The sequence below is a fragment of the Streptomyces chisholmiae genome, from assembly GCF_031845445.1.
GTDB lineage: Bacteria > Actinomycetota > Actinomycetes > Streptomycetales > Streptomycetaceae > Streptomyces > Streptomyces chisholmiae.
In genome coordinates, this window is the sequence record NZ_JAVREO010000001.1 from 571,714 (window position 1) to 626,835 (window position 55,122).

57 protein-coding genes (2 of these 57 cut by a window edge) are annotated in these 55,122 nt (G+C 74.0%); 35 read left to right on the forward strand and 22 right to left on the reverse strand.

Features of this window, described 5'->3' with window-relative positions; all coding sequences use genetic code 11:
* Together RM844_RS02525 and RM844_RS02530 are read right to left on the reverse strand one after the other, a co-directional pair.
* Window positions 1–681, reverse strand: the 5' portion of a protein-coding gene (locus RM844_RS02525; protein ID WP_311664343.1) for a carbohydrate ABC transporter permease. The gene continues 258 nt to the left of window position 1, outside the view; the window shows 681 of its 939 coding nt (coding positions 1–681); the start codon lies at window positions 679–681; its stop codon lies beyond the left edge, outside the window.
* Window positions 682–725: 44 nt separating this feature from the next.
* A complete protein-coding gene (locus RM844_RS02530; RefSeq protein ID WP_311664146.1) occupies window positions 726–2,009 on the reverse strand; it encodes an extracellular solute-binding protein in 1,284 nt (427 codons plus the stop codon).
* Between the two features lie 135 nt (window positions 2,010–2,144).
* On the opposite strand from RM844_RS02530, the gene RM844_RS02535 reads away from it, so the two are divergent.
* Window positions 2,145–4,166, forward strand: coding sequence for a beta-galactosidase (locus RM844_RS02535; RefSeq protein ID WP_311664148.1), 2,022 nt, complete (start codon window positions 2,145–2,147; stop codon window positions 4,164–4,166).
* A gap of 75 nt (window positions 4,167–4,241) precedes the next feature.
* Window positions 4,242–5,378, forward strand: coding sequence for a glycoside hydrolase family 53 protein (locus RM844_RS02540; protein ID WP_311664150.1), 1,137 nt, complete (start codon window positions 4,242–4,244; stop codon window positions 5,376–5,378).
* A 56-nt stretch (window positions 5,379–5,434) separates the two neighbouring features.
* On the opposite strand, the gene RM844_RS02545 is transcribed toward RM844_RS02540, so the two are convergent.
* Window positions 5,435–6,469: a DUF6745 domain-containing protein gene (locus RM844_RS02545; RefSeq protein ID WP_311664152.1), complete on the reverse strand. Its 1,035-nt coding sequence runs from the start codon at window positions 6,467–6,469 to the stop codon at window positions 5,435–5,437.
* 52 nt (window positions 6,470–6,521) lie between these two features.
* On the reverse strand, window positions 6,522–6,848 hold the full coding sequence (locus RM844_RS02550; RefSeq protein ID WP_311664154.1) for a hypothetical protein: 327 nt from the start codon (window positions 6,846–6,848) through the stop codon (window positions 6,522–6,524).
* Window positions 6,849–7,016: 168 nt separating this feature from the next.
* On the opposite strand from RM844_RS02550, the gene RM844_RS02555 reads away from it, so the two are divergent.
* From RM844_RS02555 to RM844_RS02590, 8 genes are all read left to right on the forward strand, one after another.
* Window positions 7,017–7,985: an STM4015 family protein gene (locus tag RM844_RS02555; protein WP_311664156.1), complete on the forward strand. Its 969-nt coding sequence runs from the start codon at window positions 7,017–7,019 to the stop codon at window positions 7,983–7,985.
* 103 nt (window positions 7,986–8,088) lie between these two features.
* Window positions 8,089–9,057, forward strand: a complete 969-nt coding sequence (locus RM844_RS02560; RefSeq protein ID WP_311664157.1) for an STM4015 family protein — start codon at window positions 8,089–8,091, stop codon at window positions 9,055–9,057.
* Window positions 9,050–10,210: an STM4014 family protein gene (locus tag RM844_RS02565; protein ID WP_311664160.1), complete on the forward strand. Its 1,161-nt coding sequence runs from the start codon at window positions 9,050–9,052 to the stop codon at window positions 10,208–10,210. Before RM844_RS02560 ends, RM844_RS02565 begins: the two co-directional genes overlap by 8 nt.
* 52 nt (window positions 10,211–10,262) lie before the next feature.
* Window positions 10,263–11,069, forward strand: a complete 807-nt coding sequence (locus RM844_RS02570; RefSeq protein WP_311664345.1) for an STM4013/SEN3800 family hydrolase — start codon at window positions 10,263–10,265, stop codon at window positions 11,067–11,069.
* Window positions 11,066–12,406 carry an STM4012 family radical SAM protein gene (locus RM844_RS02575; RefSeq protein WP_311664162.1) on the forward strand — a complete coding sequence of 447 codons (1,341 nt, stop codon included), beginning with the start codon at window positions 11,066–11,068 and terminating at the stop codon, window positions 12,404–12,406. Before RM844_RS02570 ends, RM844_RS02575 begins: the two co-directional genes overlap by 4 nt.
* 7 nt (window positions 12,407–12,413) lie before the next feature.
* A complete protein-coding gene (locus RM844_RS02580) occupies window positions 12,414–13,316 on the forward strand; it encodes an STM4011 family radical SAM protein (protein ID WP_311664164.1) in 903 nt (300 codons plus the stop codon).
* A gap of 44 nt (window positions 13,317–13,360) precedes the next feature.
* Window positions 13,361–14,104 (forward strand): RibD family protein, encoded by a 744-nt coding sequence (locus tag RM844_RS02585; protein WP_311664166.1) that lies wholly within the window; start codon window positions 13,361–13,363, stop codon window positions 14,102–14,104.
* Window positions 14,101–14,574 (forward strand): cytidine/deoxycytidylate deaminase family protein, encoded by a 474-nt coding sequence (locus RM844_RS02590; protein ID WP_311664168.1) that lies wholly within the window; start codon window positions 14,101–14,103, stop codon window positions 14,572–14,574. Before RM844_RS02585 ends, RM844_RS02590 begins: the two co-directional genes overlap by 4 nt.
* A gap of 101 nt (window positions 14,575–14,675) precedes the next feature.
* Here the strand turns inward: RM844_RS02590 and thpD are convergent, their stop codons facing one another.
* The 6 genes from thpD to RM844_RS02620 all read right to left on the reverse strand — a co-directional run bounded on the left by thpD (window position 14,676) and on the right by RM844_RS02620 (window position 19,627).
* Entirely contained in the window at window positions 14,676–15,575 is a 900-nt protein-coding gene (thpD, locus tag RM844_RS02595) for an ectoine hydroxylase (protein ID WP_311664170.1), read from the reverse strand.
* A 19-nt stretch (window positions 15,576–15,594) separates the two neighbouring features.
* Window positions 15,595–15,990 carry an ectoine synthase gene (locus RM844_RS02600; RefSeq protein WP_311664172.1) on the reverse strand — a complete coding sequence of 132 codons (396 nt, stop codon included), beginning with the start codon at window positions 15,988–15,990 and terminating at the stop codon, window positions 15,595–15,597.
* Window positions 15,991–16,046: 56 nt separating this feature from the next.
* A complete protein-coding gene (ectB, locus tag RM844_RS02605) occupies window positions 16,047–17,315 on the reverse strand; it encodes a diaminobutyrate--2-oxoglutarate transaminase (RefSeq protein ID WP_311664174.1) in 1,269 nt (422 codons plus the stop codon).
* A gap of 38 nt (window positions 17,316–17,353) precedes the next feature.
* A complete protein-coding gene (gene ectA, locus RM844_RS02610) occupies window positions 17,354–17,938 on the reverse strand; it encodes a diaminobutyrate acetyltransferase (protein ID WP_311664176.1) in 585 nt (194 codons plus the stop codon).
* 418 nt (window positions 17,939–18,356) lie between these two features.
* Window positions 18,357–19,001 carry a hypothetical protein gene (locus RM844_RS02615; RefSeq protein ID WP_311664178.1) on the reverse strand — a complete coding sequence of 215 codons (645 nt, stop codon included), beginning with the start codon at window positions 18,999–19,001 and terminating at the stop codon, window positions 18,357–18,359.
* Window positions 19,002–19,048: 47 nt separating this feature from the next.
* Entirely contained in the window at window positions 19,049–19,627 is a 579-nt protein-coding gene (locus RM844_RS02620; protein WP_311664180.1) for a SigE family RNA polymerase sigma factor, read from the reverse strand.
* 252 nt (window positions 19,628–19,879) lie between these two features.
* On the opposite strand from RM844_RS02620, the gene RM844_RS02625 reads away from it, so the two are divergent.
* The gene (locus RM844_RS02625; protein WP_311664182.1) at window positions 19,880–20,989 is read left to right on the forward strand and encodes an amidohydrolase family protein; all 1,110 of its coding nucleotides are present in this window, start codon (window positions 19,880–19,882) and stop codon (window positions 20,987–20,989) included.
* A gap of 320 nt (window positions 20,990–21,309) precedes the next feature.
* Window positions 21,310–22,278: an SCO1860 family LAETG-anchored protein gene (locus RM844_RS02630; RefSeq protein ID WP_311664184.1), complete on the forward strand. Its 969-nt coding sequence runs from the start codon at window positions 21,310–21,312 to the stop codon at window positions 22,276–22,278.
* Between the two features lie 93 nt (window positions 22,279–22,371).
* Here RM844_RS02630 and RM844_RS02635 read toward each other — a convergent pair whose 3' ends face one another.
* A complete protein-coding gene (locus tag RM844_RS02635) occupies window positions 22,372–22,563 on the reverse strand; it encodes a hypothetical protein (protein WP_311664186.1) in 192 nt (63 codons plus the stop codon).
* A 28-nt stretch (window positions 22,564–22,591) separates the two neighbouring features.
* Entirely contained in the window at window positions 22,592–23,956 is a 1,365-nt protein-coding gene (locus tag RM844_RS02640) for an inorganic phosphate transporter (protein WP_311664188.1), read from the reverse strand.
* Between the two features lie 68 nt (window positions 23,957–24,024).
* Here RM844_RS02640 and RM844_RS02645 point away from each other — a divergent pair, with 68 nt between their 5' ends.
* The 6 genes from RM844_RS02645 to RM844_RS02670 all read left to right on the forward strand — a co-directional run bounded on the left by RM844_RS02645 (window position 24,025) and on the right by RM844_RS02670 (window position 30,777).
* Window positions 24,025–24,789 carry a class II aldolase/adducin family protein gene (locus RM844_RS02645; RefSeq protein ID WP_394814399.1) on the forward strand — a complete coding sequence of 255 codons (765 nt, stop codon included), beginning with the start codon at window positions 24,025–24,027 and terminating at the stop codon, window positions 24,787–24,789.
* Window positions 24,790–24,943: 154 nt separating this feature from the next.
* A complete protein-coding gene (locus RM844_RS02650; protein WP_311664190.1) occupies window positions 24,944–26,080 on the forward strand; it encodes an alpha/beta hydrolase in 1,137 nt (378 codons plus the stop codon).
* Between the two features lie 86 nt (window positions 26,081–26,166).
* Window positions 26,167–27,552 (forward strand): hypothetical protein, encoded by a 1,386-nt coding sequence (locus RM844_RS02655; RefSeq protein WP_311664192.1) that lies wholly within the window; start codon window positions 26,167–26,169, stop codon window positions 27,550–27,552.
* 135 nt (window positions 27,553–27,687) lie between these two features.
* Entirely contained in the window at window positions 27,688–29,286 is a 1,599-nt protein-coding gene (locus tag RM844_RS02660; RefSeq protein ID WP_311664194.1) for an ABC-F family ATP-binding cassette domain-containing protein, read from the forward strand.
* 347 nt (window positions 29,287–29,633) lie between these two features.
* Window positions 29,634–29,855 (forward strand): helix-turn-helix domain-containing protein, encoded by a 222-nt coding sequence (locus RM844_RS02665; protein WP_311664196.1) that lies wholly within the window; start codon window positions 29,634–29,636, stop codon window positions 29,853–29,855.
* Window positions 29,856–30,000: 145 nt separating this feature from the next.
* Complete coding sequence (locus RM844_RS02670; RefSeq protein WP_311664198.1) at window positions 30,001–30,777, forward strand: enoyl-CoA hydratase/isomerase family protein; 777 nt, start codon at window positions 30,001–30,003, stop codon at window positions 30,775–30,777.
* A gap of 16 nt (window positions 30,778–30,793) precedes the next feature.
* Here the strand turns inward: RM844_RS02670 and RM844_RS02675 are convergent, their stop codons facing one another.
* Complete coding sequence (locus RM844_RS02675) at window positions 30,794–31,543, reverse strand: nucleopolyhedrovirus P10 family protein (RefSeq protein ID WP_311664200.1); 750 nt, start codon at window positions 31,541–31,543, stop codon at window positions 30,794–30,796.
* Between the two features lie 254 nt (window positions 31,544–31,797).
* On the opposite strand from RM844_RS02675, the gene RM844_RS02680 reads away from it, so the two are divergent.
* The 5 genes from RM844_RS02680 to amaP are packed head-to-tail and all read left to right on the forward strand — an operon-like array spanning window position 31,798 to window position 34,178.
* A complete protein-coding gene (locus RM844_RS02680) occupies window positions 31,798–32,217 on the forward strand; it encodes an Asp23/Gls24 family envelope stress response protein (RefSeq protein WP_311664349.1) in 420 nt (139 codons plus the stop codon).
* Between the two features lie 42 nt (window positions 32,218–32,259).
* Window positions 32,260–32,451: a hypothetical protein gene (locus RM844_RS02685; RefSeq protein ID WP_311664202.1), complete on the forward strand. Its 192-nt coding sequence runs from the start codon at window positions 32,260–32,262 to the stop codon at window positions 32,449–32,451.
* Window positions 32,452–32,453: 2 nt separating this feature from the next.
* Entirely contained in the window at window positions 32,454–32,843 is a 390-nt protein-coding gene (locus RM844_RS02690) for a hypothetical protein (protein WP_311664204.1), read from the forward strand.
* Between the two features lie 34 nt (window positions 32,844–32,877).
* Window positions 32,878–33,567 carry a DUF6286 domain-containing protein gene (locus RM844_RS02695; RefSeq protein ID WP_394814400.1) on the forward strand — a complete coding sequence of 230 codons (690 nt, stop codon included), beginning with the start codon at window positions 32,878–32,880 and terminating at the stop codon, window positions 33,565–33,567.
* 14 nt (window positions 33,568–33,581) lie between these two features.
* Window positions 33,582–34,178 (forward strand): alkaline shock response membrane anchor protein AmaP, encoded by a 597-nt coding sequence (gene amaP, locus RM844_RS02700; protein ID WP_311664207.1) that lies wholly within the window; start codon window positions 33,582–33,584, stop codon window positions 34,176–34,178.
* A 704-nt stretch (window positions 34,179–34,882) separates the two neighbouring features.
* On the opposite strand, the gene RM844_RS02705 is transcribed toward amaP, so the two are convergent.
* The gene (locus RM844_RS02705; protein WP_311664208.1) at window positions 34,883–35,827 is read right to left on the reverse strand and encodes an SURF1 family cytochrome oxidase biogenesis protein; all 945 of its coding nucleotides are present in this window, start codon (window positions 35,825–35,827) and stop codon (window positions 34,883–34,885) included.
* A 25-nt stretch (window positions 35,828–35,852) separates the two neighbouring features.
* A complete protein-coding gene (locus tag RM844_RS02710; RefSeq protein ID WP_311664353.1) occupies window positions 35,853–36,842 on the reverse strand; it encodes a DEDDh family exonuclease in 990 nt (329 codons plus the stop codon).
* Window positions 36,843–37,022: 180 nt separating this feature from the next.
* Between RM844_RS02710 and moaA the strand changes: the two genes are divergently transcribed.
* Window positions 37,023–38,006, forward strand: a complete 984-nt coding sequence (gene moaA, locus RM844_RS02715) for a GTP 3',8-cyclase MoaA (RefSeq protein WP_311664210.1) — start codon at window positions 37,023–37,025, stop codon at window positions 38,004–38,006.
* Between the two features lie 37 nt (window positions 38,007–38,043).
* Here the strand turns inward: moaA and RM844_RS02720 are convergent, their stop codons facing one another.
* The 5 genes from RM844_RS02720 to RM844_RS02740 all read right to left on the reverse strand — a co-directional run bounded on the left by RM844_RS02720 (window position 38,044) and on the right by RM844_RS02740 (window position 43,467).
* Window positions 38,044–38,271, reverse strand: a complete 228-nt coding sequence (locus tag RM844_RS02720) for a hypothetical protein (RefSeq protein WP_311664212.1) — start codon at window positions 38,269–38,271, stop codon at window positions 38,044–38,046.
* Between the two features lie 260 nt (window positions 38,272–38,531).
* Complete coding sequence (locus tag RM844_RS02725) at window positions 38,532–38,882, reverse strand: DUF3099 domain-containing protein (RefSeq protein WP_311664214.1); 351 nt, start codon at window positions 38,880–38,882, stop codon at window positions 38,532–38,534.
* Window positions 38,883–38,919: 37 nt separating this feature from the next.
* Window positions 38,920–40,323, reverse strand: coding sequence for a tyrosine--tRNA ligase (gene tyrS, locus RM844_RS02730; RefSeq protein ID WP_311664216.1), 1,404 nt, complete (start codon window positions 40,321–40,323; stop codon window positions 38,920–38,922).
* Window positions 40,324–40,546: 223 nt separating this feature from the next.
* Window positions 40,547–41,947, reverse strand: coding sequence for a metallopeptidase TldD-related protein (locus RM844_RS02735; RefSeq protein ID WP_311664218.1), 1,401 nt, complete (start codon window positions 41,945–41,947; stop codon window positions 40,547–40,549).
* Window positions 41,944–43,467, reverse strand: coding sequence for a TldD/PmbA family protein (locus tag RM844_RS02740; protein WP_311664220.1), 1,524 nt, complete (start codon window positions 43,465–43,467; stop codon window positions 41,944–41,946). Before RM844_RS02740 ends, RM844_RS02735 begins: the two co-directional genes overlap by 4 nt.
* 315 nt (window positions 43,468–43,782) lie before the next feature.
* On the opposite strand from RM844_RS02740, the gene fabG reads away from it, so the two are divergent.
* Both fabG and fabI read left to right on the forward strand, forming a co-directional pair.
* The gene (gene fabG, locus RM844_RS02745) at window positions 43,783–44,502 is read left to right on the forward strand and encodes a 3-oxoacyl-[acyl-carrier-protein] reductase (protein WP_311664222.1); all 720 of its coding nucleotides are present in this window, start codon (window positions 43,783–43,785) and stop codon (window positions 44,500–44,502) included.
* Between the two features lie 3 nt (window positions 44,503–44,505).
* Window positions 44,506–45,285, forward strand: coding sequence for an enoyl-ACP reductase FabI (gene fabI / locus RM844_RS02750; RefSeq protein ID WP_311664224.1), 780 nt, complete (start codon window positions 44,506–44,508; stop codon window positions 45,283–45,285).
* Window positions 45,286–45,335: 50 nt separating this feature from the next.
* Here fabI and RM844_RS02755 read toward each other — a convergent pair whose 3' ends face one another.
* Window positions 45,336–46,010 carry a FadR/GntR family transcriptional regulator gene (locus tag RM844_RS02755; RefSeq protein ID WP_311664226.1) on the reverse strand — a complete coding sequence of 225 codons (675 nt, stop codon included), beginning with the start codon at window positions 46,008–46,010 and terminating at the stop codon, window positions 45,336–45,338.
* A gap of 76 nt (window positions 46,011–46,086) precedes the next feature.
* On the opposite strand from RM844_RS02755, the gene RM844_RS02760 reads away from it, so the two are divergent.
* The 4 genes from RM844_RS02760 to RM844_RS02775 all read left to right on the forward strand — a co-directional run bounded on the left by RM844_RS02760 (window position 46,087) and on the right by RM844_RS02775 (window position 48,582).
* Window positions 46,087–47,361, forward strand: coding sequence for a CynX/NimT family MFS transporter (locus tag RM844_RS02760; protein ID WP_311664228.1), 1,275 nt, complete (start codon window positions 46,087–46,089; stop codon window positions 47,359–47,361).
* A gap of 16 nt (window positions 47,362–47,377) precedes the next feature.
* Entirely contained in the window at window positions 47,378–47,494 is a 117-nt protein-coding gene (locus RM844_RS02765; protein ID WP_311664230.1) for an SGM_5486 family transporter-associated protein, read from the forward strand.
* A gap of 280 nt (window positions 47,495–47,774) precedes the next feature.
* The gene (locus RM844_RS02770) at window positions 47,775–47,957 is read left to right on the forward strand and encodes a hypothetical protein (RefSeq protein ID WP_311664232.1); all 183 of its coding nucleotides are present in this window, start codon (window positions 47,775–47,777) and stop codon (window positions 47,955–47,957) included.
* 106 nt (window positions 47,958–48,063) lie between these two features.
* The gene (locus tag RM844_RS02775) at window positions 48,064–48,582 is read left to right on the forward strand and encodes a SixA phosphatase family protein (RefSeq protein WP_311664234.1); all 519 of its coding nucleotides are present in this window, start codon (window positions 48,064–48,066) and stop codon (window positions 48,580–48,582) included.
* A gap of 9 nt (window positions 48,583–48,591) precedes the next feature.
* On the opposite strand, the gene serB is transcribed toward RM844_RS02775, so the two are convergent.
* Window positions 48,592–49,797 carry a phosphoserine phosphatase SerB gene (serB, locus tag RM844_RS02780; protein ID WP_394814401.1) on the reverse strand — a complete coding sequence of 402 codons (1,206 nt, stop codon included), beginning with the start codon at window positions 49,795–49,797 and terminating at the stop codon, window positions 48,592–48,594.
* Window positions 49,798–50,054: 257 nt separating this feature from the next.
* Here serB and RM844_RS02785 point away from each other — a divergent pair, with 257 nt between their 5' ends.
* From RM844_RS02785 to RM844_RS02805, 5 genes are all read left to right on the forward strand, one after another.
* On the forward strand, window positions 50,055–52,487 hold the full coding sequence (locus RM844_RS02785; RefSeq protein WP_311664238.1) for an FHA domain-containing protein: 2,433 nt from the start codon (window positions 50,055–50,057) through the stop codon (window positions 52,485–52,487).
* Window positions 52,488–52,596: 109 nt separating this feature from the next.
* Complete coding sequence (locus RM844_RS02790) at window positions 52,597–53,745, forward strand: GAF domain-containing sensor histidine kinase (protein WP_311664240.1); 1,149 nt, start codon at window positions 52,597–52,599, stop codon at window positions 53,743–53,745.
* Window positions 53,738–54,373: a response regulator transcription factor gene (locus RM844_RS02795; RefSeq protein ID WP_311664242.1), complete on the forward strand. Its 636-nt coding sequence runs from the start codon at window positions 53,738–53,740 to the stop codon at window positions 54,371–54,373. Before RM844_RS02790 ends, RM844_RS02795 begins: the two co-directional genes overlap by 8 nt.
* Before the next feature lie 161 nt (window positions 54,374–54,534).
* Window positions 54,535–54,774: a chaplin gene (locus tag RM844_RS02800; protein ID WP_311664244.1), complete on the forward strand. Its 240-nt coding sequence runs from the start codon at window positions 54,535–54,537 to the stop codon at window positions 54,772–54,774.
* 154 nt (window positions 54,775–54,928) lie between these two features.
* Window positions 54,929–55,122 carry the 5' portion of a chaplin gene (locus RM844_RS02805; RefSeq protein WP_311664246.1) on the forward strand. 46 nt of this gene lie beyond the right edge of the window, so the window shows 194 of its 240 coding nt (coding positions 1–194); it begins with the start codon at window positions 54,929–54,931; its stop codon lies off the right edge, out of view.

Below are 55,122 nucleotides of genomic sequence, written 5' to 3' on the forward strand. Positions count from 1 at the left end.
GGGCAGCACCATCGGGATCTTGATCCGCAGCGCGATCTGGAACTGCGAGCAGCCGTCCAGCCGCGCCGCCTCGTGCACCTCGACCGGGATGGCGCGCAGCGCCGTGTAGATCACGATCATGTTGAAGCCGGTGCCGCCCCAGATCGCGATGTTGGCCAGCGCCCCGTAGAGCGGCGTGCCCTGGAGCAGGTCGGGGGCCGGCAGGCCGAGCCGGTCGAGCACGTCGTGCACCGGGCTGACCGACGGCAGGTAGAGAAAGCCCCACAGCAGCGCGGCGATCACCCCGGGCACCGCGTACGGCAGGAAGATCGCCAGCCGGCCGAAGCGGCGCCCCCGGACCCGGTCGGCGTCCAGCAGCAGCGCGAAGAACAGCGCCAGGCCGAGCATCACCGGCACCACGATGGCGCCGTAGCCCAGCACCCGGAACGCGCCGTCCAACAGCTCCGAGTCGGTCAGCGCCCGGCGGTAGTTGGCCAGCCCGGCCCAGACCTCCTCCCGGCCGTCGGCGCCCAGGCCGAGGCCCACGATCTGCACCTTCCGCACGCTGAGGTAGAGCGCGTAGCCGATCGGCAGCGCGAAGAACAGCAGGAAGAGCACCGCGGCCGGGGCCAGGAAGCCGAACGGCGCGCCTCGCCCTCCGGTGCCGCGGCGCCGGTTGGCGCGGGTGCGCGTGGCCGCCACGGAGACGTCGGCGGTGTCGGCCTTGGCGGCGTCGGGTCGGCCGTTCACTGGACCACCTCGAATCCCAGTCGGTCCATGTCCTCGAAGGCGGTGCGCTGCATGGTGGCCAGGGCCTCCCCGAAGCCGGCGCGGCGGCCGGCGGCCTGGCCGAACGCGTTGTTGAACGCGCTGTAGGCCACGGTGACGTTGGGCCCCCAGGCGGCGGGGGCGGTGCCGGCGGCGATGGACGCGGCGGTCTCGTAGAAGTCGGGCTGGTTCGCGAAGAACTCCGGCGGCTCGCTGAGCGCGCCGCCGCTCTGCGCCGCGCTGGCCGCCGGGTAGACGCCGCTGGCGGCGACCAGCGCGGTCAACGCCTCGGGGTCGGTGTTCAGCCAGGTGGCGAACTCGGCGGCGGCCGCCGGGTGGTCGGAGTCCACGGTGACGCCGGTGGACGAACCGCCCCAGCTGCCGGTGGCGTTCTCGCCGGCCTCCCACTGGGGCAGCGGCGCCATCTCCCAGCGGCCGGCCGTGTCGGGAGCCGCCGTCGCCAGGGTGCCGGGCGCCCAGACGCCGCTGACCCAGGCGATCTGCTGGCCCTCGTTGAGCGCCTGGTTCCAGGCCGGGGTGTACATCGGCTGGTTGTCCACCAGGTCCTCGGCGACCAGGCCCTCCCAGAACTCGGCGACCCGGCGGGTCGGCTCGTCGTCGATCGCCACCCGCCAGCGGTCCACCTCGGTGGTCCACCACTGGGCGCCGGCCTGTTGGGCGAGGCCGGCGAAGAGTCCGGCGTCGTTGGCCGAGAAAGTGGTCAGCCGCAGCTCGGGGGCCGCGTCCCGCAGCTCGCGCGCGGTCTCGGCGAACTCGTCCCAGGTGGTGGGCACCGTCAGCCCGTACTCCTCGAAGAGGTCGGCGCGGTAGAAGAACATCAGTGGCCCCGAGTCCTGCGGGATGGCGTAGACCGCGTCGGTGCCCAGGGTGACCTGCCGCCAGATGGCGGGGGTGAACGCCGCCTCGGCCGTGGCGGTCTCCTCGGCGATGTCGGCCAGCACGTTGTTGCTGGCCAGCGTGGGCAGCGCCTGGTACTCGGCCTGGAGCAGGTCGGGGGCGTTGCCGGCCCGGGCGGCGGTGATCGTCTTGGTGACCAGGTCGTCGCCGCTGGCCTGCTTCTTGACCGTGACCTGGATCTCCGGGTTCGCCTCGTTCCAGAGCTCGACGACCTCCTCCATGCCGGGCGCCCAGGCCCAGTAGGTCAGGTGGACGGTCCCGTCGTCGCCGGCCGAGCCGCACCCGGCGAGCGTGGTGGCCGCGAGCAGCGCCGCGGTCCCCACCGCGATGGCGCGGTGTCTCATAGTGCCTCCCCTGCTGTGAACGTGCACAGTAGAGAAATGTTTCAGGCACTTGTCAACCGTTGTGGCTTTGCGGTTATGTGAGAGGCGCACGGTGTTCAGGCTGTGCACGTTCACATGATCTTGGGAGAGGGACCGATGCCGCACGCCACCCCCAAGGGGCTGCGCCGACTTGCCTTCGGCGGCGACTACAACCCGGAGCAGTGGCCGGAGGAGGTGTGGCGCGAGGACGTCACGCTGATGCGCGAGGCCGGGGTGAACCTCGTCAGCCTCGGCATCTTCAGCTGGTCCAAGCTGGAGCCCCGCCGTGGCGAGTTCGACTTCGGCTGGCTGGACCGGATCATCGAGCTGCTGCACGCCGCCGACATCCGCGTCGACCTGGCCACCCCGACCGTGGTCCCACCCGCCTGGTTCTACCGGGAGCACCCGGAGGCGCTGCCCGTGAGCCGGGACGGCACCCGCCTGGCCTTCGGCTCGCGCGGCGCCATCTGCCACAGCTCGCCCGCCTACCAGGAGGCCGTCGCCCGCGTCGTCCGCGCCCTCGGCGAGCGGTACGGCGACCACCCCGCCGTCGCCATGTGGCACGTGCACAACGAGTACGGCGTGCCCGTGCTGGAGTGCTACTGCGACGTCTCAGCCGCCGACTTCCGCCGCTGGCTGCGCGCGCGGTACACCACCCTGGACGCGGTCAACGCGGCCTGGGGCACGACCTTCTGGGGTCAGGCGTACGGCGACTGGGAGGAGATCCAGCCGCCCCGGCTCACCCCCACCGTGGCCAACCCGGCCCACCGGCTGGACTTCGCGCGCTTCGCCAGCGACAGCGCGATCGCCAACTTCCGCCGCGAACGCGAGCTGCTGCGCGAGCTGTCCCCCGGCACCCCGGTGACCACCAACTTCATGGTCTCGCCCACCCAGTGCGACACCATGGACTACTGGGCCTTCGGCCAGGAGGTGGACCTGGTCACCAACGACCACTATCTGGTGGCCGAGGAGGACCGCAATCACATCAACCTGGCGATGGCCGCCGACCTCAGCCGCTCCGTCGGCGAGGGCCGGCCCTGGCTGCTGCTGGAGCACTCCACCAGCGGGGTCAACTGGCAGCGGCGCGGCATCGCCAAGCGGCCCGGCGAGATGGCGCGCAACAGCCTCGCCCACGTCGCCCGCGGCTCGGAGGGCGCGCTCTTCTTCCAGTGGCGGGCCTCGCGGTTCGGCGCCGAGAAGTTCCACTCGGCGATGGTGCCGCATGCCGGCACGGACAGCCGGATCTGGCGCGAGGTCGTGCAACTCGGCGCAGACCTGGACCAGTTGGCCGAGGTGTGGGGCAGCCGCACGGTCGCCGACGTCGGGCTGGTGTGGGACTGGCAGTCCTGGTGGGCGCAGAAGCTGGAGTGGCGGCCCAGCGAGGAGCTGGACACCAGGGAGCGCGCCGAGTCCTACTACGCGGCGCTCTTCGACCGACACCTGACCGTGGACTTCGTCCCCCCGGAGGGGGACCTCTCGCGGTACCCGCTGGTCGTCGTGCCGGCGCTCTACCTGGCCACCGCGGCGGCCGGCGAGGAGCTGCGCCGCTACGTGGCCGGCGGCGGCACCCTGCTGGTCTCCTACTTCTCCGGGATCGTCGACGAGCACGACGCCGTCCACGCCGGCCCGCACCCGGGCGCGCTGCGCGACGTGCTGGGGCTGACCGTCGAGGAGTTCCAACCGCTGCACGCCGGCCGCACCGTACGGCTCACCGGCCCCGAGGGCGCCGAACTCACCGCCGACACCTGGGCGGAGACCGTCGTCTGCCGCGGCGCCGAGCCGGTCTGGCACTACACCGACGGCCCGGCGGCCGGCGGCCCCGCGGTGACCAGGCACCGGCTGGGCGAGGGCACCGCCTGGTACGTCTCGGCCCGGCTGGGCCGCGCCGACCTGGACGCCGTGCTGGCCCGGGCACTGGCCGACGCCGGCCTGCCCGAACAGGACGAGCTGCCGCGCGACCTGGAGGTGGTGCGCCGCCGGGGCGAGCACGGCGAGTACCTCTTCGCCATCAACCACACCGAGGCCGACTGCGCCCTGCCGCTCGGCCAGCCGGGGCGGGAACTGCTCACCGGCGAGCGGGCCGCCGACAAGCTGGTCGTCCCGGCCGGCGGGGTGCGGGTGGTGCGCCTCGACAGCTGACCCGAACGCACCACCGAGCAGGCCGACCGACTGGCACCACAGACCGGAACGACCCGACGGGACAAGGGAGTTCAGATGAGCACCAGTAGGCGAACCGTACTCCGCACGGCCGGTGCGGCCCTGGCCGCACCGCTGGCCTGGCCGCTGCTCCAGGGCGGGCCGGCCCTGGCCGCCGGGGCGCCGCGACCGGCGGTCGACGGCCCCATCCGGGGGGTGGACGTCTCCTCGCTGCCCAAGGCGGAGGACCTGGGCGCGGTCTACCGGCGGGCCGACGGCAGCACCGCCGACGCGCTGACCATCCTCGCGGAGAACGGCGCCAACTGGGTGCGGCTGAAGGTCTGGGTCAACTCCCCGGACGGCTACCACGACGCGGCGCGGGTGTGCGCCGTCGCCCGCCGGGCGGCGGCGCTGGGGCTGAGGACCCTGGTGGACTTCCACTACTCGGACAGCTGGGCCGACCCGGGGCAGCAGCACAAGCCGGCGGCCTGGGCCGGGCTGGACGCCGCGGGACTGGACCGGGCGGTCGCGGACCACACCGGGGCCGTGCTGGGCGCGCTCGTCGACCAGGGCACCCCGGCGGACCTGGTGCAGCTCGGCAACGAGATCAACGCCGGGATGCTCTGGCCCGACGGCTCCACCGACGACTTCGACCGGCTGGCCCAGCTGCTGACGGTGGCGGCCCGGGCGGCGGCCGAGGCATCGCCTGGCACCGCCCGGGCGCTGCACCTGGCCGAGGGCGGCGACAACGGGGCCTTCCGCTGGTGGTTCGACAACGCGGTGGCCCGCGAGGTGCCGTTCGAGGTGATCGCGCTCTCCTTCTACGGCTACTGGCACGGCACGCTGGGCGAGCTGGAGCACAACCTGCACGATCTGGTGGCCCGTTACGACCGGGACGTGGTGGTGGTCGAGACCGCGTACCCGTTCCGGCTGGGTAGCGACGACGACCACGAGGACATCATCGGCGAGGAGTCCCAGCTGGTCGCCGGCTACCCGGCCACCCCGGAGGGCCAGCGGCGCTGGCTCGCCGACCTCGGCGCCGTGGTCGACGGCGTCCCCGACGGCCGGGGCCTGGGCGTCTTCTACTGGGAGCCGGCCTGGACCGCGGTGCCGGGCAACGGCTGGGACCCGGCCGACCCGGCCTCGGGCAACGCCTGGGAGAACCAGGCGCTCTTCGACTACACGGGCCGGGTCCTCCCGGCGGCCGGCTGGTAGCCGCCCGGCGCCGGCCGGCTCCGGAACCACCCGGGCCGGCCGGCGACGCCCCCGGCTCAGGTCTGCCGCAGCGGCGCGTACGCCTCGGCATCCAGACCGAACGTCCAGGCCACGCCTTCCCGGGCGGTCCGGGTCGCCGGGGGCACCCGCAGCCAGTAGGTGTTGAAGGTGCCGTCCGGCTCCGGCGTCGAGTTGACCACCTCGACCATCACCACGTCCTCGTCGTCGGAGAGGGGTATGCGCCAGAGCACGCCCGTCTCGTCGCGGTGCACCGGCTCCGCGCCGGACTCCGACAGGTACCGCTCGTAGCCGTAGTGTTCGAGCATCACGCGGCGCAGCTCCGCGTTCGCCTCGCGCCTGATCCGCTGCGGCGTCAACGCGGCAAGCTCCGTGAAGAACTCGCCGGAGACCGCCATGCCGCGCCACGCGTACAGGGCGAAGCCGTCACCGTAGGCCAGCGCCGGGCCGTCGCTCCGGTCCAGCCGGCCGGCCTCGTCCCGGTGCAGCTCGGTCGGGCGCTCGCTGAGCACCGCGACCCGCTCGTACGGCCACCACCAGCCGGCCGCGCGAGCCACTGCGGCCAACTCGTCGAGCCCGGTCCCCGGCTCGTCGCCCAGCGCGCTCAACCAGGCGGCCTCGTGCGGGCCGAGGACGGCGTCCAACAGCAGCAGCCGCAGCTCCGTCCGCGTCGCCCAGCCCTCCGCCTCCGCCAGGACCGCCGTCTTCACCTGCTCGACCAGCGGGGTCGACGTCTCCCACAGATCGGCGCCCGTCGCCCGCCAGTGCGCGCCCCAGCCGGTGGGGCCCAACTCCTGGTGCACCAGGCCGCGTCGCGCGGCGATCGGCCGGTCCCGCAGCTCGGCCCGAACGCTCCGCCCGGCCACCGGCGCCGGCCGCCCGGCCGTCCCGTCCGCCGCCGGCGCCCCCGTCAACAGCCGCACCGCGGCCAGCGGCGAGGCGACCCACAGCACCTGCTCCGGCTCCGGCAGCCCGGCCCGGCGATAGGCCGCCCGCACCGCCGCCTCGGCGGTCGCCCGCTCGGCCGCCCCCGTCGCGACCGCCACCGACCGCCAGTCCACCCGCTCGTTCATTGACCGTCCTCTTCCTTGACCCGAAATCCCCGTCAGCCGGCGCGCGCGCCGCTCAGTCCGCCACGATCCGGACCGCGCCCGGCACGTACTCGCGCTGCCGCACCACCCGGTACCAGCCGCGCGGCAGCTCGATCGTGGCGTGCTCCTCGTGCACCACCCGCGCGCCGTCCGGCACGTGCAGCAGCATCGGGTCGAACGGGCCGGCCTCCCGGACCAACCGGCCGGGGCCGACCACGGCGTGCGCGTGCCCCGTGACCTCGCCGAGGGCCAGCACCAGCCGGCCACGGCCGTCCCGCCGCTCCGACTCGGCCTCCAGGGCGGCCAGCGGCACCGCTTCCTCCGCCAACGGCGCGATCAGGACGTCTCCTTGGCGATACATGCGCGTTTCTCCCCTCGTCCGCGGCACCCGGTGTGCCACGACTCAGAAGGTAGCGGCGGGCACTGACAATCACCCCGCCACCGGTCGGCCGGACTGTTCGAGGCACTGTCAGTCGGCCCTGCTAGAACTCCCGTACGCGGTACGACAGCACAGCTGAGGAGCAGCGCCATGCCCATCCACGAGCACCTGCGGGACTTCCACGAGCTGCCCGTCTTCGAGTTCCCCGACCTCCTCCACGAGCCGGACGGCGCGGGGGAGTTGCCGGCGCCCGAGACGGTGGCCTGGCGCGTCCGGATCGACACCGACGACGAGGAGCAGCCCTGGGCGGACGCCTTCGCCCGGTTCCTCGACACCGTGGACACCACCGCGGTGCGCGCGCTGGTCGTCGGCGCCTGGAACGAGGTCTACGACACGAGCGCGAAGGACGTGATCGACGCCCTGGTCGCGGCGCGCGACCGGCTGCCCGCGCTGCGCGCCCTCTTCCTCGGCGACATCGTGGGGGAGGAGGCCGAGATCTCCTGGATCGTCCAGGGAGCGGTGGCGCCGCTGCTCGAAGCCTTCCCCGAGCTGGCGGAGTTCGCCGTCCGGGGGGCCCAGGAGCTGTCCTTCGGCCCGCTCCGGCACGAGCGGCTGCGCCGGCTGACCATCGAGTCCGGCGGCCTGCCGGCCGAGGTGGTGCGGCAGGTGGCCGCGAGCGAGCTGCCCGCCCTGACCCATCTCGACCTGTGGCTGGGCACCCCGGAGTACGGCGGTGACGCCGGCGTCACCGACCTGGCGCCGATCCTGGCCGGCGCCCGGCTCCCGTCCCTCCAACACCTCGGGCTGCGCAACAGCCAGATCCAGGACGAGGTCTGCGCCGCGCTGGCCTCGGCGCCGGTGGTGGCCCGGCTCGCCGCGCTCGACGTCTCGATGGGCGTGCTCACCGACGAGGGCGCCGCCGCGCTGCTCGCCGGGCAACCGCTGACCCACCTCGACGCCCTGGACATGCGCCACCACTACCTCAGCGACGGGATGTGCGCCCGGCTGAGGGAGGCGTTGGAGCCGGCCGGCGTCCGCCTCGACCTCGACCGGGGGCGCGCCGACAGCCACCACGAGCCGGACGGATCCGTCTGGCGTTGGGTCGCGGTGGGCGAGTAGCCCGCCCACACCACCGGCCGGGACGGGGCGGCCGGCGGAACTGTCAGTCGGGCTTGGTAGAACTCCCGTACGCCAACCGAAACAACACCGAGGAGCGGCGCACATGACTGTCGGAGACCACGCGGAAGAGTTCCACGAGCTTCCCGTCTTCGAGTTCCCCGAGACCGTCCAGGGCCCGGACGACGCGGGGGAGTTGCCGGCCGCCGACGCGGTGGCCTGGCGCATCAGGGTCGATTCCTACGACAACAAGGAGGAGTGGCCGGACGCCCTGGCCCGGTTCCTCGCCGCCGTGGACACCACCCGGGTGCGGGCGTTGGTCGTCGGCGCCTGGGGCGAGGTGTACGACAAGGGCCCCCAGGCGGCGATCGAGGCCCTGGTCGCGGCGCGCGACCGGCTGCCCGCGCTGCGCGCCGTCTTCCTCGGCGACATCGTGGTGGAGGAGGCCGAGATCTCCTGGATCACCCAGGGGCCGGTGGCGCCGCTGCTCGACGGCTTCCCCGAGCTGGAGGAGCTGACCGTCCGCGGCGGCAACTCCCTCTCCTTCGGCCCGGTGCGGCACCAGCGGCTGCGCCGGCTGACCATCGAGTCCGGCGGCCTGCCGGCCGAGGTGGTCCGCGGGGTGGCCGGCAGCGAGCTGCCCGCCCTGACCCACCTCGAACTCTGGCTGGGCACCCCGGAGTACGGCGGCGACTCCAACGTCACCGACCTGGCGCCCATCCTGGCCGGCGCCCAGCTCCCGTCCCTGCAACACCTCGGGCTGTGCAACAGCCAGATCCAGGACGAGGTCTGCGCCGCGCTGGCCTCCGCGCCGGTGGTGGCCCGGCTTGAGGTGCTCGACGTCTCGATGGGGGTGCTGAGCGACGAGGGCGCCGCCGCGCTGCTCGCCGGACAGCCGCTGACCCACCTCTCCTTCCTGAACATGCGGCACAACTACCTGTCCGAGAAGATGCGGGCCCGGCTGACGGACACGTTGGAGCCGGCCGGTGTCCGCCTCGACCTCGACGCGGACGACGCGGACAGCGACGAGGACCCGGACGGCACCGAGTGGCGATGGGTCGCGGTGGGTGAGTAGCACGTCGCCGGCGGCCCGCGCGCGCCCCTGGGTGGTCGTCGGCAACCCGGAGAACCGTCGGGTCACCCGGTTCCTGGCGGCGGCCGAGGCCGCCGGCGACGCCCCGCCCCGCGTCGTCTCCTGGCTCCAGGTGCTGCGCGAGGGCGGCCACGCCTTCGCCGACGGGGAGTTGGTGCGGCTGGATTCCCCGGGCGAGAACGCCGAGGTCGACCGCCTGCTGCGGGGAGTCGACGAGCCCACCAGGGTGGAGGGCTCGGCCGCCTGGTACGCCGGCTTCCTGGCCGCCGTCCGCTCGCTGCGCGGCGGGACACGGCTGGACGACCCGGACGAGCTGGCCGTCCTGTTCGACAAGCGACGGTGCCACGCCCGGCTGGCCGCGGCCGGCGTCCCGGTGCCGCCCTCGCCCACCTCGGGGTTGGCCCGGCCGGTGCGCGGCTGGGCCGACGTGCGCGCCGTCACCCGGGAGCCGGGCCTCGCGCGCCTCTTCGTCAAGCCGGCCCACGGCTCCTCCGGCTCCGGCATCCTCGCCGTCGAGACCAACCGCGCCGGCCGGGTCCGGGCCACCACCCCGGTGGAGGTCGCGGCCGGTGGCCGGCTGCACAACACCCTGCGGGTGCGCCGCCTCACCGAGGAGTCGGCCATCGCCGCCATCATCGACACCCTCGCGCCGGACGGCCTGCACCTCGAACGCTGGCTGCCCAAGGCCACGCTCCACGGCCGGCCCGCCGACCTGCGGATTGTGGTGGTCGCCGGCCGGGCCACCCACGCGGTGGCCCGCACCAGCGACCTGCCCCTGACCAACCTGCACCTGGGCGGCGCCCGGGGCGACCTGGCGGCCGTCCGCGCCGCGGCCGGCGCGCACTGGCCGGCCGCGCTGGAGACCGCCGAGCGGGCCGCCGCCTGCTTCCCCGGCACGCTCTGCGTCGGTGTCGACCTGCTGCCGGCCGTCGGCTGGCGCCGGTTCGCCGTCGGCGAGGTCAACGCCTTCGGCGACCTGCTGCCCGGGCTGCCGGGCCTCCCGGGCAGCGGCGCCGAGGAGTTGGACACCTACGGCGCCCAGATCGCCGCCGCCCGCGGCGCCCCGCCCTTCGGCCCGCCCGCTCCCGCCGGCGCCCCGTACCACCGCACAAGGAACGCCCATGCCAGCCACTGACGCCGGCCCCCCGCCGGCCGCGCCCGAGACGCCGCCCGCCGTCGACCCCGACATGAACGAGGTGGTGGGCCGCGACGACCTGCTGCTCCTCACCCTCGACACCCTCCGGTACGACGTGGCCGTTGAGCTGGCCGCCGCCGGCCAGCTGCCGCACCTGGCGGCCCACCTGCCGGGCGGCCGCTGGGAGGAGCGGCACGCCCCCGGCAGTTTCACCTACGCCTCCCACCAGGCGATCTTCGCCGGCTTCCTGCCCACCCCGGCCGCGCCGGGTCGCCATCCCCGGCTGTTCGCCAGCCGGTTCGCCGGCAGCGAGACGACGGCCGGGCGCACCTTCGTCTTCGACGCCCCCGACCTGGTGACCGCGCTCGCCGCACGCGGCTACCACACGGCCTGCGTCGGCGGCGTCGGCTTCTTCAACAAGCGGGGCGCGCTGGGCAGCGTGCTGCCCGGCCTGTTCCAGGAGAGCCACTGGGCGCCGGAGTTCTCCGTCGCCTCCCCGACCTCCTTCGAGGCGCAGGTGACCCGCGTCGAGGAGATCGTCGCCCGCCTCCCCGTCGAGCGCCGGCTCTTCCTCTTCCTCAACGTCTCGGCGTTGCACCAGCCCAACTGGTTCCATCTGCCGGGCGCCACCCGCGAGTCGGGCGACACCCGGGCCAGCCACGCGGCGGCCCTCAGATACGTGGACCGCCACATCGGTCGGCTCTTCGCCGCGATGCGGTCCCGTCGCCGCTGCTTCGCCATCGTCTGCTCCGACCACGGGACCGCGTACGGGGACGACGGCTACACCGGCCACCGCATCGGCCACCCGGCGGTCTGGACCGTGCCCTACCGCCACTTCTTCCTGGAGCCCACCGCATGACCACCGCGACCGAGCTGATCCGCCCCTACCAGCACTACGTCTACGCCTACCCGCACAAGACCGCCTACCGGCCGCTGCCCGGCCGGCCCCGGCTGGCCGACCTGTGGGCCGGCGAGTCCCGGCAGGCGCTCTCGCTCTACGCCCACATCCCGTTCTGCGAGGTGCGTTGCGGCTTCTGCAACCTCTTCACCCGGGTCGGCGCCCCCGAGGGGCTGACCGGCCGCTACCTCGACGCCCTGGAGCGGCAGGCCATCGCCGTCCGGGAGGCGCTGGGCGACAACGAGCCGGTCCGGTTCGCCAACGCCGCGTTCGGCGGCGGCACCCCGACCTTCCTGGAGGCCGACGAGCTGACCCGGCTGTGCGACATCGCCGAGCGGCGGATGGGCGCCGACCTGCGGGCCGTGCCGCTCTCCGTCGAGGCGTCCCCGGCCACCGCGACGGCCGACCGGCTGGCCGTCCTCGCCGAGCGGGGCGCCACCCGGCTGAGCCTCGGCGTGCAGAGCTTCGTCGAGGCCGAGGCACGTGCCGCCGTGCGCCCGCAGCGGCGCGCCGACGTGGAGGCCGCGCTGGCACGGGTCAGGGAGGCCGGTATCCCGGTCCTCAACATCGACCTGATCTACGGCATCGACGGTCAGACCGCCGCCAGTTGGCGGCTCTCCCTGGACGCGGCCCTGGCCTGGCGGCCGGAGGAGATCTACCTCTACCCGCTCTACGTCCGCCCGCTGACCGGCCTCGGCCGGCACACCGACCCGCACACCGCCGACCTGGCCTGGGACGAGCAGCGGCTGCGACGCTACCGCGAGGGCCGCGACCACCTGCTGGCGCACGGCTACGAGCAGCTGTCCATGCGGATGTTCCGGCGCGTCGACGCGCCCCCGCAGGGCCCCGACGACTACGCCTGCCAGACCGACGGGATGATCGGCCTCGGCTGCGGCGCCCGTTCCTACACCGCCACGCTGCACTACTCGTTCGACTACGCGGTGGCGATGCGGGAGATCCGCGGCATCATCGACGCCTACACCGCGACCGAGGACTTCAGCCGCGCCCTGCACGGCCGCGCCGTCGACGAGGACGAGGCCAGGCGCCGCCACCTGCTCCAGTCGCTGCTCCAGGCCGGCGGCTTCGACGAGGCCGACTACCGGCGCAGGTTCGGTGCCGCCCCGGCCGACGACTTCCCCGTCGAGCTGGCGACGCTGGCCGACCGGGGCTGGCTGGCGCCGCCCGCCGCCGGCCGGCTGCGGCTGTCCCCCGAGGGCCTGGCCCACTCCGACGCGGTGGGGCCGCTGTTCTTCTCGCCCGCGGTGCGTGCCGCGATGGCCGCGCACGAGCCCAGGTGAGCCGGCCGTGCATCTGACGATCCTCTACCGCGGGCCGCTCGCCTCCTGCGACTACGACTGCCCCTACTGCCCGTTCGCCAAGCGCCGCGACACCACCGCGCAACTGCGCGCGGACCGGGCGGCTCTCGAACGGTTCACCGGCTGGGCCACCGCCCGGCCGGAGGAGCGCCTGTCGGTGCTGTTCACCCCGTGGGGCGAGGGCCTGACCCGCTCCTGGTACCGCCGTGCCCTGGTGGACCTCTCGCACCAGCCGCACGTCGAGCGGGTCGCCATCCAGACCAACCTGAGCTGCCGCACCGACTGGCTGGCCGAGGCCGACCTGGACACGGTGGCCCTGTGGTGCACCTACCACCCCGGGCAGACCCCCTACGAGCGCTTCCTGGACAAGACGCGCCGGCTGGCCGAGTTGGGCGTGCGGTTCAGCGTGGGGATGGTCGGCCTGCCGGAACACCTCGCGCGCGCCCGCCGGTTGCGGGCGGCGCTGCCCTCGCACGTCTACCTCTGGGTGAACGCGGCCGACGGCCACCGGTATACGGACGAGCAGGCCGCGACGTGGACGGAGCTGGACCCGCTCTTCCCGTTCAGCCGGGAGCCGCACCGCTCGGCCGGCCGCCCCTGCCGCACCGGCGAGACGGTGATATCCGTGGACGGCGAGGGCACGGTGCGGCGGTGCCACTTCGTGAAGGCCGAGCTGGGCAACCTCTACGACGGCTCCTACCGCGCGGCGCTCGCCCCTCGGGCCTGTCCGCTGGCCGTCTGCGACTGCCACATCGGCTACGTCCACCTGGAGACGCTGCCGCTGTACGACGCCTTCGCCGGCGGCGTGCTCGAACGCGTCCCGACCGAGGCCACGTTGCTCGCCCCGCCTCCGGTACCGCCGGCGTCCCGGGCGCGGCCGCTCGCCGGCTGACCGCCGGCGCCGCGGCCGGCCGGCGGCCCGCTACGGTGAGCGGCATGGATCGCCCCGCCCCGCTCCCGGCCGGCCGTCCCCGGGTGCTGCTCTCCTGCGCGGCCTCGGTGGACGGCTTCATCGACGACACCAGCGAGCACCGGCTGCTCCTCTCGCACGCCGAGGACCTGGACCGGGTGGACGCGGTGCGGGCCGCATCGGACGCGATCCTGGTGGGCGCCGGCACGGTCCGGGCCGACGATCCCCGGCTGCTGGTGCGCTCGGCCGCCCGGCGGGCGGCCAGGTCCGCCGCCGGGCGGCCCGCCCACCCGGACCGGGTGGTGCTCACCACCGGCGGCCGACTCGACCCGGCCGCCCGGATCTTCACCACCGGCGACCGCCCCCCGCTGGTCTTCTGCCCGGACGGCCGGGTCGCGGCGACGAGCGCCCTGCTGGCCGCCGGGGCCACGGTGCTCGCCGGCGGCGACCCGCTCGACCTGCGACGCGTGGTGGCCGACCTGCACGGTCGCGGGGTGCGGCGGCTGATGGTGGAGGGCGGCGGTGGCGTGCACACCGCCTTCCTGAGCGCTGGCCTGGTGGACGAGATCCAGCTGGTCATCGCCCCGTTCCTGCTGGGCGACGCGGGCGGGCCGCGGTTCACCAGGCCAGCCGCGTTCCCGCAGGGCCCCGCGCGCCCGATGCGGCTGGCGGAGGCCCGGCCGCTGGGGGACCACGTGCTGCTCCGCTACCTGCCGGACACCGAAGCCGCCCCGGCGGGCGGCCCGACCCCCGAGGAGGCCGCGCGATGACGCCGGGGCACCCACCGATCGAGGAACAACTGCGCTGGCTGCGTGAGACCATCGCGCTCTCCCGCCGCTGCCCGCCGAGCGCCACCGCCTTCGCGGTGGGCGCGGTGCTGGTCGGCGCGGACGGCGTGCCACTGGCCACCGGGTTCTCCCGGGAGGGCGACCCGCGCGACCACGCCGAGGAGGCCGCGCTGGCCAAGCTCGTCCCCGGCGATCCCCGGCTGGCCACCGCGGTGCTCTACAGCTCGCTGGAACCCTGCGGCGAGCGGGCCTCCCGGCCCGCCACCTGCGCCGAGCTGATCATCGCCGCCGGCGTGCCCACGGTGGTCTACGCCTGGCGCGAGCCGCCGCTCTTCGTGGCCAGGGCCGGCGCCAGCCGGCTGCGGGCGGCCGGGGTCACCGTCCTGGAACGCCCCGAACTGGCCGCCGCCGCCCGGGCGGTCAACGACGAGCTGCTGGGCGGCACCCCCTAGCTCCCGGGCGACGCCCCGGCCGGGCGGACGCCGGACGCGCCGACGCCCGGCCCCACGCCGGGTGGCGCGGGACCGGGCGTCGAACGACGACCGCTACCGGGTCAGCGGACCGGGGTGAAGTCCCGGGCGCCGATGAACTCCGGGCGTGGCACCGGGGCGGCGAACGGCTCGACGGCCGCGTTCTCCACGCTGTTGAAGACGATGAACACGTTGCTGCGCGGGTAGGGCGTGATGTTGTCGCCCGAGCCGTGCATGCAGTTGCAGTCGAACCAGGTGGCCGAGCCGGCCTTGCCGGTGAACAGCCGGATGCCGTGCTCGTCCGCGAAGCGGGTCAGCGCCCCGTCCGACGGGGTGCCGGCGTCCTGCATCTGGAGGGACTTCTTGTAGTTGTCCTTGGGGGTCTCGCCGGAACACCCCAGGAACGTCAGATGCGACCCTGGCATGATCATCAGCCCACCGTTGGTGTCGTAGTTCTCGGTGAGCGCGATGGAGACCGACACCGTGCGCATCCGGGGCAGGCCGTCCTCCGCGTGCCAGGTCTCGAAGTCCGAGTGCCAGTAGAACCCGCTGGCCCCGAACCCGGGCTTCACGTTGATCCGGCTCTGGTGGACGTAGACGTCCGAGCCGAGGATCTGCCGGGCCCGGTCCAGGACCCGGGGGTCACGGACCAGTTCGGCGAAGACCTGGCTGATCTTGTGCACCTCGAACACCGACCTGATCTCACCCGAGCCGGGCTCCACGATGGAGCGCTCGTCGGCCCGCACCGTGGGATCGGTCACCAGCCGATCCAGCTCGGCGCGGAAGCGACCCACCTCCTCGGGAGTGATCAGCTGGTCGATGGCCGCGAAGCCGTTCCGTTCGAACGAGGACAGCTCCTCGCCGCTGAACGGCCCGGACGCGCCCGGCTCGGACCACACCACGGGGTCCTGTCGGGGCGTCGCCACCTCGGTCTCCCCACGGGTGGGGTACAGGTCGGCGGTGCGTTCGGGTGCGGTGGTCATGATGCTCCCTTCGTATCGTTCACGCCTCGGTCAGCAGCGGGTAGACGCCGTTCTCGTCGTGGTCCTCCCGTCCGGTGACCGGGGGGTTGAAGACGCACAGCACACGGAAGTCCGACCTGGGTCGGACGGTGTGCCGCTCGTGGCCGTCCAGCAGGTACATCGTGCCGGGCTTGATCAGGTGCTTCTCGCCGGTCTCCTCGTTGGTGAGTTCGGCTTCGCCCTCCACACAGAAGACCGCCTCGATGTGGTTGGCATACCACATTGTGGTCTCGGTTCCCGCGTAGAGCACCGTCTCGTGGAACGAGAAGCCGACCTTCTCCTTGGCGAGCACCAGGCGCTTGCTGCGCCAGGTGCCGGAGGCCGACTCGATGTCCCGGTCGGTACCGTCGATGTCACTGAGCGATCGGACGATCACGTTGGTGCGTTTCCTTTCCTCTGTACTGCCTGCGGAGGGTGGGTGCGGGGGAGGGGTCAGTCGGTCTCCCGAACGGCGCGGGTCAGCACCCGCAGCCCCTCCTCCAGCTCCTCGGGGGTGGCGGTCAGCGCGGGCAGCAGCTTGACGACCTCGCTCTGCGGCCCGGAGGTCTCCACCAGCATGCCCAGCTCGAAGGCGCGCTGGCAGACCCGGCGCGCGCGGTCCGCCTCGTCGAAGGTGAGGCCCCAGACCAGGCCGCGCCCGCGGTAGCTCGCGCCGGCGTGCGCGTGCTCGACGGTCAGCGCGCGCAGCGCCGTCTCCACCTGCTCGCCCCTGCTGAGGGTCTGCTTCTCCATCTGGCCGTCCGCCCAGTAGGTGTTCAGCGTGGCGGAGGCGGTGACGAAGGCCGGGTTGTTGCCCCGGAAGGTCCCGTTGTGCTCGCCCGGCTCCCACACGTCCAGTTCGGGCCGGAACAGCGTCAGGGACATCGGCAGGCCGTAGCCGCTGATGGACTTGGAGACGGTGATGATGTCGGGGACGATCCCGGCCTCCTCGAAGGAGAAGAAGGCACCGGTCCGGCCGCAGCCCATCTGGATGTCGTCGACGATCAGCAGCATGTCGTGCCGCCGGCACAGGTCGGCGAGCGCGCGCAGCCACTCCGGCCGGGCGACGTTGACGCCGCCCTCGCCCTGCACGGTCTCCACGATCACCGCGGCCGGCTGGTTGAGGCCGGAGCCGGCGTCCTCCAGCAGCCGCTCGAACCAGATGAAGTCCGGGGTCTGCCCGTCGAGGTAGTCGTCGAACGGCATCGGGGTGCCGTGCACCAGCGGGATGCCGGCGCCGGCGCGCTTGAACGCGTTGCCGGTGACGGCGAGCGCGCCCAGCGACATCCCGTGGAAGCCGTTGGTGAAGGAGACGATCGACTCCCGGCCCTTGACCTTGCGGGCCAGCTTGAGCGCGGCCTCGACGGCGTTGGCGCCGGTGGGACCGGGGAACATCACCTTGTGGTCCAGCTCCCTGGGGACCAGCACCACGTCGCGGAAGGTCTCCAGGAACGCCCGCTTGGCCGTGGTGGACATGTCCAGGCCGTGGGTGACGCCGTCCCGCTCCAGGTAGTCGATCAGGGCGCGTTTGAGCACCGGGTTGTTGTGGCCGTAGTTGAGTGAGCCGGCCCCCATGAAGAAGTCCAGGTAGGTGCGGCCGTCCTCGTCGTACAGGTAGCTGCCCCGGGAACGGTCGAAGATCGTGGGCCAGTTGCGGCAGTAGCTGCGCACCTCGGACTCCAGGGTCTCGAAGATGCTCAGGTCAGGCTGGGTGATGGTCACAGCGGAACTCCTGGTGAGGCGGGGAAGAGGTCGTCGGGTCAGCGCGCGGCGGCGACGTCGGGGACGCGGATGGGGCCGATCCGGTACAGCACTTCCGGCTGGTGGCCGCTCTCGGGGAACGCCTCACTGTCGAACAGCACCTCGCGACGCACGGCGGCCTGGTGGCGCTCCGCGAAGGCGGCGAACAGTCGGTTGGAGGCGGTGTTGTCCGGTGTGACGGTGGTTTCGATGGTGGTCACCCCCAGCTCCTCGCCCGTTCGGCGGACGAGGGCGTTCAGCATCGCGGCGGCGAGGCCACGTCCCCGCTGTGCGTGGTCCACGGCGACCTGCCAGATGAGCAGCGTCGTCGGCTCGTCCGGGCGGAGGTATCCGGTGATGAAGCCGGTCGGCGCGCCCGACGTGTCGCTGGCCACGATAGAGGTGCTGGCGTAGTCGCGGCACCACAGTAGGTAACTGTACGAAGAGTTCAGGTCAAGTGCGCGCGAGTCCCGGGCGATCCGCCACAGGGCGGACCCGTGCTCGGGTCGCGGCTTGTCGAGCGTGAGCCCTTCTGGCACTTCCACTGTTCCAGGTATTTCCAGGTAATCGACGGCACCTGCATGGTCTGCTTGTGCGGGGGTCATGCGAATCGAATTTACCCAGCATGAGTTGAGATTGCATCGCCGGCAGGGGTTAACAGGTGTGTGTGGAATGTGTTATCGCGCGCGCGTACGCAGGGGCGCGGAGCATCGGCAAAAGATGGGGTTTTGTCCGGTGAATACCGGGCAAAAAGGGCGCCTCCGTGCGATGGGTCACATGTTGGTAACGACGATGTGACCTCGCTGACCTGCTGGTGTGACGATGGACCGACCTCCGGATGGGCCGGTTTAGGGTCCGCGAAACCGGGAAGAAGCGCCTCGTGACCTCGCCTCGATAAACTCTGGAAAACGTCCGTCGAATTCCTCGGGAGCGAGCCGGGAACGGATGTTGCGGAAGCGGCGAGAGAGACGCGCAAAAGATTATCCGGAGGATTCTCGCGGAATGCCAGCGGTGCTGGGCCGATCAGCTGAACCCGCCACTCGCCGTCACCGGACCGGCCGGCCCCTCGCCGGTCACCAGGTAGCGGTCGAGCGCGGCCGCGCGCGGGCCGGCGTCGTGGTCGTACTGCCCGGCGAACACGTGCGAGCCCGTCGGCACCTCGGCCCCCGGCCGCAGCTCCCAGCGGAAGACCAGGTCACCGCCCTCGTGTACGACCGACAGGGTGAAGTCGTCGGTCGGCAGGGTGCGCCAGCCCCCGGTCGGCCGCATCCCGTCCTCGGCCACCACCCGCAGCTCCACGGCCAGCGCGGTCAACGGCTGGCTGGTTTCCAGGGTGACGTTGCTCTGCGACCAGTAGGGGCCGCTGCCCGGGTCGATCGCGCCCTCCGACGACAGCACGGCCGCCGGCGCGCCCCGTTCGGCCGGGCCGGCGCCACCCCCCTCGCCCAGCCAGCCGACGGCCGGCAGCGTCACCGCGAGCACGCAGCCCAACGCCACCGCGGCGGTCGCTGCCAGCACCCGCCACCGCGGGCCCGGGCGGGCGGCCGAGGCCGGCCCGGCCTCCTCCGCCATCCCGGCCTGGACGCGTGCCAGCATCCGCGCCCGGTCCGGCCGGTGCTCGGCGGCGGCCGCGCGCAACAGCTCCCGAGCGTCCCGGTGGTCGCCCATCGAGGTCCCCTCCCACGGTCGGCGGATTGGGGGCGGGAACGGGAAGCTCACCAGCCGCGCCGCTGGAGAGGACCGGTGGACAGCGCCCGGAGCATCTCCGGGGCCCCGCCCTCGCCCTCCGCGCGGACCCCCGGCTCGCGCAGCAGCCGCTGCAACTCCGCCAGTCCGCGCGAGGTCTGACTCTTCACGGTACCCACCGAGATGTCGAGCGTGCGGGCGGTCTCCCGCTCGGAGAGGTCGAAGGCGTGCCGCAGCACCACGCACGCCCGCTTCCGGTAGGGGAGCCGGGCCAACGCGGCGCGCACGTCCAGCACCGCCGGCACGTCCGGCCCGTCCACGTGCTCGGCGGGCCGGGCCCAGAAGAGCGCGACCCGGCGGCGTTCCCGGATACGGGACCTGATCTGGGAGCGGGCCAGGTTGGCGACCACCCCCCGGGCGTACGCCAGCGGTCGCTCGGCGCCGGTCACCCGGTCCCAGTGGTGCCAGATCGCCAGCAGGGCGTCGGCGGCCAGATCGTCGGCGCTCTCCCGGCCGCCGTCGCCGCCCAGCAACAGATAGGCCAGTCGGGAGAGTTCGACATGGTGACGGTCAAAGAAGGCGTGGAAGTCTTCGGTGGGGCTGGCCACGCCGGCCTCCTCGGGTGTGCGGCTCGTCGTTGGGGGGACTACTCATCCTTGTTCGACAGGTCGTTCGCCGTTCGCATATCCGCCCAGCCCCGGGAGTTGGGAGCGTAGCAGGCGATCGGTAGGCTGCCGAGGCTCGTGAACGGGCCGGTTCCCGGACGTCTTCCGGCCGGTGCCCGACCCGACCGATCCGGGCTCGGGCCAGCCGGCAGCCGCCGGGCCTGGGCGCGGCCGACGCCGATCCAGGAGGTCCAGTTGACCGACGGGCAGGTACTGCGTGTGGTGGGCCGGGTGCTCACCGGCCCCGGCGCCGCCACCGACGAGGACGAGGTGCGCGACCAGATCTGGGTCGTCGGCGGCCGGGTGTCCCTCACCCCGCCGACCGGCGCCCGCGAGGTGACGACGGTGCGCGGCTTCGCGCTGCCCGGGCTGGTCGACGCCCACTGCCATGTCGGCCTCGGCCCCGAGGGCGCGGTCGACACGGCCACCACCGAGGAGCAGGCCCGCACCGAGCGGGCCGCCGGTGCCCTGCTGTTGCGGGACGCCGGCTCGGCCGCCGACACCCGGTGGCTCGACGACCGCGCCGACCTGCCCCGGGTCATCAGGGCCGGCCGGCACATCGCCCGCCCCCGCCGCTACATTCGCAACTACGCCCACGAGGTCGAACCGCCCCAACTCGCGGACCGGGTACGTCGGGAGGCCCGTGCCGGCGACGGCTGGGTCAAGCTGGTGGGGGACTGGATCGACCGGGACCGCGGCGACCTGGCGCCCTGCTGGCCGGCCGACGCGCTGCGCGCCGCCATCGCCGCCGCCCACCAGGAGGGGGCGAGGGTCACCGCCCACTGCTTCGCCGAGGACTCGCTCCGCGACCTGGTCGAGGCCGGCATCGACTGCGTCGAACACGCCACCGGGCTGACCGAGGAGACCATCCCGCTCTTCGCCGAGCGGGGCGTGGCGATCGTGCCCACGCTCGTCAACATCGCGACCTTCCCCACCCTGGCGGCCGGCGGCGAGCGGCGCTATCCGGACTGGGCGGCGCACATGCGCCGGCTGCACGCCCGCCGCTACCAAACGGTGCGTGCCGCCTGGGACGCCGGCATCCCGATCTTCGCCGGCACCGACGCGGGCGGCTCCCTGGCCCACGGCCTGATCGCCCGCGAGGTCGCCGAACTGGCCGCCGCCGGTCTGCCGCGGCTGGCCGCGCTCTCGGCCGCGACCTGGGGCGCGCGCGCCTGGCTCGGCCGGCCGGGGCTCACCGAGGGGGCGCCGGCCGACCTGGTGGTCTACGCCGACGACCCGCGCGCGGACCTGTCCGAACTGGCCCGGCCGCGGCGGGTGGTGCTGCGCGGTCAGGTCGTCGTCTGACCACGCGGCCAGCCGCCGCCCCGCCCACCGAACCCACCCCACGTCCCCGGTCGCCGTCGGTGGTGGCTGTGGGCGCCCGGCCGCGCGCCGGCGCCTTGCCGTGCGGCGGGTTGGCCGGGGGCGTTCGCGCGCCCCTGGCCCGCGCCCCCGTCCGGGAGCGGAACGCCCGTACGGACGCCAGCTCCCCCATACGGGTGAATGGGGCCCGAACCTCACCCGGCGCGAAACCCAGCGCCAAGGATGGCGTCGTCCCGGTCGCCACCGTGCCGATGTCCCTTCCGCACGGCGGCGGCGATCACCATTCCGTGGGGGTTCCACCCGTGTACAACTCCGCCTTACGGCTGCCCGTCTCGCTCGCCCTGGGGGCCGCCTGCGGCGTGCTGCTGACCGCCCCGCCCGCCGTCGCCGACGACGGGCCCGGCCAGGAGACCGAGGGCTCCGCGAGCGCCGCGGTGCTGCGCACCGCCCTGGACGTCTCGCTGCTGGACGGCACCGCCCGGCTGCCGCTCACCCTGGCGCTCAACGAGGTGCACGCGCCCGCCGACGCCGCCAGCGCCGACGAGACGCTGCTCACCGCCACCCTGGACGGGGTGGCCGACGGCCGCCCCTTCGAGGTGCTGGCCGCCGAGGTCGCCAGCGCCGAGGCCACCGTCGACCAGGACGCGGCGAGCGCCGAGACCGCCCTGGTCGACGCCAGCGTCCACCTGCCAGGACTCGCCGCGCTGCCGCTGCTGGAGCTGACCGCGGTCAGCGCCAGGGCGCACTGCCCGGCCGGCGCGGCGCCGACCGCCGAGACCGAGATGCCCGCCACCGCCACCGTCCTCGGCCGGGACGTCACGCTGGACAGCTCGGGCAGCACCGAGGTCGCCGTCCCCGGGGTCGGCCAGGTCACCCTGACCCTCGGGCACCGGGAGGCCAACGAGGCCGACGCGGCGGCCACCGCCCTCGACCTGGCGGTGGAGATCGACCCGTTGGAGCTCAACGTGGCCACCGTCAGCGGCCGGATCACGCTGGCCGAGGCGCGCTGCCAGGCCCCAGCGGCGACCGAGGACGAGGAGCGGCCGGCGACGGAGCCGGCCGCCGAGGAGCAGCCGGCGGCCGAGGAGCCGGAGGGGCCCCGGCCGGACAGCTGGCGGGAGAGCGAGCCGGCGGCCGACCTCGCGGAGACCGGCGGCAGCTCGAACACCCCGTACCTGGTGGGTGGCGCGCTGGCCCTGCTGGGCGTCGGGCTCGGCACGGTCTTCTTCGCCCGGCGCCGGGCGCTCGGCGCCCGCGACAGCAGGGGCTGACGGCGCGAAGCCGCCGCGCCGCCCGGTGGTCTACCGGGCGGCGCGGCGGCTCGGCTGGTGCGGGCGAGTCAGGGGTGCGGGCGGCTCAGCGGCTCAGGAGGCGATGAGCCAGATGCTGTAGCAGACGGCCGCCGCGCACAGCCCGAACGAGAGGTAGCCGGCCGAGCGGGCGGGACCGCGCCTGCCGCTCGTCCTGATGCCGACCGAGAAGAGACCCACTAGGGTCAGCGTCACCAGTACCGACACCAGGATGACCTGGCCCAGTACGTCCCATTCGATGTTCATCGCGTCAAGACCTCGAACTCGTGGCTGATCAGGGGGCGGTCGGCGAGGACCGCTCGGCGGTCGGTGCCGGGCTCGGCTCGGCGGTCGGCGAGGGTGCGGCCTGGGCCGGCTCCGCCGCGGTGACGGGCGGCTGCGGGAGGGTGGAGACCACCACCGACCCCTCGCCGGCCCCGTTCACCTCCACGTTCACCTCGGAGTTCACCTTTCCGTTCATCTTGGCGGTGCCAAGACCGGTGGTGACCGGCTCGGTGCCGACGGGCTCACCGGCGGCGGCCGGGGTCTCGGCGCCCTCCGTGTCGTTGACGTTGGAGTGGTCGACCGGCTTGCGGCGGGAGAGTGCCCAGATGGCGCCGCTGGCCACCACGAGCAGGACCGCGACCGTGGCCACGCCCCAGTCGCCGCGCTCCGCCAACACCGCGCCCAGCGCGCCGATCACGCCGGCCGCCGGCAGCGTCAGCAGCCAGGCGACGACCATCCGGGAGACCGTGTTCCAGCGGACCACGCCGCCGCGCCGGCCCAGCCCCGAGCCGGTCACGGCGCCCGAGCAGACCTGGGTGGTGGAGAGGGCGAAGCCCATGTGGGAGGAGGCCAGGATGGTGGTCGCCGCGCTGGTCTGGGCGGCGAAGCCCTGCGGCGGCTGGATGTCGGTCAGCCCCTTGCCCAGGGTGCGGATGATCCGCCACCCGCCGAGGTAGGTGCCCAGTGCGATGGCGATGCCGGCCGAGGCGATCACCCACAGCGGCGGGTCGGAGTTGGGGGCCAGCGAGCCGCCGGCGATCAGCGCCAGCGTCATCACGCCCATGGTCTTCTGCGCGTCGTTGGTGCCGTGCGCCAGCGAGACCAGGGCGGCGGAGGCGATCTGGCCGGCCCGGTAGCCCTTCGCGCTGGTCCGCTCGTCGGCGCCCCTGGTGACCCGGTAGGTCAGCTTGGTCGCCGCCATGGCCGCGAAGCCGGCGACTAGGGGAGCGGCGACCGCGGGTATGACCACCTTCGTGACCACCGCGTCACCGTTGATCCCACCGAAGCCGACCGAGGCCACGGTGGCGCCGATCAGCCCGCCGAAGAGCGCGTGCGAGGAGCTGGATGGGAGGCCGGCGAGCCAGGTGAGGAGGTTCCAGATGATCGCGCCGACCAGTCCGGCGAAGATCACTTCGGGCTTGACGCCCGCCTCCTCGTCGAGGATGCCGCCGGAGATGGTTCTGGCCACCTCGACGGAGAGGAACGCTCCGACCAGGTTGAGGACCGCCGACATCGCCACCGCTGCCTTGGGCTTCATCGCCCCGGTGGAGATGGTGGTGGCCATCGCGTTGGCCGTGTCGTGGAAGCCGTTGGTGAAGTCGAACGCCAAAGCCGTGATGATCACGATCGCGATCAACAGCGTGAAGTGTTCCATGTACCGGACAATCGTTCGGCGGGGCGGGGACAAGCCCGGTTAACGTAGGGTGAATAGGTGAACGGAAGATGAATGAACGGCGGCGTAAGGCTGTTGCTTCCCTCCTTTTTTCGGCAGGTGCCCCGGCGGGGCCCCGCGCCGCACCGCCCGCCTGGCGTACCGCCTGGCAGGAGCTGGTGCTCGCGGCCCGGCGGACGGTGACCGAAGGACTGGTCGTCGGCACCTCGGGTAACCTCTCGATCCGCCTGGAGGACACGGTCCTGGTGACACCGAGTGGTGTCCCCTACGACCAACTCCGGCCGCGCGACCTGCTCGCGGTCGACCTCGACGGGCGCCGGCTGGTCGGCCGGCTCGAACCCACCAGCGAGCTGCCGCTCCATCTCGCCGTCTACCGGAAGACCGACGCCCGCGCCGTGGTGCACACCCACGCCGCCCGGGCCACCGCGGTCTCCACGCTGGTGGACGAGCTGCCGCCGATCCACTACATGGCGGCGGCGATGGGCGGGCCGATCCGGGTCGCCGGGTACGCCACCTACGGCTCCGACGAGTTGGCCCAGGCGGCGCTGGCCGCGCTCACCGACCGCACCGGCTGCCTGCTGCGCAACCACGGGACCCTGGTGCACGGCCGCGACCTGCGGCAGGCCATGGACCACACGGCGCAGCTGGAGTGGATGTGCCAGGTGTGGCTGGCCGCCAGCGCCGTCCCCGGCCGCCAGCCGACGCTGCTCACCCCGGCCCAGCTCGCCGAGGCCGGCGAGCGGCTGCGCGGCTACGGCCAGCCCCCGGAGCACGCCGCCGCCGCGCCCGGCGCCGGCCAGCGCGCCGAGCGCTGACCACCGCACACCCACCGGGGCGCGCGCCGGAGCGTTCCCCCGACGCGCGCCCCCCGGCGCCCGCCCGAGCCCGCACCGGACGCCGTTCGCCGTCACCACCCGTTCCGGCGCGGTGTGGTGGCCGTTCGGGCCCGGCCGGCCCATGCTGGGGACCATGCGACGGCGGATCACGGCGGCCCTGGCCGCCAGCACGGTGTTGGCGGCCGGCGCGGGCCTGGCCACGGCGGTGGCGGGCCGGTGGGCCAGCGGCACCGGGCTCGGCGCCGCCGGCGCCCGGCGGCCGGCCGGCTTCGCCGGCATCAGGTTCGCGGTGCACGACAGCACCGCCGACACCATCACCCTCACCCGGTCCCCGCACTCGCTGCGCCCCGGCACCTACCGGCTCACCGGCCGGCACGGCTCGGCCGTGATCGGTCCGCCGCTGGACCTGCCCAGCTCGCCGGACACCGTGGTGCGCCAGCTCCTCGGGGTGACGCCCGGCCCGTTCCAGGTCGGCGCCTCGGTGGGGCTCACCCCCCAGCTGCACACCGGGACCCCGCGCTCGGCGCTCGGCATCGACCACACCGACGTCGAACTCCCGCACGGCTCGGTCACGTTGCCCGCCTGGTACGTCCCCGGGGCGCGGGAGACCTGGGTGATCACACTGCCGGGCCTGGGCGCCACCCGGGAGCTGCCGCTGAACGTGCTGCCGTTCCTGCGGCAGCACCAGTTCCCCGTGCTGCTGCCCAGCCTCCGCGGCGACCCGGGCGCTCCCCGGCGGGCCGAGCGGGCCTACCGGCTGGGCGCGGGGGAGTGGCGGGACGCCGAGGCGGCGCTCCGCTTCGCGATCCGCGCCGGCGCGCGCAGGGTGGTGCTCTACGGCTGGTCCGCCGGCGCGGCGATGGCCCTGCACACCGCCACCCACTCCCCGTTGCGCCGCCAGATCGCCGGCCTGGTGCTGGACTCGCCGGTCCTCGCGCCCGCCGCCACGCTGCGTGCCCTGGCCGCCCGGCGCGGGCTGCCCGCGCCCCTGCGCCCGTTGGCCGTCGCCGCCGCCCAGCGCGGCGCCCCGCCCGCCGAGCCGCCGCCGATGCCCCCGGCGGACGGCGGCCAGGCACCGCCCCCGGTGCTGCTGGTGCACGGCCCGGACGACACCGTCGCCCCGTTCGCCGCCTCCCGGGAGTTCGCCGGCCGGCACGAGCGGCACGTGCACCTGCACACCGTCGGCCAGGCCGAGCACGCCGCCATGTGGAACGCGGACCCCAGCGGCTACCAGGAGGCGCTGCGCCGCTTCCTCACTCCCCTGATGTGAACGGCGCGCCCGTCGCGCAACGCTCCTCATCTACCCCGCTGTACGGGGGGTTTGGGCTTTGGCGCTCGAACGGAGAAACTGCTCGGGTGACGTCCCGAACTCCGCGTGAGCCCAGGTTGCGCCTTGTCCCGCAGACCTCCCCGCAACGAGCGCCGGATCAGCGCCGGACCGCCGAGCGCAGACGTCCCCCGCGACCACCCAAGGGCGTGCTGCCCCCCGAAGCGCTCGCCGGCCAGGCGCGCGCCCTGCTGGCCGACGCGGTGCGGGTGGCGCACTGGGCCAGCGGCGCCGGCATCTCCCCGGAGCAGGCTGGCGACCGCGCCGTCGCCGAACTGGCCATGACCCGCGCCGAGCTGCGGGCCAACTGGAGCAGCGCCCGGCTGGCCGGGCTGCTGGAGATCGACGGCGAGGACGGCACCGTCCGTGCCGGCTGGCGGCTGCGCGCCTGGGACGGTGACGACACGGCGGCGCTGCGCGGCTGGGTGGCGCTCTTCGACGCCTGGTGCCTGGCCCGCCCGGCGCCCACCGACGCCGACCCCTCGCTGGTCACCGACGTGGTCGCGGCCATGCCCCAACTGCTCTCCGTGATGCGGCTCTCCGAGGGCCCGGTCACCGCGGCCGGCCTGATCGACCTGATGCGCCGGCGGGTGGACGAGCTGCGCGCCGAGCGCCAGGGCGACGAGCGGCAGGACCCGCCGCCGCCCGAGGACCGGGCGACGGTGGCCGAGCGGGTGCGGCTGCTGGGCTGGGCGCTGGACGCGCTGGCCTCGGTCGGCGCCCTCACCCTGCACGCCAGGGGCGACCGGCCGGCCCGGGCCCGGCTCACCGACCTGGGCAGCTGGGCGATGTGGACCAAGCTGGAGCAGATCTGCGTCGCCGCCCAGGGCACCGCGGGCAACATCGAGCAGTCGGCCGTGGCGATGCTCCGCGGCTGCGCCTACCTGACGCCGGGCCCGGCCCGCGCCGAGTACCGCGCCTGGCTGGCGGTGCGCCCCACCGCGCCCGCCGTCGACGAGCTGCTGGCGGCGGCCCGTGGCGAGGACGCGCTGATCCGGGGGCTCGCCTTCCAGGCGCTCCGGGTGGTCGGCGCCCCCGCGACGGACGCGGTGCGCGCGGTGGTGGACGACCCGGTGCTGCGCCCCTACGCGCTGCTCTGGTTGGCCGACCACGAGGGCGGCGACCCGCGCGACCAGTCCGAGTCACCGCTGGGCGTGCTGACCCGGGTGGAGGCCACCTGGCTCTGGGTCGACACCGCGTCCGCCGCCCAGGAGCACGGCGCGGAACGGCTGTTGCTGGACCATCTGGACACCGCGCCGCAGGCGTCCGTCGCCGAACTGGTGGACGAGATGCGAACCTGTGGTCACCCGCGCACCGTTCAGGTGCTGCTGGCGCTGTCCGCCGTCCACCCGGACCAGGGCATCGCCAAACGGGTCCGCCGGGCCGCGTTCCAGGTGCACAGCGGGGGTGCCTGAGGCGGGCCGACGGCGGGCGAAACCTCCGTGTGGCGCGCGGCTAGAATGGCCGCATGGACATTCCGTTCCTCGTGCATTAGCGGGCCAAGCGCTGATCCGACCCCTGCCCACCCGTTCCGCACCTGGAGTCTGTCCATGATCACCGCGACCGGTATCGAGTTGCGCGCCGGAGCCCGCGTTCTGATCGAGAGCGCTTCCTTCCGCATCGCCCGCGGCGACCGCATCGGCCTGGTCGGCCGCAACGGCGCCGGCAAGACCACCCTCACCAAGTGCCTGGCCGGCGACGGCACGCCGGCCGGCGGCAGCATCAGCCGCTCCGGGGAGGTCGGCTACCTCCCGCAGGACCCCCGCACCGGCGACCTCGACGTGCTGGCCAGGGACCGCATCCTCGCCGCCCGCGGCCTGGACAGCGTGCTGCGCGGCATGCGGGAGAACGAGCAGCGCATGGCCAACGGCCAGGGCGCCACCCGCGAGCGCGCGATGCGCAAGTACGAGCGGCTGGAGACCGAGTTCCTCACCAAGGGCGGCTACGCCGCCGAGGCCGAGGCCGCCACCATCGCCGCCAGCCTGGGCCTGCCCGACCGGGTGCTCGGCCAGCCGCTGCACACCCTCTCCGGTGGCCAGCGGCGCCGCGTCGAGCTGGCCCGGATCCTCTTCTCCGACGCCGACATCCTGCTGCTGGACGAGCCGACCAACCACCTCGACGCCGACTCCATCGTCTGGCTGCGGGACTTCCTGAAGACCTACCGCGGTGGCCTGGTGGTCATCTCCCACGACATCGACCTGGTGGAGACGGTCGTCAACAAGGTCTTCTACCTGGACGCCAACCGCGCCGCCATCGACGTCTACAACATGGGCTGGAAGCAGTACCAGATCCAGCGCGAGGCCGACGAGAAGCGCCGCCGCCGGGAGCGGGCCAACGCGGAGAAGAAGGCCGCCGCGCTGAACAGCCAGGCCGACAAGATGCGCGCCAAGGCCACCAAGGCGGTCGCCGCGCAGAACATGGCCCGCCGGGCCGAGCGGCTGCTCGCCGGCCTGGAGGAGGAGCGCCGCTCCGACAAGGTCGCCAAGCTGCGCTTCCCCGACCCGGCGCCCTGCGGCAAGACCCCGCTCACCGCCGAGAGCCTCTCCAAGTCCTACGGCTCGCTGGAGATCTTCACCGACGTCTCGCTCGCCGTGGACCGCGGCTCCCGGGTGGTCATCCTGGGCCTCAACGGCGCCGGCAAGACCACTCTGCTGCGGCTGCTCGCCGGCGTCGAACAGCCCGACACCGGCGGTGTCACCCCGGGCCACGGCCTCAAGCTCGGCTACTACGCCCAGGAGCACGAGACGCTCGACCCGGAGCGCACCGTCCTGGAGAACATGCGCAGCGCAGCGCCCGACCTGGACGCGGTGCAGGTGCGGCGCACGCTGGGATCGTTCCTGTTCTCCGGGGACGACGTCGACAAGCCGGCCGGGGTGCTCTCCGGCGGTGAGAAGACCCGGCTGGCGCTGGCCACCCTGGTGGTCTCCTCGGCCAACGTGCTGTTGCTGGACGAGCCGACCAACAACCTCGACCCGGCCAGCCGGGAGGAGATCCTCGGCGCGCTGCGCAGCTTCAGTGGCGCCGTCGTCCTGGTCACCCACGACGAGGGCGCGGTGGACGCGCTCCAGCCGGAGCGGATCATCCTGCTGCCGGACGGCGTCGAGGACCTCTGGAGCCCCGACTACGCCGATCTGGTCGCCCTCGCCTGAGCCCGTCCGCCGGGCTCGTCCCGGCCCCGTCCCGGGCCGTCGCCTCCGCCGTTTGTGATCACCCGCGGTGGACCATTCGACGCAGGGATGATCATCCATCTGAGTGAGCGCGGTCGTAGCCGGGCGAGTGGACACCCCCGGCGCCCCCGCGTCCCCCGGCCCACCGTCCGGGGGCCGGCACGGCCGCGCCCACCTGCCCCTTCGCCCCGGACACCGCCGCCGGTACCGGCCCGCGCCCCGCGCCGGGCCGGTCCGCTTGTCGTACGGACCCCGACGAATGGGTGGCCAGAAGACCCGATAGGGGTGATCATGAGAGTCCAGAGCGCACTTCGTATGAGGAGGCACGAGTGGCCGAGACTCTGAAGAAGGGCAGCCGGGTGACCGGCACCGCACGCGAGCAGCTCGCGGCGGACCTGAAGCGAAAGTACGAGTCGGGGGCCAGCATCCGGGCGCTCGCCGAGGAGACCGGCAGGTCCTACGGCTTCGTCCACCGCATGCTCAGCGAGGCGGATGTCACCCTGCGTGGTCGCGGCGGGGCCACCCGCGGCAAGAAGACCCCCTCGGCCTGATCCGGGGAGATCCGTGGGTCACAGCCCGCGGGCCGCTCCCGTGATCCCGCCCGCCCGGCGGCCACGCACCCCGGGGTGCCGGGCTCGACCGCCGGTCGTTACTCTGCCAGGCGACACTACTGTCGAGTAACGAGCGGAGACCCGGATGAGCCTGCTCGACCAGGACGGCGTGCGCGTCACCGTCCACGACGCCGTGGCCACGATCACGCTGACCCACCCCGAACGGCGCAACGCGCAGACCCCGGCGATGTGGCACGCCCTCGCCGAGGCCGGCCGCCGGCTCACCGGGGACATCCGGGTGGTGGTGCTGCGCGCCGAGGGGGTGTCGTTCTCCGCCGGCCTGGACCGCCGGGCCCTCACCCCCGAGGGCATCGAGGGACAGCTCTCGCTCTTCGAGCTGGCCGGCCGGCCGGCGGCCGAGCGGGACGCCACCATCGCCGGCTACCAGGAGGCGTTCACCTGGTGGCGCCGCCCCGACCTGGTCTCGATCGCCGCCGTCCAGGGGCACGCCATCGGCGCCGGCTTCCAACTGGCGCTCGCCTGCGACCTGCGGGTCTGCGCCGAGGACGCGCAGTTCGCGATGCGGGAGACCAGCCTGGGCCTGGTCCCCGACCTGGGTGGCACCCACCCCCTCGTCACCCTGGTGGGCTACGCCAGGGCGTTGGAGATCTGCGCCACCGGCCGCGCCGTCCGGGCCGCCGAGGCGGAACGCCTCGGTCTGGCCAACCTGGTCGTCCCCGCCGACCAGCTGGCCGCCGCGACCGACGACCTGGCCGCCGCGCTGCTGGCCGCGCCGCGCGGCGCCCTGATCGAGACCAAGGCGCTGCTGCGCGCCGCCACCGGCAACGACTACGACACCCAGCGCGCCGCCGAACGCGCGGCCCAGGGCCGCCGGTTGACCGACCTGGCCGGCCTGGACTGACCGTCCGGCCGCCGGCTCAGCCCAGCTCCGTGACCAGCAGCGCGACCAGCACCGGACCCGGTGGCCGGCCGCCCGCCCCGGCGGCGGTCGCCGCCGCGACCTCGGTCACCTCGTCCACCAACGGGGCCAGCGGCCGCTCGCCCTCCGTCGCCACCTGGAGCCGCACCAGGCGGGCGGGTGGCTCCGTCTCGTCCGACACCCGCACCGCGCCCAGCCAGCCGTCCAGCACCGCCGACAGCTCCCGCACCCCGGCCACCGCCCGCACCGCCTCGGCGACCGCGTCCGCCCCGGGACCGCCGGCCGCCGTGCTGGCCGGCGGTCCCGGCGGGCCGGTCGGCGTCCCGGCCGGCTCCGGCGGCTCCGTCAGCAGCTCGGCGACCGTCAGGTCGACCGCCGCCACGTCGAGGCCCAGCCGGCCGACCGCCACCTCGGCCAGCGTCGCCCGCACCCGGTCGGCCAGCTCCGGCAGCGGCACCGCCGGGTAGGCGGCGATCTCCCCCGACAGCAGCAGCGGCTGCGGGGGCAGCGCGCTGGGCGGCCCCGGCACCGCGAGGCGGGGCGGCTCGGCCGCCAGCGGCTCAGCCGGCCCCAGCCGCACCCCGTCCAGCCGCGCCTGCGGCACCGCCGCGCCCACCGCCGTCACCAGCGCCGCCCGGGCCGCACGCTCCGTCAGCCAGGCGCCGGAGGCCTCGCCGAACCGCAGCGGCAGCAGTCTGCCCAGCCCCAGCTGACGGCGCACCGCCCGCAACAACCCGTTGTCGCCCACGTGTTGACACCTTCTCTTTCACCGATTCGTACTCAATCGGTCATCGCTGGGTACAAGCATCTCCTAGACACCGGCGGACGGCCGCCGGGCCGTGCGTCCGTTCGGGGGGTGCACGACGGCGGTTCCGTCGGACGCGCTTAGTGTGGCGAATAGGCGGCGGCTGGCCGCCGCCTTCGGGAAAGGGGCGATGGACAGTGACCGACACCAAGGCGGAGGACGGGACCGAGCAGGGGCCCGAGACGACCGGCAAGGCGCTGGGCACCCGCCGGGGCACCGGCGACCCCGCGACCCGGGGACGCACCACGATCGCCGACGGCGTGGTCGCGAAGATCGCCGGCATGGCGACCCGCGACGTGGTCGGGGTGCACGCGATGGGCAGCGGACTCGCCCGCACCTTCGGCGCCGTCAGGGACCGGGTACCGGGCGGCAGTCGCTCGGTGACCCGAGGCGTCAAGGCGGAGGTCGGTGAGGTGCAGACGGCCCTCGACCTCGAAGTGGTGGTCGAGTACGGCGTCTCCATCGCCGATGTCTCCCGTACCGTACGGGAGAACGTCATCGTGGCCGTCGAGCGGATGACCGGCCTGGAGGTCGTCGAGGTCAACATCAGCGTCGTCGACGTGAAACTGCCCGACGACGAGGAAGACGACGACGCCGAGCGGCCGCCGCTCCAGTAGGGCGGCCGGCAAGGCCCGGACGGCCGAGTGAGGGAGTACGAGATGAGCATGGCGGTGATCGGCATGGTCGCCGGGATGGCCCTGGGGTTCGCCGGATACTTCGGCGGCTTCGCGGCCTTCCTGCTGGTGGCGGCGCTGGGCGCGATCGGCTTCGTGATCGGCCGTTTCGTGGACGGTGACCTGGAGCCCGGGGACTTCTTCCGGGTCCGGGAGCGCGGCGACCGGCGGCGGTGACGGTGGAGGAGCGGGTACCGGCCGGGGAGCGCGGCGCGACCCGGATCACCGAACGGGTGGTCGCCAAGCTCGCCACCCAGGCGGCGCGCGAGGCGCTGCGCGCCGAACGGGCCGTCGTCGGCGCGCCCCGCCGGAAGGACGGCGGGCCGACCGCATCGGCGGTGGTACGCCGCTCGCCGGGCGCCGACGGCACCGGCGGCCTGGCCACCGTGCGGGTCGCCGTCGAGCTTGGCTACCCGTCGGACATCGGCGCCCAGTGCGGCGCGGTGCGCCGTCAGGTCGTGCGCCGGGTCGGCGAGTTGGCCGGGATGGAGCTCCAGGAGGTGACGGTCGCCGTGGAGCGGCTGCACTCCCCGGAGCTGGACGGCGCCGCCTCGGGCACCCTTCGGTGACTCCCCGGCGGGCAGCGAACGGAGGGCGGCGACGGTGAACGACGACGAGACGGGGCGCCAGGACACCGTCCGGCTGGCCAAGCCGGACCCGGGCCCCGTGCCGCCACCGGCAGACGCGGAGCCGGACGGGCCCCGGCAGTCCGACTCGCTGGCCAGGTACGATCCCGGGCCGGATGACGAGGGCGCCGCGCCGCGCTTCTGGTCCGCCCGCCGGGTGCCGGCGGCGCTGGCCGCGGCCGTCCTGCTGGTGGCCGCCGGGCCGCTGCTCTACGACGTGGCCTCGGTCCGCGCCGACCGGCCGGCCGCCGCCTGGCGCCGGGAGCTGGCGGAACAACTGGCCACCCGGCCGCTGGACGACCCGTGGGTGGTCGCCGGCGCGCTGCTGGCGATGCTGCTCGGCGTCGGGCTGGTGGCGCTGGCGGTCACGCCCGGGCTGCGCCAGCTGCTGCCGATGCGGCGGGACAGCGAGCTGATGCGTGCCGGGATCGAGCGGTCGGCCGCCGCCCTGGTGCTGCGCGACCGGGCGCTTGAGGTGTCCGGGGTGCGGAGCGTCCGGGTGGTCGTCGGCCGCCGCCGGATCAGGGTGGCGGCCCAGGCGCACTTCCGTGACCTGGACGTGGTGCGGGCCGACCTGGACGCGGTCCTCGCCCACGGGATCGACGAGCTGGGGCTGGCCCGCCGGCCGGCCCTGGCGGTCCACGTCCGGCGGCCGACCAAACGGTGAGGAGTGGCGGGAAGATGCTGCGGATCGTCAACCGGGTGCTGCTGGCGCTGACCGGCGTCGGGCTGTTCCTGCTCGGCCTCGCGGTGCTGGTCGGCACCTTCGACCTGCCCGCCCGCTGGGGCTTCGGCACCCCGTCCTGGTGGACCTGGCGGACCCCGGACGACGTGCTGCTGACCACGGCCGATCGGGTGCGACACCGGGAGGCCGGCTGGTTCTGGCCGGTGGTGATCGGTGCGCTGTCCCTGCTGGTGCTGCTCGCCCTGTGGTGGCTGCTGGCCCAGCTCCGCCGGCGGCGGCTCGCCGAGGTGCTGGTGGACAGCGGCGACGGGGTCGGCGCCCTGCTGAGCGGGCGCGCCATGGAGGACGTGGTGGCCGCCGAGGCGGAGGCCCTGCCGGGCGTCGACCGGGCCCGGATCACCCTGGTCGGGCGGCGGGAGCAGCCCAGGGCCCGGGTGGGCCTGCTGCTGGCGCCGCAGGCCAGGCCGGACGAGGCGGTGCGGCGGCTGCGCGCCGAGGCCCTGGACCACGCGCGGGTCTCCGCCGGCCTGGACACCCTGCCGGCGGAGGCCCACCTGCGCGCCGCCCGCCGCGGCCCCGAACGCGTCAGCTGACCCGCGGGTCGTTGGCCACGGGGGCTCCACGTCCCGGAGCCCCGGCCGGGCCGGCCGTCGGGCGTGCACACCACCCGGTTCCGGGCCCGCGGCCCGCCGGCTGACCCACGGGCCGGGTGACGCCGGACGGCGGGTCCGGAGCGCTCGGGGACGGGTGACGGCAGAGCGCGGCGCTGGTCGAGCGTGTCCCGCTGGATCGGGAGGACCTGCGCCGGCGCGGTCGGAGCGCATGCGCGCGGTCCGTCGGGCGCGCCGTCGGGTTGGGACGTTCGTATGTCCGGTGCCTGGCCCCTCACGGGCCCCTCGGCTCGGCCACGGCGAGGGTTTCCTGGCCCGGACCGGCACGTCGCGGCCCACCGGCGGAGCCGGGACGGCGGGTCCGGAGAGTGCCGGTCGGCGAAGGCGGGGGAGTCGGCCAGCGGGAACGGACTCGGTGCCTGAGAGGTCGCGGAAGCGCAACCGCTCCGGCTCGGGTTCTCGGGCCGGGCTCGTGGTCCTGGCGTTCACGGGCTCCCGATGCCTGCCGGTGTGCCGGCCCCGCCGCTTCGGGTCCGCACGGGGCGGGCTGGTCGGGTCCGGCGCTGGTTCCGCGGCGTCCGGGGCGGTGGATCCTGACGGTTCCTCCCGACGCGGGTTCGGGGCCGTGCCCCCGGTCGCCCGGTCGCCCGGCCGGTCGGTCGGTCGGTCGCCAGGCGTACGGGCCGTCAGGCCTTCGAGGCTTCCGGAGTGGGTTCCGGCTCGGGGGCCGCGGTCTTCGGGCTCGCGCTGTCTGTTCCCGCCGCTTCTGGCGAACCAGGCCGCGGCCCCGCCGGGCCCGCGGGCTTCGGACGCGCCGCCGCCGAACCGGCCGCCCCCGGGCTCGCCGGCTTCGCCGGGCGGGCCGCCTTGGCGGCCGCGGCGCGACGGTCCTTGACGTCGCGGCGCAGGAGCAGGACCCAGCCGATGGGGACTCCGGCGGTGAAGATCCACCACTGGATCGCGTAGGCGAAGTGCGCGCCGATGCCCGTGTGGTCCGGCGCCGGTACCGGCTCCAGGGCCGGCTCGGCCGGGTCCGGCGGGGTGGTCTCGACCAGCTCCAGGTAGCCGCGCAGCATCGGCTGGCCCAAATCGGCCGCCCGCTGCTCGCTGTTGACCAGCATCGTCATGCCGTCCGGCAGCCCGGAGCGGTCCCGGATGCCGGTGTTGGCCGAGGTCTCGTCGCGCATCAGCCGGCCCGTCACCGTGACCTCGCCGTCCGGCGCCGCCGGCACCTCGGGTGCCTGCCGCGGGTCCTGGCCGGCGGCGATCCAGCCGCGGTTGACCAGCACGGCGGGGCCGTCCGCTGGCAGCAGCGGGGTCAGCACGTAGTACCCCATGGCCTCGTCCGCGTTGGTGCGCTGGCGCACCAGGACCTCGTGCTCCGGGGCGTAGGAGCCGGTGGCGGTCACCTGGCGGAAGCGGTCGGCGTCGGCCGGGCCCGCGTCCACCCCGGTCAGATCGGCCATCGGCACCGGATCGGCGTCCAGACTGGCCGAGATCAGGTCGTTCCTGGCCACCCGCTGCTCATGACGGTCCAGCTGCCAGAAGCCGAGCCAGATCATGGTCGGGATCAGCAGCAGCGCGATCAGGGTGAGAATCACCCACTGCCTGGACAGCAGAAAGCGGTACACGCCTGCTGACGCTACCCGAAGCCGGTCACTGGCCCGGCGCCGGGGCCACGTCCCGCAGCAGGTGGGTGAAGGCGGCCTCGTCCAGGATCGGCGTGCCGTGGACCCGGGCCCTGGCCACCTTGCTGGTCGTCGACTCCGGTGTGTTGGTCACCAACAGGCTGGTCAGCCGGGAGATGCTCGTCGCCACGTGGAGGCCGGCCTCGTACGCCTGGTCCTCCAGCAGCTCCCGGTCTATCGAGGTGTCCCCGGAGAAGGCGACCCGCATGCCCTGCACCAGCCGGCCGCCCGGCTCGTACCGGCCCGGGTTGGGGTAGGGGCAGGCGGGGCGGCGCCGGGGGGCGCGCCAGCCGCGCCAGGCGCCGGCGGCCTGGCCGGCGCCCCGCCGCGCGCCGGCCGACGGCCCCTCAGCCCACTCCGTGATCGGGCGGCACGGGTGCAGCGGCAGCGGCAGCCGGCGGCTGGCCGCCTCGTGGAGGCTGGGCAGGAACGCCTCGGCCAACACCCGGGCGTCGTCCAGCGCGTGGTGCGCCTGGCGCTGGGCCACGCCGAAGTGCCCCACCAGCGTCTCCAACTTGTGGTTGGGCAGCGGCAGCGCCAGCTCCTTCGCCAGCCGGATGGTGCACAGCCGCTCCCGCACCGGCGGCGTGCGCCCGGCCCTGGCGAACTCCCGGGCCAGCATCGTCCAGTCGAAGACCGCGTTGTGCGCGACCAGCACCCGGTCCGCCAGCCGCTCGGCCAACTCGTCGACGACCTCCGCGAAGAGCGGCGCCCCGGCCAGCACCTCCGAGGTCAGCCCGTGGATCCAGACCGGGCCCGGATCGCGTTGGGGATTGACCGGGCTGTACCAGTGGTCCTCCACCTCGCCCCTGGCCGTCAGCCGGTAGACGGCGGCGGAGACGATCCGGTCGTGGCTGGCCAGGCCCGTGGTCTCGACGTCCACCACGGCGAAGCCCGACGGATAGCCCGCGGGCCAGGGGCCGTCGTGGGTGGTCCGCTGCGGTGGGAGGTCGACCATGGCGGGCTGGTAGTGGTCTTCGAGCATGGTCCCAGAGGATACGGGCCGGCACCGACAGTGCCCGTCCTCCGCCCGGCAGTTGACCCGTGGGCCGGCCGTCGGCCCGTCGACTCCCGCGGCCTGTCACAGGGGTGACGTACGCTGCCTGACATCTGCTTCCACCAGCGGAGGTGCTCTGAGATGCTCCTCGACACCCATGGCCGGACCGCGACCGACCTGCGGGTCTCCCTCACGGACCGGTGCAACCTGCGCTGTACCTACTGCATGCCGGAGGAGGGGCTGGCCTGGCTGGCCAAGTCCACCCTGCTGACCGACGACGAGATAGTGCGCCTGGTCGCCCTGGCCGTCGGCGAGCTGGGGGTGACGGAGGTCAGGTTCACCGGCGGGGAGCCGCTGTTGCGGCCTGGGCTGGTCTCGATCGTGGCACGCTGCGCCGAGTTGCGCCCCCGCCCCCGGCTCTCGCTGACCACCAACGGCATCGGCCTGGAGCGCACGGCGGAGGCGCTGCGCGCCGCCGGCCTCGACCGGGTCAACGTCTCGTTGGACACGCTCAGCCCCGAGACCTTCGAGCGGCTCACCCGCCGCCGGCGGCACGCCGACGTGCTGCGCGGCCTGGCCGCTGCCCGGGCCGCCGGGCTCACCCCGGTCAAGGTCAACTCGGTGCTGCTGCCCGGGGTCAACGACGGGGAGGCGCCCGAGCTGTTGGCCTGGGCGCTGGCCGAGGGGTACGAGCTGCGGTTCATCGAGCAGATGCCGTTGGACGCCCAACACGGCTGGCAGCGCGGCCAGATGATCACGGCCGGGGAGATCCTCGCGGCGCTGGAGCGGCGGTTCACCCTCACCCCCGAGGGCGGTCGGGGGGCGGCGCCGGCCGAGCGGTGGCTGGTGGACGGCGGCCCCGGCCGGGTCGGCGTGATCGCCTCGGTCACCCGCCCGTTCTGCCGGGCCTGCGACCGGACCCGGCTGACCGCCGACGGCCAGGTGCGGAACTGCCTCTTCGCCCGCGGCGAGTCGGATCTGCGGGGCCCGCTGCGGGCCGGCGCGAGCGACGCCGAGCTGGCCGAGCTGTGGCGGCGCGCGATGTGGGGCAAGAAGGCCGGCTCCGGACTGGACGACCCGGGCTTCGAGCAGCCGCAGCGGCCGATGTCGGCGATCGGCGGCTGACCCGGCCGGCCGGGGCGTGCGGCCAGGCCCTGGCGGGTCAGCCCTCGCGGGCCTGCCACTCGGTGAGCGGGACGGTCTCCTTCAGGAAGCCGCGCACGCCCAGGAAGTGCCCGAGGTACTCCCGGTGCTCCTCGCAGGCCAGCCAGGTCTTGCGGCGCTCGGGCGTGTGCAGCTTGGGGTTGTTCCAGGCGAGCACCCAGACGGCCGCCGCCCGGCATCCCTTGGCCGAGCAGCTCAGCGCTGCCTCGGCTGGCTCGTTCGACACGGTTCCTTCCACGGTCTTCCTCGGGTCCGCGCCGTCGGACGGCGGGTGGGCCGGAGCGGGGGAGCGGGCGGCCGGGAGCCGCTGACCGCGCCCGGACAGAACGACGCCGGGCGGCCACGGGGGGAGCCGCCCGGCGTCTACGCGTCATTCCGACGGGGGATACGGAACGACGCACTTGAAGTATGACACGCATGGGGGCGTTCATTGCAGGGGAATGACCCAAATGATCTGAGCATCTCCCGACGCCGCGCGCCCGCTTGTCAACTCTGTTCCCGGGCCTCCCGCGGCCCCGGCGGCAGCGCCGCAGGGGCGATCGCGTCGGTCACGAAGGCGGAGGGCAGCGAGGGCACGTTCTCCCGTCCGGCGTTGGCCACCACCACCGCGATGTACGGCAGCGCGACCCCCAGCGCCAGCGTGCAGACCGCCAGCGGCAGGCTGACGTTCCACAGCAGCGCCGTCAGCAGCACCGCCACGGTGCGCACCAGCATGGCGATGATGTACCGGCGCTGCCGGCCCCGGACATCGTCCTCCAGACTCTGCCGGGCACCGGTGATCCGGTACACCTCAACGTCCTTGCCCCGGCGGTCACCGGGTCCGCGCCAGCGCGCCATCTCGCATCACCCTCCCCCACGGTATGCCAGTGCCCGGTCAGCCGCGCAGCTGGGCCAGCTTTCGGCCGGCCTTGAGGTAGCGGCCGTCCAGCGGCGCGGCGCCGGCCCGTTCGGCCAGCACCTCGGCCAGCGGGCGCAGCGCGTCCGCCTCGGCCAGCACCTCGGTGCGCTGCTCGCCGTTCTCCTCCAGGACCAGCCGCAGGGCGTTCTGCTTGGCCAGCCGCCGGGCGGCCGAGGCGCTCGGGGCGAACTCCAGCACCCGGGTCAGCACGGTGGCCACCGACTCGGCGCCGTGCTCGGCGAGCGAGACCTCCGGCAGCGCGTCCACCTCGGCGAAGCTGCGCCGGGAGAACTGCGCGGTGAACCCGGCCCGGGCCGCCATCGCCGCCTCGACGCCGTGCAGCGCCGTGGTGACCTCGCCGGCCAGCAGCTTCTTCAGGTCCATCGGGTGCAGGGAGCCGTCCGCCAGCCGGGCCCGCACCACGTCCAGCTCGGCGTCCGTCCACTCCGTCCAGGCCCGCAGGTAGGGCTCCATCAGCCGGTCCGGGATGGACATGACCTTGCCGAAGACATCGCCGGCCGTGGCGTTCAGCCCGATGTAGTTCCCCTTGGACTTCGACATCTTGGCGCCCGAGCCGTCGGTGCCCTCGATCAGCGGCATCCCGATGATCAGCTGCGGGGTCAGGCCGTAGATCTCCATCACCCGGCGGCCGGTCTGCATGTTGAGCAGCTGGTCCACGCCGCCCAGCTCGACGTCGGCGTCGATCTCGGCCGAGTCGATGGCCATCGCCACCGGGTAGATCAGCTCCGACATGCTCAGCCCGTGGCCGGCCTCCAGCCGGGTGCGGAAGTCGTCGCGCTGGAGCAGCGCGGAGGCCGAGACCTGGGAGAGCACCCCGATCAGCCGCGGCAGCGTGAAGCCGGCCAGCCACTCGCTGTTGTGCCGGAACCGCACCTGCTCGAAGTTGAAGAACGGCCGCACCTGCTCCCGGTAGGAGGCCAGGTTGCGGGCGATGTCCTCGTCGGTCAGCGGCGGGCGCTCCGCCGACCGGCCCGAGGGGTCGCCGATCTTGGCGGTGATGTCGCCGATGATCAGCGTGACCTCGTGGCCCATCCGCTGGAACCGGCTGAGCACCGTCATCGGCACCGCGTGCCCCAGGTGCACGTCGGCCGCGGTCGGGTCGATGCCCAGCTTCACCCGCAGCCCGCGCCCCTCGGCGCGCGCGGTCTCGATCCGCTCCGCCAGCCGCTCGGCGGACGGCAGCACCTCGACCGCGCGGGCCGCGATCAGCTCGGCCTGCTCCCCGGCGGACAGGTCGGTCAGGTCCAGATAACGCCGCGTGGCCGTCTCCTCCAGCAGTCGCTGAACGGTGGTGTCGGAGGAGAGGTCCTGCGCCAGCAGCGCGCTGACGCGCCGCACGGATTCGCCGAGGCGTGTCACGTTTCGGTCCTGCCATGGTCGGGGATCAGGGACGAGCCGATTCTACGGGGGCGCCGGCGGCGTCGTCCCGGCGGTTTCGCCGGCCGCGACGGACCGGACGCCGCCCACGTCACCGCTGGTCAGGGTGGTTCGTCCGGTTTCGGCTCGCGCGGCGGCCCCGGCGGGCGCCGAGCCGGCACGGCCGCTGCCGGCCCGCCGCCCCGGCGCCCGCCCGGGGGCCGGGTCACACCCCGGGGCTCACCGAACTCATGTGGAACTCGGGGACCCGCAGGCCCGGCATCGCGGTGCGCGGGAAGTACTCGCCCCACTCCCTGGACCTGGTCAGCTCGGTCGCGGTGGCCTCGCTGGCCCGGGCCAGCACCTCGACGGGGGACTCGTTGAACCGGAAGTTGGTCACCTGCCCCACCACCTCGCCGCCCTCGACCAGCAGGACGCCGTCCCTGGTCAGGCCGGTGAGCAGCAGGTTCTTCGGGTCCACCTCGCGGATGTACCAGAGCGAGGTGACCAGCAGGGCCCGGTCGGTGGTCGCGATCAGCTCGTCCAGCGAGCGGGTCCCGCCCGCCTCCAGCACCAGGTTGTCCACCACGGGGGCCAGCGGCAGCCCCGTCAGCTCGGCGGTGTGCCGGGTGTTGGGCAGGGTCCGCAGCACCCCGTCGGCGATCCAGTCCGTCCTGGCCAGCGGCAGCCCGTTGTCGAAGACGGAGCTGGCCGCGAAGAACGCGTCGGTCGAGGAACGCGAGATCACGAACGGCGCCGCCGCCAGGCCGGCGGCGGCCGGGTCGCTGTAGAGCGTGATCGGCAGCGGGGACAGCCGTTCGCCGACCCGGGTGCCGCCGCCGGGGCGGCTGAAGACGCTGCGCCCCTCGTGGCTCTGCCGGGCGTCGCTGGTGAGGTGCTGGTAGAGCAGCAGGTCGGCGACGCTGCTCGGCGGCAGCAGCGTCTCGTAGCGGCCGGGCGCCAGCTCGATCGTCCGGTCCGCCCAGGCCAGCCGCCGGGCCAGCGTCGCGTCCAGCGCGGCGACGTCCACGGCGGCGAAGTCCGGCGTGGCCACGGCGCCGTAGGAGGATCTGCTCCGGCCGTGCGACTTGGCGTTCAGCTCCAGGTGGCCGCTCGGCTGGTCGTGCCGCAGCCGCAGCCCGGTCGAGGTGCCCAGGTAGTGGGAGACCACCTCGTGCTCGGCGTAGCCGAAGAGCTCGCGGCCGGCGGCAGCGGCCCGGGCGAAGGTCTCGCCCAGCGCCGGCGCGAAGGCGTCGAAGACCGAGGCCGAGGTCTCCGCCGGCGGCTCGGCGAAGTCCGGCGACCCGGCCCGGCCGGCCACCAGCGGCCGGGCGTCCTCGGCGGCCGGGGACTGCCGGGCCGCGTGCTCGGCCGCCGCCACCAGCGTGGCCAGCCGGTCGGCGTCGACGGCCGACTCCGACGCCACCCCGGCGGCGACGCCGGTGGCGCCGGCCACGGTGGCGATGACCGTGACGCGCCGGCCGCGGGTCACGCCGTTGGTGGTCAGCGCGTTGCCGGCCCAACGGAGGTTGGCCGAGCTGTGTTCCTCGACGATCACCACCGTGCCGTCGGCCCGGGAGGCGGCCAGCGCGCGCTCGACGGTCTCCTGTGGGCTGAGCGCGGTCATCGGCCGGCCTCCTGCGTGGTGTTGAGCACGTTCACGTTCCGGAACAGCGCGGACGGGCAGCCGTGTGAGACGGCGGCCGCCTGCCCGGGTTGCGCCTTGCCACACCGGAACGTGCCGCCGAGTACGTAGGTGCCGGGGCCGCCCACGGCCTCCATCGACCCCCAGAAGGAGGTCGTCGTGCCCTGGTAGGCGACGTCGCGCAGCTGCCCGGCCAGCTTGCCGTCCTTGATCCGGTAGGCGAGTTGCTCGGTGAACTGGAAGTTGTAGCGCTGCATGTCGATCGACCAGGAGCCGTCGCCCACCAGGTAGACGCCGTTCGCCACCCGGGAGATCAGCTCCGCCGTGTCGGGGCCGACCGGGTCCGGCTGGAGGGAGACGTTGGCCATCCGCTGGAGCGGCACGTGGCCGGGGGAGTCGGCGAAGGCGCAGCCGGTGGAGCGGTCGAAGCCCTGCCGCCGCGCCATCCGCCGGTCCGTCTGGTAGCCGACCAGCACCCCGTCCCTGACCAGGTCCCAGTGCTGTCCGGCCACGCCCTCGTCGTCGTAGCCGATGGTGGCCAGCCCGTGCTCCACCGTCCGGTCTCCGGTGACCCGCATCACGTCCGAGCCGTAGCGCAACGTGTTGAGCTGGTCGAAGGTGGCGAAGGAGGTGCCGGCGTAGGCCGCCTCGAAGCCCAACGCGCGGTCCAGCTCGGTGGCGTGGCCGATCGACTCGTGGATGGTCAGCCAGAGGTTGGACGGGTCGATCACCAGGTCCTGCGGTCCCGGGGTGACCGAGGGCGCGGTCATCTTCTCCGCCAACAGCTCCGGCATCCGGGCCAGTTCGTCGTCCCAGTCCCAGCCGGTGCCGGTGAGGTACTCCCAGCCGCGGCCGACCGGCGGGGCCAGCGTCCGCAGCTGGTCGAACCGGCCGGACGCCGGGTCGACGGAGGTCGCGGTCAGCGAGGGCGCGACCCGCACCCGCTGCTGCGTGGTGACGGTGCCGGCGGTGTCCGCGTAGAACTTGTTCTCCCGCACCGCCCACAGCTCGGCGTCCACATGGCTGACCCCGGCCCCGGCCAGCAGCCGGGAGCTGTAGTCGGCGAGCAGCTCGATCTTCTCCGCGTCGGGCACGTCGAACGGGTCGGTCTCGTACGCCGAGACCCAGGTCCGCTCGCCGTGCGCGGGCTCGTCGGCCAGCTCGACCGGCTCGGTGCCGCCGGCCGCCGCGCCGACCCGCGCCGAGAGCCGGGCCATCGCCACCGCCTGGCCGGCCACCCGGGCCGCGCCGTTCATGGTCAGCTCGTCGCCCGCGGCGAAGCCCCAGGCGCCGCCCAGCACCACGCGGACCGCGTAGCCGGTGGTGGTGTCGGACTCGGAGCCGGCCGGCCGCGCGTCGCGCAGCGACCAGCGGGCCGAACGGATCGACTCCAGCCGGAAGTCGGCGTGTTCGACGCCCAGGGCGCGGGCCCTGGCGAGGGCGGCGTCCGCCAGCTGTCGTAGGGGAAGCGCGAGGAACGCCTCGTCGATGGTTCTGGGCAAGCGTCTCTCCTGTGTCTCGGCCGTTCCGGAGTCCCCGGCCGCCGCGTCGTCGGGCCGGCGGGACGGTTTGTCTCCGGGGCATACCCGGCGCGGGCGCGCGCGGTGTGCGCCCGACTGTGATCCTCGACTCCCAACCCCCCGTTGGCCAAGGCCTTTCGGGCCCGCGCCGCGGGTGTCGGGGCGGTGGCCGGGGCGGGCGGTGGCTGTGGGAACCCGACAGCGAGCGGGGGCGGTGCCTGTCGTGCCTCGGTTATCGTCTGCCCGACCGGAAGGTCTAGCGTGGTCGGCAGGACATGAGACGAAAGAGGTGGTCCCTTGAGCCGCTCGGTACTGGTGACCGGAGGCAACCGCGGACTTGGCCTGGCCATCGCCCGCGAGCTGGCCGCGGCGGGTGACAAGGTCGCCATCACGCACCGCTCCGGCGAGCCGCCCCAGGAGCTGTTGGACCTGGGTTGCCTGCCGGTGAGATGCGACATCACCGAGCCGGAGCAGGTGGAGCAGGCGTTCAAGGTGGTGGAGGACGCGCACGGCAAGGTCGAGGTGCTGGTGGCCAACGCCGGCATCAACCGCGACCAGTTGCTGCTGCGGATGTCGGAGGAGGACTTCACCTCCGTGCTGGAGACCAACCTCACCGGCACCTTCCGGGTGGTCAAGCGGGCCAGCAAGGGCATGTTGCGGGCCAGGTCCGGGCGGATCGTGCTGATCTCCTCGGTGGTGGGGCTGCTGGGCTCGGCCGGGCAGGTCAACTACGCCGCCTCCAAGTCGGGCCTGGTCGGTTTCGGCCGGTCGCTGGCCAGGGAGTTGGGTTCCCGCGGCATCACCTGCAACGTGGTCGCCCCCGGGTTCATCGAGACCGACATGACCAGGGAGCTGACCGAGACGCAGCGCGACAGCATCATCGAGCGGGTGCCGCTGGCCCGTTACGGCGCGCCGGAGGAAGTCGCCGCCACCGTGCGCTTCCTGGCCTCGGCCGAGGCCGCGTACATCACTGGAGCCGTCATCCCCGTTGACGGCGGATTGGGCATGGGGCACTGAACAATGAGCGGACTTCTCGCCGGTAAGCGGATCCTCGTCACCGGGGTCCTCACCGAGTCCTCGATCGCCTTCCACGCCGCCCGGCTGGCGCAGGAGGAGGGCGCCGAGGTGGTCCTCACCGGCTTCGGCCGGCTCTCCCTGGTGCAGCGGATCGCCAAGCGGCTGCCCAAGCCGGCCCCGGTGATCGAGCTGGACGTGCAGAACCCGGAGCACCTGGCCGGGCTGGCCGCCCAGGTCAGCGAGCACCTGGGCGAGGGCGTGGGCCTGGACGGGGTGGTGCACTCCATCGCGTTCGCCCCGCAGGACGCCCTGGGCGGCAACTTCCTGCACACCGACTGGCCTTCGGTGGCCACCGCGGTCGAGGTCTCGGCGTTCTCCCTGAAGTCGCTGACCATGGCGCTGCTGCCGCTGCTTGAGCAGCGCGGCGGCGCGGTCGTCGGCATGGACTTCGACGCCCAGGTGGCCTGGCCCAAGTACGACTGGATGGGCGTCTCCAAGGCCGCCCTGGAGGCCACCTGCCGCTACCTGGCCCGGGACCTGGGGAGCCGGAACATCCGGGTCAACCTGGTCTCCGCCGGCCCGATCAAGTCCATGGCCGCCAAGTCCATCCCGGGCTTCGAGGAGCTGGCCGACGTGTGGAACACCAGGGCGCCCATCGGCTGGGACCTGGCGGACCCGGAGCCGGCCGCCCGCGCGGTGGCCGCGCTGATGTCGGACTGGTTCCCGAAGACCACGGGCGAGATCGTGCACGTGGACGGCGGCGTCCACATGATGGGGGCCTGACACCCCCGCCCGACGAGCCGCGCGCCCCGGCCAGGGGCGCGCGGCTCGGTTCAGTACAGCGCGTGGCCGCAGATCCTGGCGTAGGAGCCGGCCTCCTCGGCCGCGGTCTCCGGGTCGCCGGCCCGGATGGCGGCCACCAGCCGGCTGTGGTCCATGTGCGCGTCGGGGCGTAGCTCGTCGCCCACATCATGGCGCAAAAAGGCCCTTACCACCGAGCCGAGATCCGCGTACAGGGCGGTCAGCACCTCGTTCTTCGAGGTCTGCACCACCGCCATGTGGAAGGTGGCGTCCGCCTCGACGAACCGCTCCACGTCCCCGGTGTCCCAGGCGGTCTCCCGGCGGGCCAGCAGGTGTTCCAGCTTCCGCAGCTCGGCCGGGGTCCGGCGGCGGGCGGCGAGCCGGGCCGCGGCGGCCTCCAGGGTGCTGCGCACCTCGGCGACGTCCCGCGGCTGGGCGTCCCCGAACCGCCGGTGCATCACCCCGGCCAGCTCGCTGGTGGCCACCACGTAGGTGCCGGAGCCCTGCCGGATGTCCAGCAGCCCGTTGTGGGCCAGCGCCCGGATCGCCTCGCGGACCGTGTTCCGCGCCACACCGAGCTGCTCGACCAGCTCGGGCTCGGTCGGGATGCGAGCGCCCACCGGCCACTCTCCCGAGGTGATCTGGAGCCGCAGCTGTCCGATCACCTGGTCAGCCAACGCGGCGCGCCGTGGCGCGGTCAGTGACATGGCTCTCCCCGTTGCCGGCAGCCCAGGGCCCAGGCCCGTGAGCCGATATTCATCCCATGATTCTATGATGGTCCTCATGGGGCTCCTTCAGAAAGACCGTACTCCGCCCCGGCGTTCCGTCGTCCGTGACCGACCACCCACCGGCCACCCCGACGTACCGGCGCGTCGAGGACGCTGGCTGCTGGCGCTGGCCCTGGTGCTGACCGCACTCAACCTGCGCCCCGCCATCTCCGGGCTCGGCCCGGTACTCGCCGAGGTCCGCCGGGACCTGGGCATGTCCGCCACCGTCGCCGGCCTGCTCACCTCGGTGCCGGCGCTCTGCTTCGCGGTCTTCGGACTCACCGCGCCCCGACTCGCCGGCCGCTTCGGCCCGGCGAGGGTGGTGCTCGTCGGGCTGGCCGCGGTCAGCGCCGGCCTCGGGCTGCGCGCCCTCGCCCCCAACACCGCCGTCTTCCTCGCCACCAGCGCGTTGGCGCTGGGCGGCATAGCCGTCGGCAACGTGCTGATGCCGGTGCTGGTCAAGCGGTTCTTCCCGGACCGCCTCGGCCTGGTCACCGGCCTCTACTCGATGGGCCTGGCGCTCGGCACCGCGGCCGCCGCCGCCCTCACCATCCCGATCACCCGGGCGCTCGGCGACAACTGGCGCCTGGGGCTCGCCGGTTGGGCGGTGCTCGCCGGACTGGCGCTGGTGCCCTGGCTGGTGGCCGCGCCCCGCCTGCGGGGCGGCGACGCCCGGCTGACGGCCGGCACCCGCCGGGAGGCCGACCCGCCGCCGAGGGTGAGCCGCTCGCCGGTCGCCTGGGCACTGGCGGTCTTCTTCGGACTCCAGGCCACCGCCGCCTACATCACCATGGGCTGGCTGCCGCAGATCTACCGGGACGCCGGCGTCTCCGCCTCCACCGCCGGCCTGCTGCTGGCGCTGGTGATGGGGATGAGCGCGCCGCTCAGCTTCGTCGTCCCGGCGCTCGCCACCCGGCTGCGCACCCAGGGGCCGATCGTGATCGCCGTCGGGCTCTGCGGCCTGGTCGGCTACCTCGGCCTGTGGCTGGCGCCGGCCGCCGGCGCCTGGGTCTGGGCGGTACTGCTCGGCGTCTCCAACACCGCGTTCACCGTGGCGCTCACCATGATCGGCCTGCGCGCCCGCACCGGCGCCGGGGTGATCCGGCTGTCCGCCTTCGCGCAGAGCGTGGGCTACCTCATCTCCGTGCCCGGCCCGCTGCTGGTGGGCGCGCTCAACGGGGCGACCGGCGGCTGGTCGGCGCCGCTGGCCCTGATGCTGGCGCTGCTGCTGGCCCAGGTGTGCTGCGGCGTGCTCGCCGGCCGGAACCGGTGCGTGGAGGACGGGCACTGAGTGCGAGACTGGTGCCATGCCAGCCCTTGACCCGAACCCGCGCAACGGTCAGCGCAACCTGCTGCTGATCCTGGGAGCCATGCTCGTCCTCACGGTCGTCATCGCCGTGATCGCCACCATCGCCTCCCCCTGAGCGTCCCGGGTCCCCACGTGCGCCGAACGCCCCGGGCGTTCCGGGCGCCGCCGGGGGCCCGGCCCCCGAACCCCGCGTGCCCCACCGGCCCCCCGGGCCACCCGGGCGGGCCGGATGGTGGGGCTGGCCCCACCATCCCCTAGGGGGCTGGGTTCAGGGGGGACTGGGTGGCTCACCGGATGGGCCGCGCGCGGCGCCTTCCGTAGATTCGTGGTGACCGGGAGCGGTCCCCCGATGGCGGGACGCGCCGCATCCCGCCGCCACGGACGGAGTCACGCGCATGACCGCTCACGCCCGGCCAACCCATCGGGAACTCCGCCTGCGCTGGTGGGCGGTGGCCCTGCCGGTCGCCGTCTTCCTGGCGCTGCTCGCCCTGCTGGCCGCCGGCGGGGGGAACGAGACCGCCCACGCCACCGACCCGATCGCCCGGTTCGTCGAGCATCTCCGCGGCACCCTGCTCTGACCCCGGCCCGCCGGCCCGACCGCGTCCGCCCCGAGCGGTCCACCCGGGCGGCGGGGACGCCCAACCTCCGGCGCCCATATACGCGTTTCGTGCGAAGCTGGGGCACATGAGCGTCGAAGTTGCCCGCAGGATCGTTCTTCTCCGACACGCCAAAGCCGACTGGCCCGAGGTCGCCGACCACGAGCGGCCGCTCACCGAACGGGGCCGTCAGGACGCGCACCTCGCCGGCCGCTGGCTCGCCGGCGCCGGCGTCCGCCCCGAACTCACCCTCTGCTCCACCGCCGTCCGAGCCCGCGACACCTGGAAGCTCTGCGCCACCGAGCTGCCCCACCGCCCCAGGACCAGCTACGAGGAGCGGCTCTACGAGTCCTCGCCAGGCGAGGTGATCGCCGTGCTCAACGAGCTGGACGACGCGGTGCGTGACGTGCTGGTGGTCGGCCACAACCCGACCCTGCACGGCCTGGCCGACGTGCTCGCCGGCACCGCCGAGGGCGACACCCGCGCCCGGCTGCACGCCACCGGCTTCCCGACCGCGGCCCAGGCCGTGTTGAGCCTGACCGGCGACTGGAAGTCGGTCGAGCCGGGCGTCGCCCACCTGGCCACCTTCTGGACCCCGCACCCCTGAGCCCGGAGGCTAGCCCTGGGCGTCGGCGGCCTCCACTTCCTCCCTGGTGATGCCCAACAGGTAGAGCACGGTGTCCAGGAACGGCACCGAGACCGCCGTGTGCGCGGCCTCCCGGACCAACGGCTTGGCGTTGAACGCCACCCCGAGGCCGGCCGCGTTCAGCATGTCCAGGTCGTTGGCGCCGTCGCCGATCGCCACCGTCCTGGACAGCGGCACCCCGGCCTCGGCCGCGAACCGCCGCAGCAGCGTCGCCTTGCCCGGCCGGTCCACCACCTCACCGGTGACCCGGCCGGTCAGCTTCCCGTCCACCACCTCAAGGGTGTTGGCCGCGGCGAAGTCCAACCCGAGCCGCTCCCGCAGCGCGTCGGTGACCTGCGTGAAGCCACCGGAGACCACGCCCACCTGGCAGCCGAGCCGCTTCAGCGTGCGGATCAGGGTCCGCGCGCCGGGGGTCAGCCGCACCTCCGACCTGACCTTGTCGATCACCGACTCGTCCAGGCCGGCCAGCAGCGCCACCCGCTGGTGCAGCGACTGCTCGAAGTCCAGCTCGCCCCGCATCGCCGCCGCCGTCACCTCGGCGACCCGCTCCTCGCAGCCGGCGTGCGCCGCGAACAGCTCGATCACCTCGTCCTGGATCAGCGTGGAGTCCACGTCCATCACCACCAGCCGCGGCGCCCGACGCTGGAGGCCGGAGGAGACCACCGCGATGTCCACGCCACTGGCCGCCGCCTCCTTGGCCAGCGCCGTGCGCAGCTCCTCGGTCGGCACCCCGGAGACGTCGAACTCCACGGCGGTGACCGGGTACTTGGCCAGCCGGTAGATGCGGTCGATGTTGCCGCCGGTGGCCGCTATCCGGGAGGCGACCACCGCCGTGGTGTCCGCGGTCAACGGGTTCCCCAGGACCGTCACATGGCTGCGCCCGGTGCCCCGGGACGGGTTGTCGCCGGTGCCGGAGATGATCTCCGCCTGGAGACCGGCGCCCTCGGCCCAGGCGTGCACCGTCGCCCGCAGCTCGCCCTCGCTCGCCGCCTCCCCGTCCGGTGGCCGGATCAGTACGCACAGCGTGATCCGGCCGCGGGTGACGACCTGCTCGATGTCGATCACGTCCACCTGGAAGGCGGCGAGGGTCCGGAAAAGCCCGGCGGTAAGCCCCGGACGGTCCTTGCCGAAGATCTTCACCAGCAGCGTCGGGGCGTGTTGATCGGCCCAATTCATGGAGGTCATGATGGGTCCCACGGTAGCGGCTGGCGGGGCGCCGGCCACCGCGCGGTCCGGCTGCCGGACAGCCCTCCACCCGGGCCCGCCGCGGGGCGACACGTCACGGCCGTGCGCGCGCTTCGCGACAGCTTGGCGACTTTCGGGGGGCGACTTCCCGTTTCCGGGCCGAGCCTGGAATAGTTCCCCGACGATGTACAACCATCCCTAGACTTCCGGCCGGAGGTCACTCGGGGGACAACTTTGTGGGGCATGGAGTGCCGGAACTCGTACTCGAATTGAACGGTCAAATCTGGACATTGGACCCTACCAGGTCGTACAGCCTCGGTAGAGATCCACAGGGCGACTTCGTCCTGCAGGACGCTCGCGTCTCGTGGCGTCACGCGACCGTGCGGTGGGGCGGGCAGAGCTGGGTCGTCGAGGACCACGGCAGCACCAACGGGACCTACGCCCAGGGCCAGCGCGTCCAGCAGCAGACGCTGGCGCCCGGCTCGGTGATACACCTGGGCAACGCGACCGACGGCCCCCGGCTGGCGTTCTCCGCCGGCGCCGCGGCGGCCTACCAGTCGCAACAGGCGCCGTCCGTCCCCTACCAGGCGCAGCCGCCCCAGGGCATGCCACACGGCGGGCCCCCAGCCGGCCCGCCGCCGGCCCACCAGCCGCCGGCCGGTGACCCCACCAACGGGGCGACCAGCCTCCACCGGCTCAACGTCGGCCAGGTCACCCGGATCGGCCGTGCCCTGGAGAACGAGCTGGTGGTCTCCGACCTCCAGGTCTCCCGGCTGCACGCCGAGTTCCAGGCGTACCCGGACGGCCGGTTCGAGATCCACGACCTGGGCAGCCACAACGGCACCTACGTCAACGGCCAGCAGCTGCCCAAGAACGGGCGGGCCAACCTCGGCCCCAACGACACCGTCGGTATCGGCCACTCGACCTTCCGCCTGGTGGGCAACCAGCTCCAGGAGTTCGTCGACACCGGTGAGGTCTCCTTCTCGGCCCGCCACCTGACCGTCCAGGTCAACAACGGCCAGACCACGATCCTCAACGACGTCTCCTTCGGCGTGCCGGAGAAGTCGCTGATCGGCGTCATCGGCCCCTCGGGATCCGGCAAGTCCACGCTGCTGCGGGCGCTCACCGGCTACCGCCCGGCCACCTACGGCGAGGTCCTCTACGACCACCGGAACCTCTACACCCACTTCGCCGAGCTGCGCCACCGCATCGGCCTGGTGCCGCAGGACGACATCCTGCACACCGCGCTGCCCATCCGGCAGGCGCTCCGCCTGGCCGCCCAGCTCCGGTTCCCCGGCGACGTCGCGGCCGCCGAGCGCAACCACCGGGTGGAGGAGGTGCTGGCCGAGCTGAAGCTGGTGCCCCACGCCGACAAGCGGATCTCCTCGCTCTCCGGCGGCCAGCGCAAGCGGGTCTCGGTCGCCCTGGAGCTGCTCACCAAGCCCTCGCTGATCTTCCTCGACGAGCCGACCTCGGGCCTGGACCCCGGCATGGACCGGGACGTCATGCAGCTGCTGCGCGGCCTCGCCGACGACGGCCGCACCGTCCTGGTGGTCACCCACTCGGTGGCCGAGCTGGGCCTGTGCGACCGGGTGCTGGTGATGGCGCCGGGCGGCGGCGTGGCCTACTTCGGCCCGCCGGACGAGGCGCTGAACTTCTTCGGCTACGACAGCTGGGCCGACGTCTTCTCCGCCTTCGAGAACTACCGCGACTACGACTGGATGGGCCGCTGGCGCGGCTCCCAGCACTACCAGATGTACGCCGCCGACCTGGACGCGGTGCAGCCGCAGGCCACCCACCACCAGCCGATGGGCGCGCTGATCCAGCAGAAGGCGCAGACCTGGGGTGCCCAGGTGCTGACGCTGATGCGCCGCTACTCCGCGGTGATCCTCGCCGACAAGGGCTTCCTCGGCCTGACCGTCGCCCTGCCGGTCATCCTCGGCCTGGTCAGCCTCGCCATCCCGGCCGACAGCGGCCTCGGCTACGGCCCGATCGAGGTCGAGGGCCGCAACGGCGACGCCAGCATCGTGCTGCTGGTCCTGGTGGTCGGCATGTGCTTCGCCGGCGCCGCGAACGCCGTCCGGGAGCTGATCAAGGAACGGGTGATCTACGAGCGAGAACGCGCCGTCGGCCTGTCCCGCTCCGCGTACCTGATGTCCAAGGTCTTCGTGCTGGGCATCGTCACCGTGCTCCAGGGCGCCATCCTGTGCGGCATCGGCTTCGCCCCGCGCGACATGCCCCCGGAGGGCGTGCTCTTCACCGACTCGCCGGCCATCGAGATGAGCCTGGTCATCATGATCCTGGGCTGCACCTCGATGATGATCGGGCTGGTGATCTCCGCGCTGGTGCGCACCTCCGAGATGACCATGCCGCTGCTGGTCATGATCTCCGTGGTCCAGCTCGTCTTCACCGGCGCCCTGTTCCAGGTGCACGGCACCCTCGGCGTCGAGCAGCTGGCGTGGCTGATGCCCTCCCGCTGGGCGCTGGCCGGCACCGGCACCACGGTCGACCTCAACACCCTCACCGCCTCGCCCGGCGGCGGCGACTCCGACCCGCTGTGGGAGCACGAGCTGGGCTACTGGCTGCTGGACGTCAGCGCCCTGGTGGTGCTCGGCGTGATCTGCGGCTTCCTGGTGATGAAGTTCCTGCGCCGGCACGAGCCCGAGGTCATGCGGGCCTGACCCGGCCGACCGGCGCCGCACTCCGCCGCCGGTCCTAGGCCCCGGGCCCTAGCCCGTACCCCGCCGCCGCCCGATCCGACCCGGGCGGCGGCGGGTTACCGTTTCCGGCATGGGCCAACCCACCGGTCTCGCGGCCGTCAGCGCCGCGCTGCTCGCCATGAACCGCACGCTCCAGGTGCACGACGTGCTCCAGACCATCGTGCGCTCGGCCCGCGAGCTGCTGGACGCCCGCTACGCCGCGCTGGGCATCCCGGACGGCAACGGCGGCTTCGCCCAGTTCTTCGTGGACGGCGTCAGCGACCGCCAGTGGAAGGCCATCGGCCCGCTGCCCCGCCAGCACGGCATCCTCGCCGCCATGCTCGGCTCCGCCACCCCGGTCCGGCTCGCCGACGTCCGACGCGACCCGCGCTTCGAGGGCTGGCCGGCCGCCCACCCCGAGATGACCGACTTCCTCGGCATGCCGATCGTCGCCGGCGAAGAGGTGCTCGGCGCGATATTCCTGGCCAACAAGCGCTGCCCCAGGGGCGCGCCGCGCCCCGACGGCTGCGGCTTCACCGGGGCCGACGAGGAACTGCTCCACCTGCTCGCCGAGCACGCCGCCATCGCCCTGACCAACGCCCGCCTCTACGAGCGCAGCCGCGAGCTGACCATCTCCGACGAGCGCGCCCGGCTCGCCCACGAACTGCACGACGCCGTCTCCCAGAAGCTCTTCTCGCTCCGGCTGACCGCCCAGGCCGCGGCCACCCTGCTCGACCGCGACCTGGAACGGGCCCGCGGCGAGCTGCGCCAGGTCGCCGCCCTCGCCGCCGAGGCCGCCGAGGAGCTGCGCGCCGCCGTCATCGAGCTACGGCCCGCCGCCCTGGACGAGGACGGCCTCAGCGCCACCCTGCGCGCCCAGGTCCAGGTGCTGGACCGCGCCCACCCGGCCCGGGTGCGCTGCGCCACCCGCGACACCAGGGCACTGCCCGCCCCGCAGGAGGCCGCCCTGCTGCGGGTCGCCCAGGAGGCGCTGCACAACGCGCTGCGACACGCCTCGCCCTCGGCCGTCGACGTGCTGCTGCACCGCCGGGGCGGCGCCACGGTGCTGCGGGTCAGCGACGACGGGACCGGCTTCGACCCGGAGGCGGTGCGGACCGCCGGCCGCCACCTCGGGCTGGTCTCGATGCGGGACCGGGCGGCGGCCGTCGGCGGCACGCTCACCGTGCGGTCGGGCCCCGGCGAGGGAACCGTGGTGGAGATGGAGGTGCCAGGTGGCTGAGCACATTCGGGTGCTGATCGTGGACGACCACCAGGTGGTGCGGCGAGGCCTGCGCACCTTCCTGGAGGTGCAGGACGACATCGAGGTGGTGGGGGAGGCGGCGGACGGCTCCGCCGGTGTCGCGTGCGCCGAGGAGCTGCGCCCCGACGTGATCCTGATGGACGTCAAGATGCCCGGCACCGACGGCGTGGAGGCCCTCGGCCAGCTCCGTGAACGCGGCAACCCGGCCAGGGTGTTGATCGTCACCAGCTTCACCGAGCGCCGCACCGTGGTCCCCGCGCTGCGCGCCGGGGCGGCCGGCTACGTGCACAAGGACATCGACCCGGACGCGCTGGCCGGCGCCATCCGCTCGGTGCACGCCGGGCACGTGCTGCTGCAACCCGAGGTGGCCGGGGCGCTGTTGGCGCAGGAGAGCGGGGGCGGCGGCCGCGCCGGCTCGCTCACCGAGCGGGAACGCGAGGTGCTGGCGCTGATCGCCAGGGGGCGCGCCAACCGGGAGATCGCCCGGGCCCTGGTGCTCTCCGAGAAGACGGTCAAGACCCACGTCTCCAACATCCTGATGAAGCTGGACCTCGCCGACCGCACCCAGGCCGCCCTCTGGGCGGTGCGGCACGGCATCGCCGACTAGCGCCGCGCCAGGGCGAGTTGGGGTGCCGTCAACCGCGCTATTCATACCATCGGGTGAGGCGAGTGGCGCGAGCGTGTCCCGGCCAGGACGCGACCGTTCTTGATGGCGTGCCGGGGCAACCCCGCCCCGGTCCCTGAGAGAACCCAGCCAAAGGACTCCTCGTGAACAACCTCAAGAAGATCGGTACCGTCGCGCTCCTCGTCGGTGGCATCGCCGCCGCCGGCGCCGGGGTCGCCTCCGCCGACAGCAACGCCGTGGGCGGGGCCGCCGGCTCGCCCGGCGTCATCTCCGGCAACAACGTGCAGATCCCGCTGGACGTGCCGATCAACATCAGCGGCAACACCGTGAACATCGTCGGCCTGCTCAACCCGGCCTTCGGCAACTTCGCCGGCAACTTCTGATCCGGGCGACCGTCAGCCCACACACCAGGCGTTACCCGAACGTGGGTATCGGGTCCCCTGCCCGTGCCGCACGTCAGAGCGACGCGTTGTGCAGCGCGCGTCTCCCGACGAGGGAGACCGCCGCACAGAACACCGTCCAGGAAGGACGCAACACATGAACACCGCGAAGAAGGCCGCCCTGGTCCTCGCCGCCACCGGTGCCGCCGTGGGTGCCGCCGCCGGTAGCGCCGCGGCCCACTCCGGCGCCATCGGCGGCGCCGCCGCCTCGCCCGGCGTGGTCTCGGGCAACAACATCCAGGCGCCCATCCACCTCCCGGTCAACGTCGACGGCAACTCCGTCAACGTCGT

Bases quoted from the DNA above. Each gene is read 5' to 3' on its own strand.
- RM844_RS02530 (WP_311664146.1), bottom strand. From the start codon at position 2,009: ATGAGACACCGCGCCATCGCGGTGGGGACCGCGGCGCTGCTCGCGGCC.
- RM844_RS02535 (WP_311664148.1), top strand. From the start codon at position 2,145: ATGCCGCACGCCACCCCCAAGGGGCTGCGCCGACTTGCCTTCGGCGGC.
- RM844_RS02540 (WP_311664150.1), top strand. From the start codon at position 4,242: ATGAGCACCAGTAGGCGAACCGTACTCCGCACGGCCGGTGCGGCCCTG.
- RM844_RS02545 (WP_311664152.1), bottom strand. From the start codon at position 6,469: ATGAACGAGCGGGTGGACTGGCGGTCGGTGGCGGTCGCGACGGGGGCG.
- RM844_RS02550 (WP_311664154.1), bottom strand. From the start codon at position 6,848: ATGTATCGCCAAGGAGACGTCCTGATCGCGCCGTTGGCGGAGGAAGCG.
- RM844_RS02555 (WP_311664156.1), top strand. From the start codon at position 7,017: ATGCCCATCCACGAGCACCTGCGGGACTTCCACGAGCTGCCCGTCTTC.
- RM844_RS02560 (WP_311664157.1), top strand. From the start codon at position 8,089: ATGACTGTCGGAGACCACGCGGAAGAGTTCCACGAGCTTCCCGTCTTC.
- RM844_RS02570 (WP_311664345.1), top strand. From the start codon at position 10,263: ATGAACGAGGTGGTGGGCCGCGACGACCTGCTGCTCCTCACCCTCGAC.
- RM844_RS02575 (WP_311664162.1), top strand. From the start codon at position 11,066: ATGACCACCGCGACCGAGCTGATCCGCCCCTACCAGCACTACGTCTAC.
- RM844_RS02585 (WP_311664166.1), top strand. From the start codon at position 13,361: ATGGATCGCCCCGCCCCGCTCCCGGCCGGCCGTCCCCGGGTGCTGCTC.
- RM844_RS02590 (WP_311664168.1), top strand. From the start codon at position 14,101: ATGACGCCGGGGCACCCACCGATCGAGGAACAACTGCGCTGGCTGCGT.
- thpD (WP_311664170.1), bottom strand. From the start codon at position 15,575: ATGACCACCGCACCCGAACGCACCGCCGACCTGTACCCCACCCGTGGG.
- ectA (WP_311664176.1), bottom strand. From the start codon at position 17,938: ATGACCCCCGCACAAGCAGACCATGCAGGTGCCGTCGATTACCTGGAA.
- RM844_RS02615 (WP_311664178.1), bottom strand. From the start codon at position 19,001: ATGGGCGACCACCGGGACGCTCGGGAGCTGTTGCGCGCGGCCGCCGCC.
- RM844_RS02635 (WP_311664186.1), bottom strand. From the start codon at position 22,563: ATGAACATCGAATGGGACGTACTGGGCCAGGTCATCCTGGTGTCGGTA.
- RM844_RS02640 (WP_311664188.1), bottom strand. From the start codon at position 23,956: ATGGAACACTTCACGCTGTTGATCGCGATCGTGATCATCACGGCTTTG.
- RM844_RS02645 (WP_394814399.1), top strand. From the start codon at position 24,025: ATGAATGAACGGCGGCGTAAGGCTGTTGCTTCCCTCCTTTTTTCGGCA.
- RM844_RS02650 (WP_311664190.1), top strand. From the start codon at position 24,944: ATGCGACGGCGGATCACGGCGGCCCTGGCCGCCAGCACGGTGTTGGCG.
- RM844_RS02660 (WP_311664194.1), top strand. From the start codon at position 27,688: ATGATCACCGCGACCGGTATCGAGTTGCGCGCCGGAGCCCGCGTTCTG.
- RM844_RS02670 (WP_311664198.1), top strand. From the start codon at position 30,001: ATGAGCCTGCTCGACCAGGACGGCGTGCGCGTCACCGTCCACGACGCC.
- RM844_RS02685 (WP_311664202.1), top strand. From the start codon at position 32,260: ATGAGCATGGCGGTGATCGGCATGGTCGCCGGGATGGCCCTGGGGTTC.
- amaP (WP_311664207.1), top strand. From the start codon at position 33,582: ATGCTGCGGATCGTCAACCGGGTGCTGCTGGCGCTGACCGGCGTCGGG.
- RM844_RS02710 (WP_311664353.1), bottom strand. From the start codon at position 36,842: ATGGTCGACCTCCCACCGCAGCGGACCACCCACGACGGCCCCTGGCCC.
- moaA (WP_311664210.1), top strand. From the start codon at position 37,023: ATGCTCCTCGACACCCATGGCCGGACCGCGACCGACCTGCGGGTCTCC.
- RM844_RS02725 (WP_311664214.1), bottom strand. From the start codon at position 38,882: ATGGCGCGCTGGCGCGGACCCGGTGACCGCCGGGGCAAGGACGTTGAG.
- RM844_RS02735 (WP_311664218.1), bottom strand. From the start codon at position 41,947: ATGACCGCGCTCAGCCCACAGGAGACCGTCGAGCGCGCGCTGGCCGCC.
- fabI (WP_311664224.1), top strand. From the start codon at position 44,506: ATGAGCGGACTTCTCGCCGGTAAGCGGATCCTCGTCACCGGGGTCCTC.
- RM844_RS02755 (WP_311664226.1), bottom strand. From the start codon at position 46,010: ATGTCACTGACCGCGCCACGGCGCGCCGCGTTGGCTGACCAGGTGATC.
- RM844_RS02760 (WP_311664228.1), top strand. From the start codon at position 46,087: ATGGGGCTCCTTCAGAAAGACCGTACTCCGCCCCGGCGTTCCGTCGTC.
- RM844_RS02765 (WP_311664230.1), top strand. From the start codon at position 47,378: ATGCCAGCCCTTGACCCGAACCCGCGCAACGGTCAGCGCAACCTGCTG.
- RM844_RS02770 (WP_311664232.1), top strand. From the start codon at position 47,775: ATGACCGCTCACGCCCGGCCAACCCATCGGGAACTCCGCCTGCGCTGG.
- RM844_RS02775 (WP_311664234.1), top strand. From the start codon at position 48,064: ATGAGCGTCGAAGTTGCCCGCAGGATCGTTCTTCTCCGACACGCCAAA.
- serB (WP_394814401.1), bottom strand. From the start codon at position 49,797: ATGAATTGGGCCGATCAACACGCCCCGACGCTGCTGGTGAAGATCTTC.
- RM844_RS02790 (WP_311664240.1), top strand. From the start codon at position 52,597: ATGGGCCAACCCACCGGTCTCGCGGCCGTCAGCGCCGCGCTGCTCGCC.